This is a genomic window from Novosphingobium sp. (genome assembly GCF_031424035.1).
GTDB lineage: Bacteria > Pseudomonadota > Alphaproteobacteria > Sphingomonadales > Sphingomonadaceae > Novosphingobium.
Genome location: NZ_JANPGP010000056.1, coordinates 1 through 52,856 on the forward strand (window position 1 = coordinate 1; position 52,856 = coordinate 52,856).

A 52,856-nucleotide genomic window follows, 5' to 3' on the forward strand; every position below is an offset into this window, starting at 1 on the left:
GCCCCACAGCGCCAGCAGCTTGCCGATCCGGTACCGGGTCGACCAGTCAAGGTCTTCGATCCCCATGCCATCGGCAGCTTGACTGATCGTGGTTTCCTGCTTGTCCACCAGATAGGCTTTGAGCGGCAGCGCCAGCGGATCACCATCGAACACGGCATCGCTGTCCGCCACGACAGGCGGCAGGCCCACCTGCATCCACAACCGCCGTGCCGCTACCGGGCCGAACAGCCGCCGCGCCTCGCGGATAACGCTCACCCCCGCGACCAGTCGTGACGGATCGAGGTCGATTGCCTGCGGCGGCGGCGGTTCCAGCTCGTGCATCTGGTACTTGCCGGTGCGCCGCAGCTCGGGAAGCACTTCGCTGGTCACCCATTTACGGAAGCGGCGGGCTTCGGCTTTCCTCGAACGGAAGATCAGGCTGTACATGCCGCTCTCCGAAACGACATTCATCTCCTGCATGCCGCCAAGGGTGTCACTAATAGTTACACCCCTCTCGTCTTCGTCGAGGTCTCCGACCGCCTTTCTTGAATTGGACAGTGCCAGCACGCGGCAAATGTCATTGGCGACGAACCATGGATCGCCCGCGATCATCACGATGCGAACGGGATCTTCGTCAAACTGGTAGGACAGCAATGCACTCATGGTCGATCTCCAACAGATCGCCCGGCCACCGGGAGGCTATTCCCTTGGTGGCCGGACGTGCCACGATTAGCCTTACCGTCTGTTGGAACGGCGCACCCGAAGGTGCTCGCAACACGCCCGACCATAAAAAACCGCGCCCACACTGGGCGTGTGGCGCGGGCTGCGCCAACAGATACAGGGAGGCTAATCCCTTGAGCGGGACATACCGCTCGACGCGCGCTATACATCGCCGCGACTCGACCGGCAAGGGGGCTTTGATGCAACGTACCACTACAGTTATTCTGCTCGCGCTCGCGATTACCGGCTGCGCCACAAAGCAGTACGGGCGCCTTGCCCCGCTCTCCTCGCTTGAAATGGGCGCTTATAATTGTCGCGACATCGCCATTGAGATTTCCAAGATTGATGCTTTCGACCAGCAGATCCGCGAACAAGCCGGTTTTGACGGTCGCTCTGCGCTCGGAGTACTCGGTGACTTCGGTATCGGGAATTCCATGGCCAAGGGCGGAGCCGAGAAAAGCTCGATCGAACGCCGCCGCCAACTTGAAGCCCTCTCTTCGCAACGCGGATGCACCAAGGTGCCGCTCGCCGACCCGGCGACCACTGCCACCACTGCACCCGCGACCTGACATCACAGGCACCCCCGCAACGCCTTGAGCGCGGCATCGTCTGCGTCCAGCTTGGCCAGCACTTCTGCCGCGACCGTCGCTTCGCGGCCTTCGATCGCGGCAAAGGCCAGTCCGTCCAGATCGCCGGCCTCGATCGCCGCGCGCACGTCATGCGCCAGCCCTTCCACCTGCGCGGTCACCGCCGCACCGGCGGGATCATCGAACGCCGCAAGCTGGCTGTCGCCCATGCGCGGATCGGCCACGTCCTGCCGGGGTCGCCCCAGCCATTCGCGCACGTCATCGGCGCTCACCCCGGTACGCTTCGGCGCGGCACCATTGGCCACGCCGTCGCCCGGATGCCATGAAATCGTCCGGCCCTGACCATCCTGAAACGTATAGAACCCGCTCTCGCCGCGCCCCATGCTCGGCGGCGGATAGGGCGTCAGTGCGGCTCGCAGGTCATCGGGCACCTTGGCAATGCTGCCCGATGCGCCTATATCGCCCACAGTCCCGGCGCTGGGGGAGCGGTCCCGCGCACCACTGGCAGCACCTCCGTCCTCCGCTGCCGGCGGGACTTTCCCCTTCTTCACCTCGAACGCGGTCAGCAGCCATTGCTGCGCCTCGCCGTCATAGTCGAGCCGCACCACCGCCTGGTGATCGGGGCTTTCCATGCGAATGCGGTTCTTGCTCCGGCTGGTGACTTCCATCGCATCGATGATCGCCGGCAGGTCATCCATCACTTCGGGATGCTTGGCCGCAATATGCGCCAGCCCGCCCTTGGCATCGCCCCACTTCACATCGATCGCGCCGATCTCCGGATGCGACAGTGCACCGCGAACCTCGCCGGCCTTGGCGGCCATCAGCGTGTCGCGCGCTTCCGCCCATGCCTCGCGCTTGCCGAACAGTGGCGCGGTCAGGCCCAGTTCGTCGGCCTCGGCCCGGCTCTGCGCGATCCGCCATTCGATATCGCTGCCGAACAGGTCACGGCGCAATTGCGGTGCCGGCTCGAAATCCATATCCGGCCCATCGCCCGCACGGCCTTCCTCGGCTGCCAGCATCGCGCGCTTCTCGGCCAGCAGCGCCCGCTCTTCGGCCAGCGAAGCCAGTTCGGCATCGATAGCGTCGTCGCCCCCGGCACCGGCCCGGGCAGGCACAGAGCCCCCGCCGTCCTGCTGCATCTTGCCGCGCGCCCAGCTTACCAGCTCGCTCGCCGATCCGGCCCGGGCAAACACCGTGCGATTGGCGCGGATGCTCGCCGCCGATACCAGCTCGTGCACCGGCGTATCGCCCGCCGCCCTCAGCACCCGCACCGCATCGCGCGACCCAAGGAAGTGGGCAAGGTACACCGTGCCATCATCGACCGGCACCTGCGCAGCGCGCAGCGCGCGCACGTTGCCGGCGGTGAACGTCTGCATGACCTTGTCCTGCACCGCGCCATCGGCCCGCTTGGCAAGGATCGCCGCATCGCTTTCTCCGGTCGAACCGAACGTCTGCTTGTAGCTGCCCAGCCATGTCGATTTCAGGAACTGGTAGCGGCCATAGGCGCTCGACGTGGTCGCCGCGGCTACGTCATTGCCACCGCTTTCCGCCGCCCGGTTGCGACCCATGAACCGGCCCATGTCGAACGTGCCGGTCGCTTTTGCCGCAGCAGGCACACCCCGCAGGCGACTGTTGATCTGCCAACCATGCTCACGCTGCCCGGCTCCATTGGCTTCATATGGATTGCTGGCCGCCACATCGGCCTCGCGCCGCAGCACAGTCAGCGCCGCCGCTTCGGTTTCGCTGATATGCTGCTTGCCGATTACCTCTTGGGCAATGTCCGCCAGCAGCCTTTCCTGCCCGCCCGGCTCGACCAGCGTTGCCCGCGCTGCCCACCGGGTGCGCAGGCCTTCCGGCAGGCGATCCCAGTTCGCCGTGACGACACGCTCAAATCCGGACCGCGAGAGATCGAGCGCCTTGCCGGCACCTTTACCCACATAGGGCAGGCTTTCGAAACCACCGCGCAGCACTGCCCCGCCAGCGAATGCATATCCTGCGTTGCGCGCCTTGTCGCCGAATGTCCGGGTCTCCCCCAGCTTACCAAGGTATTCATCGACTTTCGGACTATGGATCAGCTCCGGTGCCATATTGGCGAGACCTTCGGTCAGCACCCGCTTGGCGACGGTTTTCCCCCATCCGCCGACCAGCAGCCACGGGACATTGTCCATATCGTTCAGCGACTGGACCGTACCCCCGGCAAAGCCTGCCACGCCTGCCTTGAAACCGCCGGGCGATCTTGCCAGCACTTCAGATGCTTCGGCGCGCTTGACCTTGTCCCGCTCATAGCGGGGAGCCATGAAGGCATCGAGATTTGTCGCGATCCCCTTCAGGGCGCGCGGATCCCGCGCCTGCTCCCGCGCAACCTCTGCAAGGATCTGGCGCGCCACATCGTCGCGGCCAATGGCGCGACGGCTCGCGAAGCCATAACCGGAACCGCCGCCGGTCCGGCGGATATCTTCGATGGTCAGGGTGTTCTCTACCGGCACCCCCGACGATGGCTGCACGATCCCGATCTGGCCGCGCTGATGCCGGATTTCATTGAGCGCGCGGATGACCGGCGCGAATTCCTCGTCATAGGCGCGGTCAAGCCCATCCGAATTTTCCGCCTCCTGCATCGCCGAGGCGGCATCATAGACCTCGCCCGGTCTGGCCGGCGGCCCCATCGATGGCCGGGGCCGGACGGGAGACCGGCTCTGCGGCAGGATTGGCGCTGTCATCGCCCGGCACCCGGCGCACGATCAACCGGCATCGTGAATACCTTGCCATCCTTGCGGATCAGCGGTGCGCCGTCGGTTCCTTCAAACCGGTACCAGAGGTTCCCGGCATCATCTTCATGCTCGACCACGGGCCGATAGTGCAGGCGCACATCGGCGCTCTGCGCAGGTTTCCCGCTGCCATAGAATGCCCCGGCCTTGGTAAAATCATAGCGCGCATACCGCGTCTCGAATTCCTCGCGGCTCCACCCGGCGGGCAGCTCGATCACATGCCCGGCGATCTTGCGCAGTCCGCCCTGCTCCGTTCCATCCGGTCGCTTGGTGCCGCCGAACACCGTGCGCACTGCACTGGTGAACAGCCCCGAGTTCCAGCCTTGCGTGACCCCGCGCCGCTCCTGCCACGCCGCATGCAGGTCAAGCGCGGCATCGAGCATTTCGTCATAGGCCCCGCCCAGCTCGCTGACCATTGGCCCGAGCTGCGCATCGAATGCCGCGCGCGCCGCCGCTTCGCTTGGCTGCGCCTCACCCGGAGGCACGGGCAGATAGTCCTTGCCGCGCGCCTTTCGCACTTCGTTCCCATGCAGGATTGCGGCGCTGGCATCGGGCGGGAGGCTCCCGAGGATGGCCGCCCTATCGCCCAGCTTCGCCGCCGAGACCATCCGTTCGGATCGCGGCATATTGTGCAGCTGCGCTATGACCTGCCGCTGGCTGTCGCCGCCTGCTTTCCATAGGGCGCCCAATTCCTCACCCGCCGTTTCCGACCGTGCTTTCAGGGTACGCTGGATATGATCCAGTTCACGTTCCCCGGCTCCCCCAAGCTGGCCTTCTGCTTGCAATTGACGAAGCGGCGCGGCGCGCGCCTGCAGATCGCCGGTCGCCATGCGCGCAAACACACGCGCCCGCCCGGCATCTTCGGCAAGGTAGGCATATTTGACAGCAACCGCCGGATCGCCGCCCTTGCTCCTGAATTCATCGATAGCTGCGGCAATGTCCGAAGGTGCCGGCGGATCACCCTTGTCGATCATCACGCCCATGACTTCGAGCCGCTGGGCTACACCCTTCAGTTCGTCCCGCTTCTGCCGGTCGATTTCCAGCGCGGCTTCCTTGACCTTGAACGCCTCGGTGCGCAGGGCCATGTCCGTGCTGCCGCGCAATCTTTCCAGCGTTGCCGGCGGCAGGAAATCGAACTTCCCACTGTCAAGAATGGCCCGCGCCATCGTCGGGTTCGTGTCCTGCAGATGCTGGATATAGGCAGTGTTGATGCCTTCATCGGCATGGTCGCGCAGCTTCTTGCGGCCTTCCGGATCGACGTTCTGCAGGCCGTCTGTCAGCTCATAGCTGGCCTTCAGCGCCTCTGCCGGCGTCATCGCCCCCCGGCGCACTTCGTTCCGGTAAATATCGAGCGTTTCAACCGTATTGCCGAACTGTCGCGCCGTCGCCTTGCCCTGCGCGAAGATCTCTTCACGCGATCCCAGCTCGGCCGCATATTCGTTGATCTGCACTTCCGCCCGGTTTCGGACCTCTCGCGACGTGATGCCGTCGAGCAGCCCTTCACGCGCAGCTTCGAGCGTCTCGACAACTTGCTTAGAATGGGTCGAATAGTTTAGATCGGAGGGATTGGTGCGCAGATGCTGCACGACACCAACCATGTTCTGCCGCTGCAGTGCCAACCTCTTGGCGACCTCGGCCGCCTGCCGATCGGCCTCAATCTTGAGCTCGATTTCGCGCGCCTGTATTTTCCCGCGATGGGCGACTTCACCCAGCTGCCCGACCGCGCGACCGACCTGTGCGCCAAAGGCATCGGGCGATGCCATCGGCATCGGCGCGCCTGCCTGAGGCATGATCCGGCTCTGATATCCGCTTTCGTCGGCCATTATCCGGGCATCCTCGGTGCGGCCCAGTTGCTTTCGACCCGCTGCTTATCGATCTGCTGCTGATGCGCGGTTGCCCCCGCACCGACCAGTCCGCCGACCAGATCGAACCAGCCTTGCGTGCGCGCCTGGCTGGCCTGCGATTTCAGGCTGCGCGCTTTCGATCCGGCCTGACGGCGCAGCTCGAGCATGTCGAGCGTTGCCTGCACCTGGCTTTCGGCCAGCCAGTCGAGCGCCGATCCGGTGCCGCCTTCGAAGCCGTTGGAGAACTGCGCGGCAATCTGGCCGCCGATGGCATGGCGCGCCTGCGCCCGCACGCGCATCGCCTGGTTCTCGCCGGCGTTGACTTCCTCGGTCGCCTGCGCCTCTAGGTTAGCCGCGTTTTTCCGGTTGGCGACGAAGCCGCCGACGCCCTGGACTATCGGCCCAACAATCGCGAGCGCTTCCATCAGGCAAACCTCTCATAAAGCATGACCGTCTCGCCGCTCGGCCCAAAGCGGCGCAGCAGGTGCGCCGGGGTCAGGCCGACCGTTTCGGCCCAGCGCATTTCCGGGGTCGGCGTCGCCAGTGCCAGCGACACCCGCTGGCCGGCATCGAGCCAGGGCCGATCCGCGAGCAGGGCCTCGATATCGGGCGCGCGCACCAGGGCTTCGACGCGCGGCAAGCCGCTGTCCGCCACCGCCGCGCGCGCCCGGCGGGTCAGCGCCACGTGCGCATGGCCAAGCCCCTTTGCCAGCAGCGCCCAGGCCACCCCTTGCCGGCCCGCGATCTGTTCCACCACGCCGAAACAGGCGATCAGCCGCGCCCCCCCGTCTCTGGTGGCTACCCGGCAGGCCCACGCCTGCGGTGCGGCGAGGTAATGCGGCAAGGCTTCGTCGCTCACCCCGCCCGGCATGCCGAGCACGGTTTTCTGGCTTTCCTGCAGCTCGATCGAGCGCAGATCCTTTTCGGTAAGGCGCGTGAACTCGGTCATGCGTCCCCCGTATCAAGCTCGAGCGTCATCACCGTCGAGGTCACCAGCGCCGGCAGCGGATCTTCACTGATCCAGCTCACGCGGCCGTCCTTGTCGAACGCGGTGTCGACCAGGCCATTGGTCGCCCCGGTAAACAGCGGGATCGGCGCGTCCATCAGGTCATCGCCCTTGCGGTCGATCACTTCCTCGAATGGTCCGTCGCCGCCTTCGATCGTATGGCCGGCAACCTTGATCCCCAGCGTTTCGAGCAGGCGCAGGACCACCTTGCGCGCCCGCTTGAGCATGCCGACCACCGAGCCGGAGCGCACCTTGACCTCGGGCGGCAGGGTCCGCGCATAGGCGCGGTAGGCCAGCCCGACGATCAGCGTATAGGACGTGGCCGGGACTTGCCCTGCCGGCAGCGTCAGGCTGCCATCCAGCGCCACCGAGCGCCCCGGGATCACCGCGCCGCCGGCGAGCACCGCCACGGCCTGCCCGGCAAGATGATCGAGCCCGGTGAACACCGTCTGCCCGGCCGTCGCCGCGATCCGCACGCCGCCGTCGACATAGAACGATTGATCCTGCGCCTCGCCCAGCTCGCGCCAATAGGCCTGCTTCCATATCTCGCGCACGGTATCGCCCACGCCGTTCACCCGCTCGACCAGCAGCCACAGCGCATCGCGCTTGCCATCGGGTCCGATGATCGCCTCGCCCCACAGCGCCCGCGCGCCGCCGCCCAGCACCTGCCGCGACCAGCCCTTGATATCGGAACGGCTGTCAGCATGGCTGGCCACCTGCCCATCGCCGCGCACCGCATGGATCAGCGGCTGCGGATTGCGCTGCACACAGAGCGTCACAATGCCGCTGGCGGTGATATGCCGCGCCGCCGCCGTCAGGTCCGCCGCGACATAGCGATCGCTGCCGAAATCGTAATTGGCCGATCGTGCGCGCCGCCCGCCACGCTCGACGAACACTGTCTGCACCCCCAGCTGCACCGGCGCGATCGCCTCGCTGCCATAGAAGCTTTGCGGGTCCGCCGTGATGTTATCGCCAGAGATCGCCGCCGCCGAATTGGTCGGGCCGACAGCCAGCTCGCGCGATGCCGTGCCCAGCAGCAGCTTGCGGTCGCCCGCGATCCATACCGGCGGATCCATGGTCGCCAGCCTGCGCCGAAAGGCAAGGTCGGGTTCCGGCGCGCCGCTGTCGCTGAACGCGGCATAATTTGCCCGGCCGCCGCCAAAGTCGCCAACCACCGATGCGATCAGGTCGAAATCCTTGATATGGATCATCCGGCCGAAGGCCAGCGAGACAAGGCCCGGCCAGCCCTCGGCCGCCGAAAAGCAGCCCAGCGCCCAGCGGTGCGTTGCGACGCTGGTGCAGCTGTCCGGAAGCCGGCGCTTGACCGTCGCGCTGACCTGCGTTGCGCTGGTAAAGCCGGTGATTTCCACGATGCCGAAGCGATCGTGCACATATTCCCATTTGACCCCGTAATGGCCCTTGGCGTTCAGTTCGTCCTGCTTGCCCTGCCCATCCCACTCCGCGCCCTCGGTATGGATCGGCGTCGAGGATCCGGTCACCCCGGTCGGGCTGACCTTGACCATGTCGACGGCCTTGTACACCTTGCCGTCGCTGCGCACCTTGTCGTTGGTGGCAACGCCTTTCATGCCGGCTTCCCAAGCCTTGATATCGGAGAAGTCCTTCGCCTGGATACGCATCAGGCCGCCGACGTGACCGGCCGCGAATATGGCGGCAGTGCACGTCACGTTGATCGCGCCAGTCGTGCCGCTTACTGTCACGGTCACCGTTTCATCGGTATTGTCATCCTTGAACGGCCCGTTGAGGAAAATCAGGTCGGCATGGGTAAAGCTCGCCGCGCCGGTGCGCAGCAGGCTCGCCGGCGGATAGCTGGCATGATCGATGTAGAGCCGGTCATAATTCTGCTGGAATGACAGCGCCGGCGCATCGGCCGGGGCATAGGGCACCGTCACTTCGACCGGTGTGCCCGGCGGGCTTTCGATCCGCAGGTCATTGGTGAACAGGCGCAGATTGGTGCCCCATTCCAGCAGGTATTCCTGAGTGACGGAAAAGCGGAAGGCCGAGATCCGGCTTGCATCGTCCTGCGCCGCGCTGATGAATTCGAAACCGCCGCGCTTGACCAGCGGGCCTTCAGCGGTCGCGATCCAGTTTTCGCAGGCTTCAAGGCCATAGGCGTACTGGTCGGTATCGACCCGGCCTGACAGCATCGGATCGATCTCACCGGCAAGGAAGCCCGCCAGCAGGTGACGATAGGAGGCCATTCAGGTGAACCTCGCCGTGATCCAGTCGCTTTCTTCCTGCTCGATCGGCGGCTCCTGCTGTGCATCGATTTTCTTCGCGGTCGAGATCAGCGACCGGTACAGCGCCTCGCCGGCCTGCTCGCTATAGGCGCTGCCGGCGATGCGCTTGCCGATGCGCCATGCGATCCGCGCGGCAAAGGCCTCGGCAAAACTTTCATCCCACAGCGCCGGTTCGGTCACGTCGACCACGACGCGCACCGAAAGCGGCCCGGCGACATTGCACAGGATCACGCGGCCTTCGTGCCGGTACGTGTCGCGCGCGCCCTCGGTCAGGACTTCGACCAGGCGCAGGCTTTCCGCCGGCTCCTGGAACATGCTTTGCCAGTCGCCCGGCACCGTACCCGCCAGCGCGGCCAGGTCGACCGTACGCATGGCGAAATCGAACTTGCCATCGCGCAGCGCGGCCCGGCGGTTGAGATCCCAGACCTCGCGCACCGTCCGCGCCAGGGTACGGTTGTCCCCCGGATCGGTGATGCGCGCTTCGGTGCCCACGTGCACCGCGACCGCATTGGCGATCTGGACGAAGCTCGACATGGCAGCCTAGAGCGGCGGCCAGGGCGCGTTGAAGATCTTCTGCTTGATCTCGTCGACCAGCACCAGCGCCTCGCCCTTGGTCAGGTTGGTGAAGTCGATGTTGAGCGACATGGTGTCGCTCTGCGCTTCCGCCGCACCGGCCGCGACAACCACGTCCTTGAGATCGACTTGACCGCGCTTGATCGTGAATTTGCAGGTCGCCATTCAGGCCTCCATGTGGTTGGGGGGAAAGGCGCGGATTGCCTCGACGCAGCCCCTGCCTTTCCCCCATCACCGGGCCATGCTTGCGCCGGGCCCGGTGAATTCCTTAATCCGATCAGCGCCCGATCAGCGATTGCCGAGCGTCCACAGCTTCCAGTGGGCGATCGTCGCCGCCGCCACCGCACCGTTCGCCGTGAGGTAGATATCCTCATCGGCAGCCAGCGGCCCGGCGGTGAAGTTGGCCGCCGCCATGGCAAGCCCGGTCCAGGTGTTGATCGCCGTCATCGTCTGTGCGTTGACGTATTTGGTTGGAGCCGCCAGCGTGCCGATCGACACCGTCACCGCGCCAAGCGTGGTATCGGTCAGGTACTCGACCGCATCGAGCAGCTCACCCGCGCGCACGCGGCCAAGATAGACCTTGTCGGTATTGGCCAGCGCCGGCGCGGCGGCATTGTTCGCGGTATAGTCCTTGGTCGCGATCGTACCGGCGGACTTGGCACCGACAATGCGGCCATCGGCCTTGTTGGGCGGGATAACCGAAGTGTCGGGCGAAACCCCTGCCTGCTGCAGGGCGTAGTAGGTAGCCATGAACTTGCTTCCTTCTCTCTGCCTCGGGCCGGACTTCCTCGCCGGCTGTCATTGGCGAATGGTTAGGGTTGAACCGCCCCGCCGAAGCGGAGCGGTTCATTGCGACCCGAAGGGTTAGCCCTTCTGGTTGAGGATGATGCCCGACATGCCCGGCTGAGTGCGGGTTGCGGCGAGCGTCGTGCCGGCGAAGTACTGGACCGAGCCGAGCTTGCCCGGCAGGCGGTCGAGCATGGTCCGCAGGTTCTGCCAGTAGTTGGCAACCAGCCCGCCTTCGACCCAGAACGGGGTCTTGCGATAGCTAGACGCATCGGTGGCCAGCGCCGGGATCGTGCCGAGCAGCGGGTTGTCGAGCTCGAGGTAGATGAATTCCCACCCCAGCAGGCCCACCACGCGGCCGCGATCGTCGACCTTGCCCTTGTAGCTTTCCTTGAAGTCCGAGCTTGACACCGGGATTTCGGTCAGCAGCGCATCGTTGTCGTCGGCGGTCAGCACCATGAAGCGGCGCGCGTCGAGATCGGCATAGCCCTGAGCGAGCAGCTTGGTGGCTGCACGGATCTTGGCCGTGTTGATCTTCTGCGCGCCGGCTGCACCGCCGACCGTGACCGCGATGGTCTGGCCGCCGGGGAATGCCGTCGTGGTGGTGCCGGTCTTGCCCGAAATGATCGAGCCGTAGAAGCCTTCCAGCACGCGCTGATCCTTGACGCGGTTCACCGTGGCGGTGATCGACATCATCGTGGCGCTGCCAAGGTTGAGCGACGTGCCGAGGTTATCGGCATTGTCGACCAGGTCGGCGTCGTAGCCTTCATCGGGCTTGGGGATCCAGATGCCGTCGAAGCTGCGGTTGCCGTACTTGGTATCACCGTGGCGCTCGGTCGCGAACTGCGGCGCGACGTTGCCGATGATATCCTTGACCTTGATCTTTTCGGCACCGGTTTCGCTGCCGAAAATCACTGCACCGGCGACGCTCTCGAGCTTCGACTTGGTCTGCTGCAGCTGCATTTCGAGATTGTTCTGAAACTTGACCTGCATTGCAGGTGTAATCGCGATGGACATGGCCCTTGCCTTCCAAACAACAGGTTGAACTGGTTGCTCGAAGGGCTTGCCGGCGACTGCCGGGCCTCTCTATCGTTTTACGCCCGCGATCGGCGGCTGCTTCCCAGCTGGGCTCCGGGCCGTTCGTCTGTGCGACGTGATCGGCTTGCCAGAGACTTGCCTACTACCCGGGAGTGATACCTTGCGGCTCTGCTCCCGGGGTTCGGAAGGCCTGAAAATGATTGACGCGGGACTCGCTGTCAATCCCCCTACTGCGCTGCTGCAAATTTCCGGTTGGCAGCTTCGCCCAGGATATCGTTCAGCCGCTCATATTCGGCGCGTTCCGGCGATCCCGGCACCATGATCTTGGCGCTCATCACCGGGTCCGCCTTGATCTGGTCATACCGCGCCTTTGCCTGCGCCTCGGTCATGCCGAACCGGCGCGCGCCGCCGTCGCCGTTGGTCATCACATCTTCGGACAGGCCGTTGCCCAGCTTGGCGAGCATGTCCATGGCCGGGCCGGCACCCCACGCCTGGCGCAGCGACAGCACCTGCTCGCGCGACATGCCGAGCGCCTCGATCGCGCGCGTCACCGCCGCCTGGTTGGCCGGGGCCTTGTCGCCCCATTCCTTGACCTTGCCGGCCGCTTCCTCGTTGAGCCGGGCATCGAGCGTGCCGAGCTCCTCGAGCTGCGACTGCACGAACTCGTTGACGATCGCCTTGTAGCCTTCGGCCGGCACCCCGGCTTCGAGCGCCTTGGCGGCAAGGCGCTCGAGCACCGGCGACAGCTTCACCGGTTCACCGTCGACGCCCTTGAGCACCTCGCCGTCCGCGCCCTTGGGCGGTTCGATCGTGTAACCGGCAACGTCATCGGGCACGCCGATCGCCGTGCGGAAGGCCTTGACCTCGGCCTCGCTGGCCCCCTCGCCGGGAACCTTGACCCGGCCGGTATCATGCAGCGCCTTTTCCGCGCCGCGATACGAATTGACCAGCCCATCGATATCCTTGAAGCCCTTGGCCTTCACGTAATCGCGGTTGCTCGGCACGTCGCCCTCGGCATTCGCCGAGAGGTTGCCGAACCAGTCCGGATCGACCGCGCCGCCTGCACCGGCATCGCCGCCGGCGTCACCGCCCGCACCGGCACCGCCATCCCCGCCCGCGCCAGTATCGCCGCCAGCGCCCGCGCCGAGAAAGTCATTCACATTTGCGCCGCCAGCAGCACCGTCATTCCCCAAGGCCATGATCTAACTCCATCAGTTTTTGGACTGCATTTTCGTCCAGGTTGAGCATATTGGCGATCCGCACGAACACTTCGCGCCGGCCTTCCCGGCGTGCCATGATCAGCGGATCGGTATCGAAAATCGTTGGTCGCGACGCGCCGCAGAAGTCGCGCAGGTCGGCAAGCACGTGCTCGCCGACCGTGTGCATCCCGCCGTTGTCCCCGCGAAACAGGCTCCGGTAGAGCCGCCGCGCGGGGACCAGCGACAGGAACAGATCCTTGTACGATCGCGACAGCAGCATCGCCTTGAACCGCTGCCGGTTGACCTCGAGAATGGCCATGCCTTACGCCGCCTCGCTCAGCTGGTTGCCCTTGGCGAAGCTCTGATAGGCATCGGCCACCTGCTGGATCTGCTGGCCCTGCAGCTCGGCCTGCTTTTCCTGCTGCCGCCCCTCGCGGATCGCGGCGACGGTCTTGGGATCGCGGACATAGCTCGCCTTGACCCCGATCTCGGCCGCCATGCCCGGGATCGCCACGTCGTCATCGATCCAGTCATAGGCATCGGTCTTGCCGCCGGTCGCCATGGCCGTGAGCGTCTCGATCCAGCGCAGGGTCTTGCCGGTGCTTTCCGCCCGCGCCATCGCCGCCAGCATGTTGTCGTATTCCATCAGCGGCCAGGCACCGACTTCCTTCACCACATCGGGCAGTTCCGGCATCAGGTGATCTTCGCGCAGCGCGAGATCGAGCTCGCGGTTCGACAGCGGCTGCTGCTTCTCGGTTTCGTACCGGCTGGCAAAGGGCCGAACCAGCACGCCCTGCTTGGCCATGACCTCGAGCACTTCGACCGTCGTCATCCGCGAATTCGGATCGGTCAGGATCTTGTAGAACTCCTCGAGGAAGGCGGTCTTGATCTCCTGCTGCTCGGCCGCGATCATTTCGAGCGCGAAGGGGATCCCGTTCTCGCCGCCCGGCATGCGCGCCACCATCGCCCGGCCCATGTCGTCGACGAAGCCCGGGTTCATCCCGCCCGGCTTGCTCGCCAGCTTCGATACGTTGTCCTCGTTGTTGAACAGCAGCGCCGGATCCACGGCCTTGTGGGCAGCGCGCAGCGTCGTGTGCTTCATCGCGTTCGCGCCGCCGATCGTCGGCAGCATCTTGATCCCCGGCGAGCGGCCGTACTTTTCGCGCGGGCTTGTCGTGTGCCGGCTCACGCTGATCGGCATCGAGTAATAGCCCTTGCGGCGCAGGTAGATCTTCTCATCGATGGCCAGCACGCGCGAGGCGATCGGGAACCGGCGATGATCGAAGGTATCGCGGTCCCACGTGGTATTCGGTGCGACCACGAAGAGCAGCTCGAAGGGCGTGATCTCGCCGCCGTCCTTGGCCAGCGCGTCGCGCATCTTGGGCGTCAGCGCCTCTTCGCCGAATTCCTGTTCGATCTCGCGCACCGGCTTGCAGACCTGCCGGTGCACCGTGTCGACCATGCCGTTGAAGTCGGTATCGATCCAGATTTCCGACAGGTGGAACGTGCGGTAGTACAGCCCGCGCCGATCGGGGCGCACATCGGTCAGCACCGCGCTGGTGCCATAGCGGCCCAGCTGGTCCCAGTCCTCGTTGACCGAGATCCCGAAGCCGGTGTGCCAGGCATGCCGCACCGCGTACTGGCGCTGCCCGGCCTTCTCGCACCACAGCAGCACGTCGCGATCCTTCATCAGCTCGGCATCGGCGAACCGCGGCTTGATGTAATCCCTCTCCTGCGGCGTCGTGATCGCCACGCCGGCCGCCGCAAACCGTTCGTTCGCGGTGATATGCGTCGTGTCGAAATTCTTCGCGCCGCGCACCCCGCCCGGGCTCATGCGGTCGAAACCGCCAGCGCCATCGGGAAAGCGTTCATCGATCTGGCGCCAGATATCTTCATAGGGCGCGCGTTCTGCCTTGAGCCGATCGTGCCGGCGCAGGTCCGCCTTGGCGAGATCATCATCCTGGATAGCTGCGATCATCTTTGTCACTCCGTTGATCTTCAAGCGTCGAGGGGCTCGGGAAAGGTGCCCGGACCGGCCGTTCGGGAGAGGAGGCGACCGGCCCGGGCTTTGCGGCTACGTGGTGCGTCCGCTCAGAACACCACGTCGCCGGCAAGTCTCATCGTGTGGCCGCTGGTGATCTCGAGCACGTCGGAACGCGCGCGATAGGCCGCCAGCTTGCCGTCGAGAAACAGGCCATAGCCGGCCAGGCTGGCAGGGCCGCTGGCCGACAGCGTCACACCTTCGAGCCGCAGCCCGTTGACGCCGACCCGCCAGGCATCGCCCTCGATCACCTGTGCCGGCAGGTGCGCGATCTCGGTCTTGCCGTTGGAAAACGCGACCTCGACCCGCTTCGCACCCTTGACCAGCTCAAGCAGGTCATCGGTCGAAAACGCATCCTTGAGCGGCGCGATCTCGCGCGGCTTGGGGGCCTTCACCGCCTTGGCTTTCGGCGCGTTCTCGATTTCCTTGAACTTGGCGACCAGCGCATCGCGCTCTTCGCTCACCGTGGCCAGCTCGGCCGTGAGCCGCTCGGTATTGTCGGCAGCGGCATTCAATCCGTCGATAAGCACCTCCGGACGGGACCCATTTTCTGCATCCAGTTCGATGCCGATACGGGCAAACGCCGCCTTGGCCGCAAGGTCCATTTCCGACGGCTCTTTCGGGGTTTCGAGCTCTGCGCCGATCACGTCCGCCGGCGCATGCTCCTTCACATCTTCCAGCTTTTCACCGGTCTGATCCTTGGTTTCGGTATCACTCATCGTCATTTCCTTCCGTCGTTGAAAGTCAGTTGCCCACGACCAGGCGGCCGGTCGAGCCAGCGCCCAGCTCATAGCCGGTGGATCCGTTGGTCATGTCGGCCAGTGCGCCCTTGCGGCGCAGCAGGGCGTTATCCCGCATCGCCATCGCCTCAGCATCGTCGCGCGTCGCCTGGGGCAGCGGTTGCGCTCCCTTGCCGCCGCCGGCGATGGCCTTAGCCGCCAGCGACCCTGCCAGGCCAATACCGAGCAGCTTTGCACCGCCCCCGAAAATTGCACCCAATAGTTGCATCGTTCATACTCCTGCAAAAACATCGAAATCACTGTCGTTCACGACAGGCTGGCCGCTATTGTGGCCGATCAGGCTGGTCGCTGAACTGTGGAGATCGAGCCCCTTGTCGAGCTCGAAGCAGCCGTACTGCAGGGCATCCATCAGATCGGAGTAGCCCTGCACCTTCTTGGGCACGTCGGAGTAATACCCGTCGCCCGCGCCCTTCCCGATCCGCTGGTAATAATACTTCGTCCGGAACGCCCGGCGGGTCATCTTGCAGCGCCGATGGACCAGCAGCGCGCGATCGGCACCGATCACCCGGTTGAGCCGCTCGCGTACCGCCTTGAGGCGCGGCGCGATGGCATTCTTGGGCACGCGCGCCTTGCGGACCTTGAAGCCCAGCCCCTTCTGGAAGTCCTGCCGCCACGACCGGAAGTTGATCGCGTCCTCGCCGGCCGCGCCGGCGGGATCGCACACCGCGTCGCCGATCTCGAAACCGGGATATTTCTGCATCAGCACGTCATGCGTCATCTTGCCGAGCGCCTCGCCGCCCATCTGCACGACTTCGATCTGGTCATCTTCGGTTTCGAATACCGCCGAGAGCTCTTCGAGGATCCGCAGCTGGCCCTTGACGTACTGGCCGACCAGCACCGCGCCGATCAGGCCCTGGTCCGCCATGATGAACAGCGGAATGCCGGGGATTGCCTCGAAATCGGCGCTGTGGATCGTGTCGAGATATTCCGGAAAGACGGAACGACCGGACTGTTGCGGCGTGAACTTCGACCGCAGCATGCGCGCGATGTAATCGAGGTTGCCGCGCGACTTCGCGAAGGCATATTGCCGCTGATAGTACCCTTGCGGCAGGTTCTCGACGTTCTCGGCGCGCGGATTGGGGTTGCCGTATTCGTCGACCGCTTCGGGCTGTTCGAAATACTCGACCAGCGGCCGCCCGCCCGATACTGCCATCAGCGCATCGGACACCGAATTGTCGAGCTTTTCCTCGACCAGCACCTTGTAGGTCCAGTTTTCGTCGTCGTTGCCGTTGAGATCGAGCATGATCTGCGGATCGACCGCTTCGGGATAGTCCAGATCACCGAAACGCCCGACGCGGCCGGCAAGGAAGGTCAGGATATCGGGATGGGTCCGGTCGGCCTCGTTGACCAGCGCGGCCGTGACCTCGAGCCCGCGCAGCGCATCCTCGACCGTCTGGTCGCCGATCGCCCGGAACTCCATTTCGACCTGGCAGACCTCGAGCACCGGGGCCTGCGGATCCGCGATATGGCCGTCGCGCTGCAGCACGAAGGCGAAACGGTGCAGGCGCGGGCTCGCGTTGATGAAATGGCCCACGTGCTTCGGGATGATCTTCCACCAGCTGGGGATCGTGTTGCGATCGAGGTTCGGATAGGTGTCACGGATGATCGCGAAGCGCGACTTGCGCACGATCACGCCGTCCCGGCCCTTCACGCCCGGCTGTTTTTTCGCCAGCTGCAGCATGGCCTGGCCGCTGGCGATCGTCTTTCCGCTGCCGACCGGGCCCATGATCCCCTTGATGAACGCCCGGCTCGCCACATAGGCATCGGCAATCGGCCCGATCCGCTTGAGCTCACGCGGTTTCGCGAGATACTGGCTCATACGGCACCGCCTTCGACGTCGTCGAAATCGCCGTAGGGGATGAAATCGCCGGTCATCGCTTCCTTGGCCTCGGCCTCGGTAATGTTGATCCCGGGGATCAGCAGCGTGAAGTCGCCGCGCGTCGTCAGGTCGACGGTCACCGGCATCTTGCCCTCGACAAACGGCGCGACTTCGGACGCGGCGCGGACCTGCAGGAAGGCCGCCTCTTTCTTCGAACAGCCGAGCTCGGCCGCCAGCGCATCGGTTGGCCGGCTGTACACCTGGCTGAGGAATTCGAGCGGGTGAACATACCGCGACAGCAGGTAGGATCGGACCTCCTGCGTTTGCCGGTTGCGCGCGCCGACCGGCCGCCCACGCCCGCGCGGTGCCAGCGCCACGTGGCTGCTCGAGGTTGATGACGCGCCGCTCTCTTCGCGCAGCAGCTCGAGCTGCTCGGCATCGCGCAGCGGCAGCAGCGGCCCGGCATCGGCGATCGCCGAACGGATCCCCGTCGCCGTGCCGAGGCCGCCGTCGCCGTGCTCGCCGTTATCCACAAGGGGGTTACGCTCGGTTGACATGGGCATCCCCTCGCCTAACGTGACCGGCCTCGACGCAGCCCGCCCAGCCCATCGCACAGGCCCGGCCGCGTCTCTCCCCGACCCCATTGTGACCAAATAGGTTCGCGGCTTTCCACCCCGACCCGGTGTTGCCGGTCGAGATTTTGCGATCCTCGCCCGGGCAGTGCCGATCCCCTGCATGCAGCAGACCGGTCGAAATTCCGGATCCCTCGCGGGCGATCATGCTAGAGGCGCGCGAGGCCAGCGATGGGGGACATGGGGGGGCCTCGGCCGGCACCCGGCGCGCGCCCTGGTCGAGGCCGTCGCCTTGCCCTGGTCGACCAGCTGCACCGCGCACAGGCCTGCTAGGCAGGGGCCGAGCGCCAGAAACCAACGCAAAACCGAGCCTCTCCGGCCACCCTTCCAACAACACCCTTCCAACACGCCCCGACGCGCGCACCAAAAACGGCAGAAATCCGCCATTCCGACCAGCAGCGCCGTCGACCAGGCCGAGGCCGAGCTCGAGGCCCGCGCCGACCCGCCCAGCACGGCCGAGCCCGAAAGTTTGCGCCACCCTCCCCCGCGCGACGGTGCTCCGCAGCCGATCGGCGGCATCGATCGACGCCGGAGCCGGATATCCGACCCCTATTTTAATCGGAAACCGCAGAACTCCGCCAGTTCCGAGGCCGAGGCGCAGACTGGTTACAAGCTGTAACCGCTTTGCAACCAGCTTGTAACCAGTAAACCTATGAATATGCTCATAAATCCAGAGTGGTTTCAAAGTTACAAGCTTTTCCCCTCGCGCATATACGCGCAGGTGCTCGCACACGCCCCCACGCGCATGACGCGAGGCTAGATCACGTAACCGCTGTAACCGCACAAAAAGCGCAGCAATATCAAAGCTTTGAGAGTTACAAGCAGGTTTCGCCGTGGTTACGTCTGTAACCGCTACCCCTGACCCGAAGGGAGCCGAAAACTGGCTGCGCCACCTCTTGGCATCCCAACGGGCCGGGGTCAACGGTGACAAAGAGAGAGGCGCGAGATCGACGCGCACCAGGTCAATCGAACCATCGGGCCCGGGCGCGCGGGAAGCATGGAAAGTGCGATCGCGCACCGCGTCCGCTTTGCGGCCGCTGCGATCGCGTGCGGCGCTTGCCGCAGTCTGTGGATAGCTATCTTGACTTGGCAGGTTTCCGCCATGCTGCGCAGTGGAGTTTGACACGGCGATCGCGGCGCTTGACACGCCTAGCCGTTCCGGTTTATCGGAACAACCAGTCACCCAGGCAAAGGCCGGGTTGACGGTCAAAGGAAGGACCGAACCATGCTCGATTTCTGCATCTGCGAAGAGTGCCGCCGAGGCGACGCCCTTCCCCTCCGTCGCCAGGGCATTCCCGGCGCTCGCCAGCTCGCCCTGGTCGATGCTGCGCCGGCCGGCACGGACAACCGGCAGCCGCGCGGCCCGCAACGCGGCCTCGAAGGCCTCGGTCTGTTCGACCAGACATTTGCCGGTGCCAACCAGCCCAGCTTGTTCTAGGAGGAAGGTCCCATGGCCATGACATTCATCGAAACCGAACTTCACACCATCAAATGCGCGCTCGAGGCCGCTGCCGAGATCTACGAGAAGCATGCCGCCACGGCCGAGAACAACAGCCTCAACAACCTCGCGCGGCAGTTTGACCGGCAGACGCGGGATTGTCGCAAGCTGATCGCCGATATCGAGGCGCACGAGCCAGCCTGACACCACCAATCCAAGCTCACCAAGGGGCCGGGGCATCACGCTCCGGCCCCTTTCTCTTGCCCGTCGCGCCAGTCCTTAACCGCGCCCGGCTGGCTCGCCGCCGGCAGCTCGGTTTCATCGAGCACCAGGTGCAGCGGGATCAGCACCGCGCGCACCGAAATGCGCCCGAACTTGATCGGCTGCGCATCGATCGAACCGTCGCACCGGGCGAGCGACTGGCGCCAGACGCCGCCCTGCCACTTGGTCCCGCCGAACAGGTCCGACAGCGCCTGATGATTGTTGGCCACGCCAAGGAACGCCGGCAGCGCATGGTCCTCATACATCACCGCGCCCCATGCGCCGCTGTCCTTGCGGGTCGGGGTAACGATACTGAGGCCGAGGGCGCGCAGCCGCTTGCTCGCCTTGTCGCCCAGGGCGTCATTGTTCTCAAGCAGCGGGTGTGTGATGCCGGCAACCACCTGCCCGATCCACTGGCCCAGCGGCTCGCGCTCATCACCGCCGCGCGCCTGCACCAGCGTCGTTTTCATGTGGTTGAGGCAGGCCTCCTCATCGGCGACCGCTTCGCTGATCTCGGCCATGCGATCCGGCCGGCAATGGCCAGCCCACAGCGCAACCTCTTCGTCGTCGGGCAGGCCGTCGACAGTGTCCCAGTCATTGAGCGCGAGGTCAGCCGCGGCTAACAGGATCCCGAACTGGTCGCAGGCGCGGGCATCGTGGCCGGCCAGCTGCAGCGCATCGTGAAACTTGGCCTTGGTTGCCGCCAGCCGGTGCCACTGGTCGATCATGCGGCGCGACAGTTGCCGGCCCAGCTTGGGCAGGTGCCACTTGTCGAGGTCGAGCTTGTCGCCGTCCTTGGCCAGCTTGCCGAGCTCGAGGATGGCGAGGCGGCTGCGATCCTGCGGCTGCAATGGCGGGATCGATATGCTCGAGAACATGAAGGCGCTGCGCAGCGTGAATTCGTGCGCGGTATGGTCCTGCCCGCCCCGGTGCACCGCGTCGCCGCTGCTGCTGACGCGCGCCAGCTCGATCACGGCATTGACCTGCCGGTTATCCTCGCCCGCCTCGATCTCGTCAAAGATCACCGGCACCGTCGAATTCTTCAGGCTCTGGCGGATCGCCGCCGCGCTGGCATTGCCGGTGCGGAACAGGCCTTCGCCGTAAAGCCGGTGATAGACCCCGTCGAGCCCGTTAAGCGTTGACTTGCCGGTGCCCTTGCCGCCGGTAATCCACAGGTTGGGCCGCCATGCCAGCGCCCCGCCGAGCGGCGCGATCGCGGCAAAGGCGAGGGCAAACCGCGCATCGAGCAGCGGCCGCTTCCATTGCCAGCTGCGCAGCAGCCGCAGCAATGTCTCGGCCGGCTTGGTGTCGACCGCTTCCAGATGCGGGCGCGGGATCCCCGCCGCCGCCGGATAGACCATGCCGGCATGCAGCCCGGTATCGACCCAGTTCCACCCCTTGATCGAATTGTCGGCGCGGTGAACGCTCACCAGCACCGCGTCGCCGCAATGCAGCGCCAGCCCGCCATCGTTCAGCCGGTGCGCCCCGCGTCCACGCATGCGGCCCGCCGGGTCAAAGATCCCGCGCCGCGTGCCTTCCACGACCAGCGCCTCGGCCGCCTTCGCCTGGTCAAACCCGATGATCCGCGCCGGCGCGATCTCGACGTATTTCTTGGCCTGCGGATCGTACTGCTTTTTCGGCTCGCTCCACTTGGGATAGTTCGCCTCGATCCAGCCGATCGAAGGGCCGAACAGCGCGGCAAGGCCCAGCTTGCCGTGCCGGTTGCCGGCCTCGAGGCCGACCAGCTGGCCGTTGTAGTTGAGATAGAAGATCGTCTGCTTGCCGGTGATATCCTGCGCATTGCCCAGCACCTTGATCGGGCAGGCCGGCGGAAACTCCGGGTATTCGTCCATCCGGTCGAGCTCGGGCGCACGATCGCCGGCGATCGCCAGCTCCGGCGCGGGCCGGGGATCCGCCAGGGCATCGGCGATGGGATTGGACGGATCGTTCATATGCGCACCGACTGGATCCCGCCGGTGCGACGGTGCTTCTGTTCGCGATGGCCGGCATACTTGTCGGGATCCGCGCGCTGATCGGCCGGCGTCCATGCTTCATAGGGCAATTGATGATCGCAGCCCTTCCATCCGGGAATGCCGCACCGCTTGCACTCTTCCGGGCTCAAGGCGACCTGCGTCGGCCGCACTGGCGCGACCGGTGCCGGGAGAGGCTTGGCCTTCGCCGCCTCGACGAAGCGGGAATAGTCCGGTTTGGGCGATGCCTTGACCAAGCCGAACTCGCGCGCCAGGCGAACCGGTGCCGTCTCTCCGGCTGTCACGTCCATAGGCTCAGACGTTGCAGCTGCAGACCGGCCTGCAGCGGCCCTACTAACGGGCTCCACGATGGCTTCGGCAATTGCAACCACCATCGCTTCATCGCCCGCGTTCGCTTGGATTTCTTCGAGGGTGACAGAACCTGTCACCCCCTGCGCAGCACCAAGCCATGCCGGCGGCATGCCCAGCTCACGGCGCACCGAGGCGCGAAAGAAAGCCCCCGCGCTGCTCACGTGCCCGGCACCATGACCGGCCTGCATTGCGCCGAGCTGCCCAGCAGCGCCGAGCGCAGCGACAGGAACGCCGGCGGATTGGCAACACTCGCCATCAGCGCGGCAAGCCGCTCGGCCTTGGCTTCGCAGTCCGGGCAATGCACCGAACCATCCGGCCCGCGCCACGCCTGCCCCCGGCACGTCATGCAGCTGTCAACGGTCCAGCCAGAATGCCCCTTCATGCGCTTTTCCTCTGTGCGGCAAGCCAGCTTTTCAGCCAGTCGTTCATGTCCTTGACCCCTTCGGGCGGCATGACGGTCGAAACGTGGATCCCGCGCGCCTGCTGCTTGGCGATCGTCGCCTCGAGCTGGTCCTGCGCGGTCAGGTTCTGATCGCGGTCGCAGACCACAACCAGGTCGCGCGCCGCTTCGGGCAGCACCATCATTCCCATGTTGGTCACCGAATAGGCCGCAAGGATCCAGTCGTTCGGCCGCATCATGCGCACCACGATCGCATCCTCGATCCCCTCGGTGACATAGACCGGCGCGCCCTCGGCCATGGCCCGCAGGCTCTGGCCCGCCGCGCCCTTGGCCAGCAATCCGCGATTGATCGGCACAAAGGCCCCGCGCGATGGGCCGAGCACCTTCTTGGCATCATTGCCCGGCAGCTTGCCCCAACGCCCGCCCACCTGCGCCAGATAGGTCCGGTGCGTCGCCATGTGGCGCAGCTTGCCACCCACCAGCGCGAACATCGGCGCCAGCATCGCCGGCAGCTTGCAGCGTTCCTGCCGGTGCCAGACTTCGGGATGGAACCGCAGCGCGTTCGGCCAGGCACTACCCGGCAACAGATCCCGCCCGCGCAGGTATGCCTCGACCGGCGTGCCGGCGATCGGCTGCGCCAGCTGGTGCAGGTACAGCGCCCGCGCCCCGCGCGCCCGCCGCTCGCGGTCCTCGCTGTCGCGCAGCTGCTGCGCTTCATGCCGCGCCCGCGCATCGGCCGCCGCCTGCGCCAGCTCTTCCGGGCTCGGCTTGCGGCGCGGCCCGGGCACGAAGGTGTCATGAATGCCAAGGATCGCCTTGGCTTCGGAGATCGCCTGCTGCTGGTCACCGTGGCACATCTTGATCCGCACCAGGTCGAGCATGTCGCCCTTCTTCTCGCTGGCATGGCAATTGCCGAAATCGTACCAGTGCCCCTGCCGGTCACCGATCAGGTCGACCTTGAGGCTGGCCTTGCCGTCGCCGCCGATCGGCGGATCGGGGATCCCGCGCGACCACCACGACCGGCGGCCATCTTCATAGCGGCCGTTCGGCAACAGGCGCGGCGCAAGCTCGCCCGCCCGGGCATTGAGATCCGCGCAGATCCGCTCGATCGACACCGCGCTCATTCCCACTCGCCCCCGGCGGCGATCTTCGCCGTCTCGGCAATGTCGAGCGCCAGCGCCAGCGCCCCCTCGACCGACAGCCGCGCCAGCACGACGCCGCCGGCGATCAGCTGGACATGCCAGCCGTCAATGTCATGGTTTGCCGCCACCGCGACCGGCGCACGATCAAGCCCGCGCGTCGCCTCGAGCGCGCCCGGCCGCTGATCGAACAAGGGCGGCGACCAGCGCTGCTCGAGCCGCCCGATGATCGCGGAGAAATCCCCGCGCCGCCCGAAATCCTGCCCCCCGGCCATCGTCAGGCCGCCTTTTTGATACTGGGGAAAAAATCGTCGGCGGTCACTTTGCCGCCGGTCAGATCGCGCACCTTGGGCATGAAATCGCCGCTCGGTCGGCGGCGGCCGCGCTCCCAGTCCGACCACACCTGGCGCACCGTCCCAACGCGGGACGCCGCCTGTTCCAGCGTCAGTCCCTCGGCTTTCCGCCATTTGCGCAACGGATGATCTTGGGTCGCGATATGCATGACGGCATTAGTAAGCGATACGCTAACACTTTGACAAGAGCACATTAGCGATTAGGTATCTATCCATGTCAGCGCATGTCTTACATTTTGTTGCCATGGATCAGGCACCAAACCGGATACGTGAACACCGCATGGCGGAAGGCCTGTCGCAGCAAGCGCTGGCCGATCGCATCGGCACTTCGAAAGTGACGATAAGCGATCTCGAAACCGGCAAGATGCAGTTCACCCAGGACTACATGCGCCGCATTGCCTATGCGCTCGAGATCTTGCCGGCCGATCTCCTGCCTCTGTCCGATAACCCCGGCGGCCTGACCGCGCGCGAACGTCGCCTGATCGAGCAGCTCCGCGCCGCCGCACCAGACCAGCGCGACCAGCTGCACAAGGTTGCCGACGTCATCGCCCCGTTCAAGGGCGCGGAACAACCCGAAGATCGCCTTGTGCCACGGAAGCGCGTCGCATGAAGGCAGCTAAATGGCTGTTCGCAATCGGCGGCGCGGCCACTATTGGCGCAATCTGTTGGCTTGGGTTCATGACCTACAGCCTCGATCGGCGAATTGATCGCATCGACCGCGACAGCGCACTCTATCCCCAGCCTGAAAGCAGCGACATTGCCCAGCAGGTGCAGGAGCTCGCGAGCCAGATCGAGGAAAATCGCCGCGCGGCACAGAATGCCGAGGCTATCGCGCATTCTGCGCAGGAAAAGGCCAATGCGGCTTGCAGGAATGAGCACATCTATTGCTAGGTAAGCGATACGCTGACATTTCCGCTTGACACAGTAAGCGATACGCTAACATAAGCGTCCCCGTTCACCGAACGGAGCGCGTCATGCCCTATCTTTCGCTTCACCAGCCTGATCCCGAGCCGACCTGCACCCTGCCATGGGTGCGCCTGCAGCTCGGTGCGCAGGAGCTCACCAGCGGCCGCCTTGTCCGCTATGTCGGCCTGCTGATCGCCGAACGCGGCTTTCCCCCGCCGCTCCCCAATTTCTCGCAGCGCACCGGCCTGTCCGACGAAGTCACGAAAGACAGCCGCTGGATCCGCAGCGCGGTCGAGGCATGGCTGCTCGATTTCCTGCCGCCCGCCAATGCCGGCGCGGTCGATGCCGCCGCGATGAAAGCCGCCGCCGCCGAAATGGACGCCGCTGCCGGCAACCTTCGCCTCATTCAGGGCGGCCGGCCATGATCGCCCTCGGCTGGCGCGACCTGCTCGGCTGCTTCCTGCTGCTGGCAACCTATCACCTGATCGACCGCGTGCTCTACGGCCTCGCCGTCACCCGCGCGCTCGGCGGCACCACGCTCGGAGGCTTCTGATGCCAGCGCCTTCCGACCACGACGCGCCGCAGCGCCCCGCGCCGATTGAGCCGCTGAACCGGCCCCACGATCGCCGCTTCCACTTCGAAGCCGTCACGATCGCCCTGATCCTGATCGGCACCGCGATCGGCTTCGTCGCCGGTTGGCTCGAGCTGCTCGGACGCGCGCAGCCATGACCGAACAAATCCCCCCTGCAGGCAACGGGTTTCCCTCACTTTGCCCGTCGTCTGCAGATACCGAGCCGCCAATCATGCCCCCGATGGCGGCGGGGGAAGAGGCAGGTGCGGGCAACAGCGACCCGCTGCCAGCACCTGCCTCAACCCAAAACGTGCCTGCCTCAACCTGCAAAGTGATCGGCCAGATCCTCGCCGAGCGGCATCGCCAGATCTTCCAGTTTCACCACACGGCCGAGGCCGACCGCGCCCGCAACCTCGATCACTGGGTGCGCCAGCTCGACCATGAAGGCCGCGCGATCGCCGAAGGGATCCATTGCGGCCAGGATCGCAAGATCGTCCGCCGCCGCGCGCTCAAGCTCACCGCCCAACTCGCCGCCCTGATCGAGCGCCTCGACGCCGACATTGCCGAGTGGGCCGATCATTCCAGTGAACAGGGGGAATAGAATGGACGTCGTCAATTTTACCAAGATACCCGGCTGCCTCGACGCGAAGGCCTCGCCGGAAATGTCCGACATGGCCGTGCAGCCGATGCTGGCCAACGGCACGATGTTCATTCCCGGCCGCGATCTCATGGTCGGCGTCAAGAAGCAGGAGGAAAGCGCCGCGCACGTCGCCATCATGACGCGCATCGGTGACACCGGCCTCTATCACAGCCTCACCCCTGACGGCGCGCGGCGCTTTGCCCAGGCGATCCTTGGTGCTGCCGACAGCGCCGACGCGCACCTGGCAAAGGTCACCGCCGCCAAGCTCGGCGCCACTCTCGCCAAGCGCCCCCGGCCATGATCGCCCCCCAAATGCCAGACGACGAATGCGCCAACTGGCCGCAACCGAGCCCGGCGCAATGGGCTTTGCTGGCCCTGCCGTTACTCGCCCTGCACGCCGCGATCGGCGGCATGCTGCTCGCCTCGTGGATCCTGCGCGAGCTCGCCAGCCTCTTCACCGGAAAGGATGAACATGCCTGCTGATATCGGCCACAACAGCGCCGAAGCTGACCCGCCCGTTGCCTTCCCCCCGAAGGAAGCGCGCGGCCGCAAGACCGCCGTCACCGACGATCGCCTGCGCCTGCTGATCGAGCGCGTCGAACGCCTCGAGGAAGAGAAAAAGGGCATCGCCGACGATATCCGCGACGTCTATGCCGAGCTCAAGGCCGTCGGCTACGACGCCAAGATCGCGCGCCAGATGGTCCGCCTGCGCAAGATGGACCCCGACGCCCGGCGCGAGCAGGAAATGCTGGTAGATACCTACAAAGCCGCGCTGGGGCTCGGCTGATGGGCAGCGCCATCACCCCCCGCTATCGCGGCCGCAAGATCGACCGGCCACGCGTCGAACCAAAACGCGGCGGCCCCGCAACCGCGCTCGAGAATGCCGTCATGGACCTGTGGGACGCCGGCCGCAGCAAGCAGGCCATCGCCCGCGAGCTCAAGATCACCCTCGCCACCGTCAACCGTGTGTTCGGCTACATGGCCGACAACGGCGAAAGCCGCGTCGCCCGTTCGTCGATCATCGCCGGCAGCGCCATGCTTGCCCGGGCTATCCTGCAGGCGCGCGCAGCATGAACCCCTATTTGATCCAAGGGCCAGCGCTGATCTCGTTTTCCGGCGGCCGCACTAGTGCTTTCATGCTTAAGCAGATCCTCGACGCCCATGCCGGCACGCTACCCGGCGACGTTCATGTCTGCTTTGCAAACACTGGCAAGGAGCGCGAGGAAACGCTGCGCTTTGTCCATGAATGCGCGATCCGCTGGAACGTGCATGTCCACTGGATCGAATACGCGGGCGGCCGTGAGAAGTCGCTGCAGTACGAAGAAGTTGGCTTTAATTCCGCATCGCGCGATGGTGAGCCGTTCGACCGCATCATTGCCGTCAAGGGCGGCCTTCCAAACTGGCAGGCGCGCTGGTGCACCACCTTCCTCAAGGTGCTGCCCATGCTGCAATTCATGCGCGACCAGGGCTTTACCGATCACTTGGAAATAGTTGGCCTGCGCGCCGATGAACCATGGCGCGTCGCCAAGATGCACGGCCGTAACGTTGACGATGGCAGGAGCTGCCGAGCACCGCTCGCTTCTGCCGGGATTACGCAACGCGACGTGCTCGAGTTTTGGGACGCGCAGGATTTCAACCTGGATTTGGAGCGGGGCGAAGGTAACTGCGATCTCTGCTTCATGAAGGGCGCGAAATTGCGCGCATCACTGATCCGCGCCATTCCCTCCTTGGCGCATTGGTGGGTCGCTCAAGAGCGCGATGGCAGGTTCTTCGATCGGAGAACGAAATACGCCCAGCTTGTCCGCGACGTCACCGCCTCGCCAGATCTTTTTGAAGGCGACAGCGACCCGCGCGACGAGCACGATGCCGAGTGCGGCCTTTGGTGCGCAGGGGAGGCGGCATGAACCCCATCACCCGCTACCCCGACGTCACTTGGGCCGCGATCGCCGCCGAGCTCGAGCGCGAGATCCACTTCCGCGAACGCACCTACGATCGCGAGATCACCAAGGGCCGGATGGATCCCGAGGCGGCGAAATACCAGCTGGCGATCGCCCGCGCCTGGCGCGAGGATTGCCATCGCTTCGAACAGGCCCACGCGCCGATCGCCAAGGGCCTGCCGATGCAGAACCCGCTGCAGATCCCGGCGGTGCACGGCCTCGACTGGCAGGCCCGCCGCGCCGGCGTGCAGCGCGAGCTCACTTACCGCGCCCGCCTCTATCCGGTCTGGATCGACAAGGGCAACCTCACCACGGCCGACGCCGCCCGCCGCACCCGCGCGCTCGAAGCGATGCTCGCCCTCTACGACGAAGGCCTCGACTTCCCCGGCACCGCCGAGGACTTCGCCCCCTACGTCGCCGACCAGATCCTCGCCCTGCAGGGTGACCAACAGAAGGAACTTGCGCTTTGACCTATCAGCCCGACATGATGATCTACCATGCCAATTGCGCCGACGGCTTTGGCGCCGCGTGGGCGGCTTGGTTGAAGTGGGGCGACGCGGTCGAATACGTGCCATGTTCCTATGGGCAGGAGCCGCCCGAAGTACTCGGCAAGCACGTCCTGATCGGCGATTTCAGCTTCAAGCGCGACGCGATCGAGCGCATCGCACCCGGTGCAGCAAGCATTACCATCCTCGACCATCATGAAACAGCCGAGGCAGAGCTGGCCCCATGGCGGCGCTTTGCTGAAAATCCGCACCGGTTCACCATGCCCGTGGTTACATCGATGGCCGAAGATCTTCGCCGCAACGAATATCCGGTTGTCAACGCCCTGTTTGACATGAACCGCTCCGGCGCGCGCATGGTCTGGGACTTCTGCTTTCCCGGCGAGGAAGCCCCGGCGCTGATCCAGTTCATCGAGGATCGCGATCTATGGCGCTTCACCATGCAGGCAACCAAGCCTTTCGGTGTCTGGCTGCGCTGCGAGCCTTTCGACTTCCACCGCTGGGAAGAGATCGCCCGCGATCTGGCCGACCCTGTCGCCGCGTCGCGCATCTTTTCCGAGGCCAGCGCCATGCAGCGGTTTTTCGATCAGAAGGTTGCCGAGATCGGCCGCCTTCACCGCTTGGGCGACATCGGCGGCTATTCCGTACCGATCTGCAATTGCCCGCCAATGTTCGCCAGCGAGGTCGGCCATTGGCTGCTCGACCAATACGAGAGCACGCCGTTTGTCGCCTGCTATTCGGATCAACCGCATGCACGTGGCTACTCGCTGCGATCGCGCGACGATCGCCTGTCGGTTTCGGAAATCGCCCGCAAGTTCGGCGGCGGCGGCCATCGCAACGCAGCCGGCTTCGGAGTGCCGCTGCCATGAGCAACACGATCCTCAATATCCGGTTCGGATCCCGCCACCTGCAGATCGTCCGCTTTGGCGACTGGCTCGGCGAGATCCGCATGGGCCGATCGCCGATCACCTTCCGCAGCAATCCCTACCACGATCGCGCCCGCCATGAAGTCCCCGGCTGGCGCTGGTTTGAAATCAACTGATCCGCGCCCGGCGGATCCGGGCAATCAATGAAAGGTCCATCATGGACAATACTGCCAGCGCCGGCCGCGATCTCACCTTTGGCGAGAAAGCCGTCGGCCTCACCTTCAACCCCAGCGGCGATGATGCCGTGACCAAGTGCAAGCAGACCTTCGCAGCTGCGATCGACCAGCTGCACGATCTCAAGACCAACACCGCCGATCAGGAAGTCATGCGCATGTGCTCGCTGGCGATCACCGAGGCACAGAGCGCGCAGATGTGGGCCGTCAAGGCCATCACCTGGCGCGGCTGAACTTCCCGGCCGGGGCGGCCTTGACGCCGCCCCCGCCACCCGCCTAATTCCTATCCGCCCAGGCACCGAGCCGGGCAAGCGGTCAGAAAGGACCGGATACCATGGACCTCGACACCCATCTCGATAATTTCCGCACCGCCGTCGAACTGCTCGGCGGCCAGCAGCAGGCAGCCAGGGCGTTGCAGATCTCCGATCGCTCGCTGCGCTATCTGATCTCCGGCCAGCGCCGGCTGCACGACGGCATCCTCTCGGATCTATGCAAGGCCCTGATCGACCACGCCGCCAAATGCCGCGCGCTCGAAAGCGCGCTCAACCCCGCCTTCGCCGCCAACCGCACCCCGCTGCAGGACGTGCCCCTGCATGCCGATCCCAAGCGGTGGAAGGGTGGCAACTGATGGCTGAAATGTTCGACCTGATGCGCGGCGCACTAGACAAGGCGCACCGCGACATGCGCACCCCTCGCCGTTGGGAAATCAACGAAGCTTGCGCGTGCCAATTGCTGCTCGATCAGCGGATCTACTCTATGGAAGGCCTAGACTTGGCCTCGATCTTCGAGCGGCCGCTGCTAGGCATCCCCGTCAGTCGCCTGCCGGCGAAGCCCGACTATGCCAATCCCAAGACTTGGCTCGGCAAGATCGTTATTGGCAAACCCGATTACTCGCCGGATCCGCGCTGGCAGCTCATTGTCGACGAGGTCCGCTGATGGCACAGATCCGCATCCCCTGCCTCGTGCCCAAGCACAGCAAGCACGCCGGTACCAGCTGGCACTGGCAGCCCAGCGCCACCCTGCGCAAGGCCGGATGGACGCCCAAGGCCCTCGGCAAGGATCAGGCCGCAGCGATCGCTGCCGCGCAGGTCATCAACCAGCAGGTCGAGGCATGGAAGGCCGGCGGCTCGCCCTCGCTTGACAAGCCGGTGCAGGCCCGCCGCCAGCCCGGCACCGTCGCCGCGCTGATCGCCCGCTACCGCCGCGAGCACGTCGACGGCAAGAAGCCAGACGGCCGCGAGCGCCTGCGCCCCAAGACCCGCGAGAGCTACGACATTGCCTTGCGCCGGATCGAGGAATGGGCCGGCAAGCACCCGATCAGCTATGTCACCCCGGCGCGCGTCGGCACCCTGCGCGATGCCACGGCGAAACCAATCGACCAGAACGGGCTCGGCCATGCCGCCGCGTTCAACCTGCTCAAGACCCTGCGCCAGCTCTTCGCCTTTGCCGAGAGCGTCGACATGATCCCGCGCGGGGCCAACCCGGCGACCAGCTTCAACCTGTCCCCGCCGCCGCCGCGCCGCTCGATATGGGAGCGCGACGACGATGCCGCTTTCGATGCCGCCGCCCACGCGCTCGGCATGCCCGGCATGGTGCTGGCGCGCGAGATTGCGCTCTACTCGGCCCAGCGCGAAGGCGACCTGATCGCCTTTATCGAAAACGAATTCTGCGAGATCGAGATCCGCGACCCGATCGTCCGCGCCGCCTTCCAGCCCGATGACACCCCCGATCACAGGGTCATGGGCTGGGTCATGGCGCAGACCAAGACCAGCACCGACTACCGCCGCACCGAGCTGTCGATCCCCTTCGACACCGCGCTCGCCGCCAAGGTCGACGCCGCGATCCGCACCAACCGCGCCCGCGATCGCGCCGCCACTCCGCCGCGCCTGCTGACCCACGTCCTGGTCGACGAGAGCGAAGGCGCCAACAAACACCGCGCATGGAAAAAGCGCGACTTCTGCAAGGCCTTCCGCAAGATCCTCGATCACGCCGCCAAGACGCCCGGCCGCGAGCACATGGACAAGCTCACCTGGCACGATATCAAACGCACCCGCGTCGTGCGCCTGCGCCGCAAAGGGTACGGCAAGGAAGCCATCGGCGCGATCACCGGCCTCGACCCCAAGACGATCGACGAAATGCTCAAGGTCTATGGCCCGATCGACCCGACAATCACCGCCGCCGCCCTCGCGGCCGACCTGAAATCGGAAGTAGCACAAGGCTGATCCCGCCATGATCCTCAAGTTGATCGAGAACTACTGGAAGAAGGTCGCACGCGGCGGGCCCGATGAATGCTGGCCTTGGACTGGCGCGCGCACGCTCGGCGGCTATGGTCAGATCAGCAGCGGCACACGCCATCACAACAAGATCGCGCGCGCACTGGCCACGCATATTGCCTTGGCGATCGACGGTCGATCTCGGCCGAGCGCAAGGCATGTCGCAATGCACAGTTGCGACCGCCCCGGCTGCGTCAACCCTGCGCATCTGGCTTGGGGCCTGCCGGTCGAGAACATGCGCGACATGTGGACCAAGCAACGCGCCGGGCACCAGCGCAAGGCCGCCGCCGCGATGGACAGCGCCGCCGCCGAACTCGCCGTGCGGACGGCCCGCAACCACAAATTGAGCGACGAGGACGTGCGCGAGATCCGCGCTTCGACCGAACGCACCTGCGACCTTGCCCGCCGTTTTGATGTTTCGTGGACCTTGATCGACAATGTCAGGCGGCGTAAGGCACGGGCCGAGGTTCCCGATTTTGTTGGAACATCCAACGTGGACGATATTGGAAGGGTTTCACGTGAAACCGCCTAACACGTTGATATTACTAGGTTGCCGGCTTAGCTCAGTTGGTAGAGCACCTGATTTGTAATCAGGGGGCCAGGGGTTCGAATCCTCTAGCCGGCACCATAAAAACAATAGGTTAGCTGAAACATCAGCACAGGCGCGTGCGCTAAGTAGCAGATAGGAAGCACCAACTTCCAAAAGCAAGGGTAACACGTCTAACTCGCAATAGACGTCCTGCATTTTTTAATCACCCCTCGCGAGGTCCAATGGCATTTTTCCGATTTTTGGTGACGTATCGAGCGGCTTAGGAAGCAGAATGGCAGCGGAACGGCTGCACTCAGCCTGCCGGAATCTCAACCAATAATGTCGTCATAGGCAATCACCGTGCTACCCACGGTATCAATGCTCGAATTGAGAATCGCCTTCGCCAACTGAATGCAGTCGAAGTAATTTGCCTTATGATTCGGTAGGTTCTTTCTAACGAACTCGTTCACATACGCTGCGGTCCATACGCGCCCGTCGCCAGCATATCCGCCCAGACTCGTTTGGTTCTTATCGAGGTAATCGCGGTCTCCGGCGATCCCTTCGTCAACAATCCCTCGCATGCTTGGATCAAATTGACATGAGTAACCGCCTTTGGGCTGCTCAGGGTTGTCAGAGTACCCTCTGTTAAGCTGCTTCATTTGATAGCGGTATGCTGAAAAACCGACCCCCAACTGTAAGACATAGAGGCAGTCGAATTGTCCATCTCGAAGCCAACATCGCCTTCGCGCACTGTTGATCGAATCGCTGTTATGCAGGTCGGAAGCGTAAAGGAAACTGCCATCGGGTGCCTTAACCCAAGCCCATGCCACTTCACTTGGTGGCTTGGCAGCTCCTTCATCTTGAGTTGGCGAGCAAGCGGTGACCACCCCTAGTGAGAGAACGGTGCCAGCCGCAATCACCGATAAAAAAAGTTGCCTCACAGCACCCTCGCGCAATTGGTCGAGGGTTGCTCCGGCTCTGAGCCGGGCGAGGTAATCCCTGCACGTAGCACAAGGCGCGGACGCCTTTAGACCGCAAGGGCCATTGGACATACGCGCCCGCCGCCCGGCCGCAAAACTGCAACCGGCCTACGTTCTTCGAGGATTACCAGCCCTCACGCTCAGGATTGACCGAGCGCGCCCTCTGATCGCCCATCTTGGGCGTGGGCGCAATGGCAACAGGAACCCGTCCACAGCGGTCTTTTCGCCGTCAATCTCACTTCGCGGCTTCGGCAGGGCCAAAATTACCAAGATGGACAGGTGCGAGCTGTGACGTGGAAAGCTGCCTACGACCAGAAAGAGGATGATAGGCAGTCGACCGACCGTGCAAGCAGCGATAGACTGTGCTTCGGCCAACTCCAAAAAGGGCCATTAGCTCGGCGTAAGACGCGCCTCTCTTCGCAAACTCCGAGACGGCCATGCGCGACCAATGCGGGAGATGGCCTCTCGCGGGACGCAAGCGAGCCATGTCTAGAGCCTGTTCGACAGTTAGCTTGGATAGGAACTCGAACGCCGAATTGTCTAAGTCCTGTTCCGCCGATCTGGCACGGCGGATTGTGCTCGGGCTACAGTCGTTGACATGCGCCAACCAAGCAACCGTGACTCCCGGCAAATCGAGAGGAAATGCACGAGAGGTGGTCATTCGAACTGCCGCTTTCATACTCGCTCGGCTGCCATTTGTCTTTTAAGACTCGCGGCAGCGCGCGTGCGATTTGCGTGGCAGCCCTGGCAGAGCGAGCGGACATTATCGTCTGTATCAGTACCGCCGAAAGCAAGAGGAACAATATGGTCCACTTCCTCAGCGCGACGCTTGATACCCACCTTCGCACAGTCACGGCAGTATGGTTCGGCAGCAAGCCGACGATGGCGTTGCTCGGCCCCGACGCGCCCACGTGCGCGCTTGACCTTGGTCCTCTGCGAACGATGACACTCCGCATCGCGTTTAATATGCCGGCGCGCCGCCTCACCTCCCGTTGCCCATTTTGTCAGGTCTACACGCGTATATCGCACTGAGTGACCGATCTTCATATATGCTGGCCCTTCCCCTTGAGAGCGCCAGACGGCGAGCGTTGCAGGGCTATATCGAAGAAACTCGGCAGCTTCCTTCGGTGTGAAAAACTCGCGAACTTCAGACATTTTGCGCCACCCGGTTTCGTGCGACGTACTCGTCGATGTCAGCAATCCGATAACGAATTGCACCTCCAACTTTTACGTAGGCCGGACCGCGACCCTCCCAGCGCCAGCGGCAAAGTGTCTTGGGTTGGAGACGCAAGACCTCCGCAGCGGCGACTTCATCGAGAAGAAAATTCATTTCAGGCTCCTTTGGCATTTGTCAGAGGAGCAGCAGCTAACACCGAAGGATTCGTAGGGTTATGGAAATTTCAGGACTTACTAGGTAACTCTCAAAATTTCCAAAACCCCCCTCCAACTCGATCTATTGAGTTTAATTTTTTCGATAGTTACTATGTAACTCTCCAATTTTAATTGCCTTATAGCCGAGCCGGGTCCGGGGGGGAGAGAAGCGCTAAGGTTTTTAGGCGTTCCGAGCATCGGCAGGACCGGAATTTGTCCACTGCCGGGCACTCAAGAGACGATCCGCTCCACCTCGAGCGCCCAACTACCCAAGGCATCTCGCTTTTCAGCAGCATAGTCGTGGCGCTGATACACTCCAACAATTCCACCCCGGCTGCCACTGACGTGATTGATAACGGCCTCTGTGACTTCCAACCTCACCCCGAGCCGCTGCATTCCCGTCGCAATCGTGCGCCGCAGATCGTGCCATCGCCATTCGGGCGCGGCTGGCATGGCATCCCGGATACGCTTCGCTGCCTTGCTTGTGGCGGTGATTCCCTTGAACAGCGGGCCGCTTCGTGTCGGCAATTCGTCGAGCATTTTTAAGACTGGTGGCGAAAGCGGCACGTAGTTAGCTTTCCCGTTCTTGGCGCGTGACGCTGGAACGGTCCAACTTTTATCGGGCAGATTGAATTCATCCCATCCAGCGGACAGCACTTCGTCACGCCGTTGCCCGGTGAGCAGCAGCATTCGGAGTGCGATTTTCCAATGCTGTGGCTCGTTCTCCAATGCCAGCCAGAGCAGTTTCAATTCTGCGTCGCTTAGAACCCTATCCCGCGCTTTGATCGCCGGGGGTCGGCTGGCATTGGTGACAGGATTGCTCGCACCTGCTGGCAGTCGCGGAATCGCCCATTTGTAAAAGGCTGAAAACTGACGGCGAACAGACCAAGCAACTGAGGCCGATCGAGTTTGTATGCGGTCCAACAATCTCGATACGTCCAATGAGGTAACTTCCTCTGCCCTGCGCTTGCCGAGGGTTGGCAATATGTCGTGCCGGAAGATGCGCTCTACTTCGTCAATGCTCCTTAGCCCTTCCTTGCCTTTGTGGAGCTTGTAGGATTCAAATAGCTCGGCGATGGTATCGTCCCCCTTCGCTGCCCTCCTTGCACGCCGCGCGCCGGATGGATCATTGCCCTTCCGCACGTCGGCCAGCCAATCTCGGGCGATTGTTCGAGCCTGTTCTGGCTTAAGTTCGGGGTAGTCCCCGATGCGGGGCTTGCGCTGTGTGTGGTCGATGGTGCGATAGTATAAAAAGAAGGTTCGCTTGCCTTTCGGCGTAACCTTGAGGCCAAACCCCTTAACCTCGCTATCCCATATAATGACGTCCTTCGCACCAGGCTTGGCATCTTGGACTGAGCGGACGGTAAGTTTGAACTTTTGCACGGCTAGGCTTTCCTCTAGGGAGCATCTAGGTAGCAACTAGCATCAATCTGGGTCAACCCTTAGAGCCCCAAAACAACTGCTATAGCTGGGATAACTGAGGGTTAGAGAACGACAACGCGGATTGTCCTACTAATTTGTAATCAGGGGGCCAGGGGTTCGAATCCTCTAGCCGGCACCAGATCCCCATACAGTTTTCCGCGCCTCGGTTGAGACCGACACCTTGGTCACCATCGTTTCGATCCCGGGAATTTCCAGCCGCATCACGTCACCCGCTTCTACGGGTGCAACATCCGCCGCGCCGGACAACACCAGATCTCCCGGATAAAGTGTCATCGCGCTGGAGGCGAAGGCGATCATCTGCGCCGGGCTGCCGGTAAGGTCAGCGAACGAGCGGTCCCCGCGCAGTTCGTCGTTGACCCAGAACTTGTAGCCCAGCGCGGAGGGATCGGCGATTTCATCGGCGGTCACCATGCAGGGGCCAAGCACGCCATAGGTGTCGAAGCTCTTGCAGAAGGCCCAGTCCTCACGCTCGGGCTTGAGCGTCATGTCGAGCGCACAGGCATAGCCGGCGACGTAATCGAGCGCCCCTTCGACCGAAACATTACTACACTCGCGCCCGATGATGATGGCGAGTTCGGGTTCGTGCACCGTTACGCGGTCGGGCCAGCGCAGTTCAACGCCTTCCCCCTCACCCGTCAGCGATGTCACTGCCTTGCCCATGAAACCCATCATACCGAACGGCGCGCCGTGGTGCTTCCAGTTGCCTGCGCCGCAGACGAACTTCGATGGATTCGCCACCGGCGAGAGCAGGCGCACGGATTCGCGCGGCAGAACCGGCGCATTTCCGGCGATCTGGGCGATCCGTTCGCGCACTTGCGGCAGGTTCGCGATCAGCTGGTCGCCCGGTGCCAGCGGCCAGCGGAGCGGCGGCAGCACGTCCGTCGCCTCGGTAACATCGCGCACGGCATCGCCTTCGAGCAGGCCGAGGCGCGGGTTTTCCGGGCTTTCCGGCAAGACAAAACGGCACAGGCGCATCGAACTCTCCCTTTTCCGGCATGATGGAGCCTGCCACGATCCGCGCAAGGGCCGACGGGCTTGCGGCCATGCAGGGCGGCGCGGCGAGCAGGAAAAGACGTTCGTCGAGTCCCCGCTTGCTTCATCGCAGACTTCGCTCCAGTTTCACCCGCAACCAATTCCTTCCCGGGAGAATCGCCGTGCGCCTCTATCGCCCCCTCGCCGTCCTGCTGATGAGCACCGCGCTCGCCGCCTGCATAGGCACTGCACCGCCCACGGAACCGTGGAGCAACTATACCCAGAAGACGATCGACGGCTGGCTGGCGATCGATCCGTCCTTCGCCGTCTATCAAGGCGCGCACCAGTTCGATGGCAAGCTGCCTGACTGGAGCGCCGAGGGCCTGAAAAAGCGCGGCGATTTCCTGCGCGGGGTGATCGAGGGCGCCAAGACTTACAGCAATCTCGAGGGCAAGGAGAAGTTCGAGCGCGACTACATGATCAAGGTTGCCGAAGGGCAGCTGTTCATGCTCGAGGAAGCCGACCAGCCGCACCGCAACCCGGCGTTCTACGTTGGCGGCGGGCTCGATCCCAATGTCTACATCGCCCGCGAATATGCCGACAAGCCAACCCGGCTGAAGGCGATGATCGCATTCTTTGATGGCGTGCCTGCCGCCGCCGCGAATATCCGCGCCAATCTCAAAGGCCCGCTGCCTGCCACCTATATCAAGTACGGTGTCGCCGGCTTTGGCGGCTTTGCCGATGCCTATGTCAGCGATGCCCGCGCCGCTTTTGCCGATGTGAAGGACCCGGCGCTTCAGCAGCAGCTCATCGCCAGTTCGGACAAGGCATCCAAGGCGATGGCCGACCTGCGCGACTGGCTGAAGGGGCAGGAGGCCACGGCCACGCAGGACTTTGACCTGGGGCCGGACAAGTTCGCCAAGATGGTGCTCGCCAACGAAGGTGTCGACTTGCCGCTTGACCAGCTGGAGGCGATCGGCCGCGCCGACCTCAAGCGCAATCAGAACGCGCTGAAGGCCGAATGCGCCAAGTTCGCGCCCGGCGGCACGGTGCCGGAATGCATGGCCAAGATGAATGCCAACAAGGGCGCCGGCGGCCCGGTCGCCACGGCAACGCGGCAAATCCCGACACTGACCGCCTTCGTCAAGGAGAAGGACCTCGTCACGATCCCCGGCACCGAACAGGCGCTGGTGCGTGAATCTCCGCCCTATAACCGGCAGAACAGCGCCTATATCGATCCGCCGGGACCGTTCGAAAAGGGCATCCCTTCGGTCTATTACATCTCCCCGCCGGACCCGACGTGGTCGCCAGAAAAGCAGGCCGCCTATATTCCGGGCGAGCGCGATCTGCTGTTTACTTCGGTCCATGAAGTGATGCCCGGCCACTTCCTCAACTTCCTTCACGCCAACCGCAGCCCGTCGATGTTCGGTCGGCTGTTCGTCGGCTACGCCTTCGCGGAAGGCTGGGCGCATTATACCGAGGAAATGATGTGGGAAGCGGGGCTCGGCAATGGCGATCCCGAGACGCATATCGGCCAGCTGTCCAATGCCCTGCTGCGCGACTGCCGGTTCATTTCTGCCATCGGCCTGCATGCGCGCGGCATGAGCGTCGCCGATTCCAAGAAGCTGTTCATGGAGGAATGCTTTCAGGACGAAGGCACCGCCGACCAGCAGGCAGCGCGCGGCACCTATGATCCGGCCTACCTCAACTACACAATGGGCAAGCTGATGATCCGCAAGCTGCGTGATGATTGGTCCGCCACCCGCGGCGGCCGTGCGGCATGGAAGGCGTTCCACGACGAGTTCCTGTCCTATGGCGGCCCGCCGGTGCCGCTGGTGCGGCAGGCGATGATGAAGGAGGAGACGGCGAAGGCCGTGTTCTGATGGCAAACTGCTTGCATTTGTAACCAGTTAATCGGATGGTCCGGAGCATGACGAAAGACGGACCATCCGATCCCGCACCCATGACCTACGCGCGTTATCTCGCGCTCGACACGCTGCTTGGCAGCCAGCACCCGCAGTCTGATCTCGACGACGAGATGCTGTTCATCATCATCCACCAGACCAAGGAACTGTGGCTCAAACAGATGATCCGCGAACTGCGGTTGGCGATGGAACAGGTCGCCGCCGATGCGCTGGTGCCAGCCTACAAGGCACTGGCCCGCGTCAGCCGCATACAGGCGGTGATGACGCTGAGCTGGGACGTATTGGCGACCATGACGCCGAGCGATTACACCCGCTTCCGCCATGTGCTCGGCCCCAGTTCGGGCTTCCAGTCAGACCAGTTCCGCACGGTCGAATACATGCTCGGGCTGAAGGACGGCAAGTTCCTGCGGTTTCAGAACGACCGTCCCGAAGCGCAGGCTGCAATGGAGCGCGCCCTCGCCGCGCCGGGGCTGTGGGACCTCGCCATCGCCGCTGCTGCCCGCGCGGGCCTGCCCATTCCGGACCACGTTCTGGCGCGCAATTTCTCGCAGGCTTACGTGGCCGATCCGGCGGTCGAGGCCGCATTCCTTGAGGTCTACCGCGATACGCAGCGCTACTGGGACCTCTACCAATTGGCTGAGAAACTGGTCGATCTCGACGATGCCATGGCGACATGGCGGCACAAGCACGTGCTCACGGTCGAACGGGTAATCGGTGGCAAACCCGGCACCGGCGGCACGGCGGGGGCAAGCTACCTGCACTCAACGCTCGGCAAGCGCGCCTTCCCCGAACTGTGGTCCTTGAGGACCAGCCTGTGAGCTACCAATACCTCTTCGCCCGCGCACTCGCCGCCAACCGGCAGCGGCTGCACTTTGCCGCGCACAGCCACCACTTGTGGCCCGATGCCAGCTATGACGGCCACATGGAGGCATGGGACGATGCCGCCCGGCTGGCCGACCGCAAGTGGGACAGGATCTTCAGCGAAGTGATCCCCGAGGCGCAGCGCCACATTGCCGGCGAGTTAGGCCTGCCCGACCCCGCAACCATCGCCTTTGCCCCCAATACCCACGATCTGCTGGTGCGGCTCGTCTCGGCCCTGCCGATGGCGAAGCCGCACATTCTGGCGAGCGACGGCGAATTTCATTCGTTCCGCCGCCAAGCCATGCGCTGGGCCGAGGCGGGGCGGATCACGCTGGAAACCGTGCCACTGGCCGACATAGCCGAGCGGGCATCGCGCGGCGGGTTCGACCTGCTGTTCGCCAGCCAGGTGCAATTCAATTCCGGCGCGCGGCTGGGCGATATCGACCAGTTCGCCGCCCTCGCCCGGCCCGAAGGTCCGTGGGTGGTGATCGATGGCTATCACGGCTTCATGGCCCAGCCGACGGACCTTTCCGGAGTGGCAGACCGCCTGTTCTACCTGTCCGGCGGCTACAAATACGCGATGGCCGGCGAAGGCGTGTGCTTCCTCCACGCCCCGCCGGGCTATGGTCCGCGTCCTGAAATCACCGGCTGGTTCGCGGATTTCGACAGCCTTGAAGCGCAGCAGGGCGGCGTCGGTTTTGCCCCCGATGGCCGTCGTTTCCTTGGCAGCACTTTCGATCCCGCAGGCCTTTACCGGTTCAACGCGGTGCGCCGGATGCTGGCAGCCGAATCGCTCGATACCGCGGTGATTTCCAGATATTGCGACGGGCTGATGGATGCATTCGCTGCGGCGCGCCCGCTTCCCGGCATGGAAGCCCTGCCCCGCGCACCGCGCTTCATGGCCTTTCGCGGGCCGGACGCGCAAAAATGGCAGGAACGCCTGTCAGCCAAAGGCATCGTCATCGACCGCCGCGCCGACGTGCTGCGGATCGGCTTCGGGCTCTATCAGGATTTCGAGGACGTGCAGCGGCTGGTCAAAGCCTGCCGCTAATTACCCCCGTCCGCGATAGCCCGCCACACCCTGATCGGGCACCCATAGGCCGGCGGGCGGCGCGTCGCTTTGCCAGAACACGTCGATCGGGATGCCACCGCGCGGATACCAGTAGCCGCCGATGCGCAGCCATTTCGGCTTCATCTCGTCAAACAGGCGCTGGCCGATGCCGACGGTCACGTCCTCGTGAAACCCGGCGTGATTGCGGAACGATCCGAGGAACAGCTTAAGGCTTTTCGATTCGACGATGGTCTCGCCGGGCGCATAGTCGATCACAAGATGGGCGAAATCGGGCTGGCCGGTCACCGGGCAAAGCGAGGTAAATTCCGGCGCGGCGAAGCGCACGAGATAAAGGCTGCCGGCGCGCGGGTTGGGCACATAGTCCAGCACGGCAGCTTCGGGGGATACCGGCAGCGCGCTGTTCTGGCCGAGGTGGAGCGGAGAGAGTGTGTCGTTCATGCCGCTCGCATGCCGTCATCTGTGCGATTGCACAAGTCAGCGGTTTGCCTTGCCGAATTCACCCGCTATTCAGCGCCCCCCGGCAGAAGCGGGCGCATAGGCGAAAGACGGCATGAATCTGGGTTACAAGACGATGGCAGGGATCAGGCGCGCAGGTCTTGCATGCGTACTGGCAATGCTGTGCACGCCGCTGGCACCGGTCACCGCGCAATCGGTTGGCGATTTCCGCCTGCAGCCCAAGGAAACGCCAACCACCCAGGCGCAAGGCCCGGTTGACCGCGATGCGCCGGTAGTCCGCCCTGCGACGCCAGTGCCCAGCCCAACTCCGACGCAGCCAGTTGCCACACCCAGCCCCGCCGCGACGGCCACCTCTGCCCCCGCTGCCGCCACACCTTCGCCAACGCCCTCGACGCGGCCAAGCACTGCCGCCCAGCCGCGCAGCAATGCTCCCACGCCATCGGCCACGACCGCGCCTGCGGTGGACGCACCTGCGAGCGAGGAAACTCCGACAGTCACCGCTTCAACAGGAGCGCAAGCGCCCGTCGTGGTCGCGACTTTCGAGCCTTCGCCCAGCGCGGGCAAGGTACTGCCATTCGACCTGTGGTGGCTGGCAATTCCCGCAGGACTGATCGTCCTCGCCGGCCTGTGGTTCATGCTGCGCGGCAAGCGTGGCGAGACGGCTGATGATGAAGACTATGCCGAGGCGCCAGCCGAAGCGCTGCCCGTGCTCGCGGAAACACCGCCAATTGCCAAGCGCGCACCGGCTCCCAAACCGGCTGCTCCGACTCCGGCCCCGGCCCCGATCCCTGTACCCGCCCAGTGGAGCGGCGATAAGCTGGCCATTTCGCTCGATGTCGGGCGGATGAGCGCCACGCTGGTCAATGCCTCGCTGTCATGGCGGCTGATCGTCGAGAACAGGGGCGATACGCCGCTTGGCCCGGTGATGGTGGCGGGTGACATGATCGCCGCCCACGCATCAATGCCGGTCGAACAGCAGCTTGCCACCGATGGCCAGCCGCTCGAACTGATCGACGATATTGGCGTGATCGCGCCGGGTGAACAGGCCGAACTGCGCGGCGAATTCCGTGTGCCGCTGTCATCGATAAAGCCGATTCAGGCCGGATCGGCGCTGCTCTACATCCCGCTCGCGCGTTTTCGCGTCGAGGCGGACGAGGTCACGACGCTCGCCACCTTTGCCATTGGCGAAACGCCGCCGGTCGCCAAGGCCGCGTTGCTGCCGTTCCGGCTCGATCTTGGCCCGCGCGTCTGGGCGAAGATAAGCCAGCGGCAGGTCGATCGTCAGCCGATCGCCGCCTGAACCAACAGCTACGATAGTTGCCGCAGTGCAACAAAGTTCCCGGACTGTCCATTAAGCTACTTTCTCCCCCTCGACGGCTCGCAACTGCGAGGCTAACCCTGAACTGACGCAACGCGGAGGAGGCGTGCGCCGATGGACAGTCTTGTGACGACCGAGTGGCTCGCAGCCGAAATGGGGGCGAGCGATCTCAGGATCGTCGATGCCAGTAAGCACTTGCCGGAAACCGGGCGCAATGCGCAGGCCGAATACCTCGCCGCGCACATTCCCGGCGCGGTGTTCATGGACCTTAGCGATCTGGTAGACAGCGACGCGCCGGTAGAGAACACGCTGCCCAGCGCCGCCAAGTTCGCCAGCCGCATGCAGGCGCTCGGCCTTGGCGATGGCAGCCGCATCGTGATCTATGATGACAGCGCGGTGAAAAGCTCGGCCCGCGCGTGGTTCATGCTGCGCCTGTTCGGCGCGCAGAACGTTGCCCTGCTCGATGGCGGGATTGCCAAGTGGAAGGCCGAAGACCGCCCGCTGGCATCCGGCGAGGAAAAGCAGCGCCGCCGCCACTATACGACCTGGAGCGACGAGGGCCAGCTGCGCAGCAAAGCGCAGGTCCTCGCCAATATCTCCAGCAAGGCCGAACAGGTGGTCGACGCGCGCGGCAAGCCCCGCTTCACCGGCACCGATCCCGAAGTGCGCCCCGGAATTGCCAGCGGACACATCCCCTGCTCACTGAACGTCCCTTTTGCCGCGCTGTTCAACGAAGATGGCACGTGGAAAGACGAGGCTGCGCTGACCGAGGCGTTCACTGCTGCCGGTGTGGACCTGTCGCGCCCCATCGTTACGTCATGCGGCAGCGGCGTCACGGCCTGTTGCCTCGCCTTCGCCCTGCACCTGATCGGCAAGGATGACGTTGCCCTATATGATGGATCGTGGACCGAGTGGGGCGCCGATCCCGACACCCCAAAGGAAACCGGAGAGGCAAAGCCAGTCTGACATGGCGAATGACAAGAAGCTCGGCCCGCAGACCCGGGTCACCCATGCCGGCCGCCGGGGCGAATGGACCGGCGTTGAAGGCCACCCCTCGGCGGTGGTCAACCCGCCGATCTGGCGCGCCTCGACTCACCTTTACCCCAACACCAAGGCGCTGAAGGAAGGCCCGAAGAGCAATTGCGACGGGCGCTTTTTCTATGGACGCCGCGGTTCGCCGACCCAGTGGGCGCTGTGTGATGCGCTGACCGGCCTTGAACCCGGCGCGGCTGGCACCATGCTCTATCCCTCGGGTGTGGCTGCGCTGACCGGCGCGTTTCTGACCGTATTGCGCCCCGGCGACGTCCTGCTGATGAGCGACCACGCCTATGAGCCGACCCGGGCGCTTGGCATGACCCTGTTCAAGGATTTCGGCGTAGAAACCCGATTTTTCGATCCGCTCGATCCCGCCGCGCTCGAAGCCGCGTTCTGTGATCGCACCCGCGCCGTCCTGCTCGAATCGCCGGGCAGTCTGACGATGGAAATGCAGGACATTCCCGCCGCCTGCGCGCTGGCCAAAGCGCGCGGTGTGGTGACGATCATGGACAATACCTGGGCCGGGTCGCTCGGCTTCACCGCGCACGATCATGGCATAGACATTTCGGTGATGAGCCTGACCAAGCACGTTGGCGGCCATTCCGACCTGATGATGGGCAGCGTCAGCGCAACAGAGCAATGGTACCCCCAGCTCCGGCGCATGGCACAGCTGACCGGGCAAGTCGTCTCGCCCGACGATGCCAGCCTCGCCCTGCGCGGGCTGCGTACCATGGCTATGCGGCTGGAGCGGTCCGCCGCCACTGGCCTTGCGATTGCCGAGTGGCTCGAAGCGCAGCCCGAAGTCGCACGCGTGTTCTGTCCAATGCTGCCCGGCAGCCCCGGCCACGACATCTGGAAGCGCGATTTCACCGGCGGCTGCGGCCTGATGGGCTTCGCCTTCCGCGGCGGCAACGCAGAGGCGCGCAATGCCTTCATCGACTCGCTGACCCTGTTCGGCATCGGCTATTCGTGGGGCGGCTTTGAAAGCCTCGTCACCCCCGCCGATCCCGGCGCGATCCGCACAGCCAGCGCGTGGCCGCCCAAGGGCATGGCGGAAACCGACCGGCTTGCGGTGCGTCTGGCCGTGGGTCTGGAAGACGCGGCGGACCTGATCGCCGACCTTGATCAGGCCATGGCCGCCTGGCGCGGCGCGGCGGAGTAGGCGATGAATATTCGCGCAGACCTGCGAGAAATTGCCCGGCAGCTTGATCTGATCGGCTTCGATGTCGGCGATTACCGCGTCTCGGTCTATCGTGCGCTGATCATGCTGGCGGTCGGCATTGTGGTGGTCATCGCCGGGCGTGTCATGACAGCGCTGGTGCGGCGTTCGTTCCGCCGGATTTCCCGACTCGATGCCACGCAGCAACTGCTGGGCGAAAAGCTGGTGAGCATCGCGGTCTGGGTCGGGCTGGTCCTGGCCGGCGTCGATTTCCTCGGCATCAGCCTGACCGCGCTGACCGTGTTTTCCGGCGCCTTCGGCCTTGCCGTCGGTTTCGGCCTGCAGAAGACCTTCGGCAACCTGATCTCGGGCATCATCCTGCTGATGGACCGCTCGATCAAGCCGGGCGATGTCATCGCGGTCGGCTCCGGGTCGGACAAGACCGTCGGCCAGGTCAACAAGATCGGCATCCGCGCGGTATCCGTCACCACGCGCGACAGGATCGAATTCCTCATTCCGAACGAATTGCTGATGACCAGTCAGGTTGAAAACTGGTCGTTTTCCTCACGCGATGTGCGGGTCAAAGTGCCGGTCGGCGTCGCTTATGGCAGCGATATCGAGAAGGTGGAAAAGGTCCTGCTGGAGGCGGCGCTTTCGCTGAAACGCGTGCTCAACCGCAATCCGCCGCAGGTCTGGCTGCACGGTTTCGGGTCAAACGCGATCGAGTTCGAAGTGCAGATGTGGATCGACGACCCCGAAGAGGGACTGGGCAACCTGCGTTCCGACCTGCTGAAAGCCGTGTGGAAGGCCTTCGTCGCCAATGGCATCGAGGTGCCTTACGCCCAACACGACGTCCACATCCGCGAATGGCCCAAGGAACTGGCCGAAATCGCGCGCATCGCCGAAAGTCAGGCGCCCGAGGCGATCGAGAAATCAGGTGCCAACGATCTCGGGATAAAACCAAAGCCCAAAGCCAAAGCGCGCAAGGGAAAGTTGAACTAAGCCGTTTCAAAGGCTTTCTCGCTGGCAATGGCAGGCGGGCGGGACCATCTGGTCCATCATGAGCGATAGTATCCCCACCCCCGGCACGGTTTACCTCGTCGGCGCCGGCCCCGGCGATCCCGATCTGCTGACCCTGCGCGCCGCGCGGCTGGTCATGCAGGCGGGCCTGATTGTCCACGATGGACTGGTCGATCCGGCGATCCTCGCGCTCGCGCGTCCGGCCGCGCGCCTGATCTCGGTCGCCAAGAGCCGCTCGCGCCACACCATGGCGCAAGATGCGATCAACGCCCTGATGGTGCGCGAAGCCCTCGCCGGCAACGATGTCGTGCGCCTCAAGGGCGGCGATCCGTTCGTATTTGGCCGCGGTGGTGAAGAGGCAGAGGCATGCCGCGCTGCCGGCGTGGCGGTTCAGGTCGTCCCGGGCATCAGCGCCGCGATGGGCGCAGCAGCCGCAGCCCAGATCCCGCTGACTCACCGCGACAGCGCCTCGATCGTCAGCTTCGTCGCCGGCCAGTGCAAGGGCCTGACCGAGCAGGACTGGTCCGGCCTTGCCGGCAAGGGACGCACGCTGGTGATCTACATGGGTGTCGCCACTAGCGAGGCGATTTCCGAAAAGCTGATGGCCGATGGCCTCGCCCCCGAAACCCCGCTGGCGGTGATCGAAAACGCCAGCCGCCCGAACATGCGCGTGCTTCGTGGTCCGGTTGCCGGCCTCGCGGACCTCGTCGCGCGCGAAAAGATCAAGAGCCCAGCGCTGATCGTGATCGGCCATGTCACGGCCCAGCCGGAAAACGAATTGCGCGCCTTTGCGCTGGAGATTGCCCAATGAAGATCCTGACCGGCAATGACCTGAATAGCGGTGCCGTCACCTGGTGGGACGGCAGCGGCTGGTCGCTGCACGTTGCCGATGCCGCCGATGTCGGTGAGCATGGCGAGGAAATCGCCGCGCGTGAAAACGCCGCGCGCCGCGTCGTCGCCCCTTATGTGATCGACGGCGAGCACGGGCCTGACGGCATTCGCCCCGGCCACATCAAGGAACGCATTCGCGCGCTCGGCCCGACCGTCCGCCTCGACCTTTCCCTCAAGCCTGCCGACCCTGCCGCCGGCAACTGGGTGATCTGATGTACCAGTATGACAAATACGACCAGGCCCTGGTCGATGCCCGCGTTGCCGATTTCCGTGACCAGGTCCGCCGCCGCCTTGATGGCTCGATGACCGAGGAACAGTTCCGCCCGCTCCGCCTGATGAACGGCCTGTACCTCCAGCTGCACGCTTACATGCTGCGGGTCGCCGTGCCCTATGGTACGCTGAGCAGCGCGCAGATGCGGATGCTGGGTGATATCGCCGACAAGTATGATCGCGGTTACGGCCACTTCACCACGCGCCAGAACATCCAGTACAACTGGATCAAGCTGGACGATGCGCCCGACATTCTGGCCGATCTCGCCAAGGTCGAGATGCACGCCATCCAGACCAGCGGCAACTGCATCCGCAACACCACGTCCGACCAGTACGCCGGCGCCGCCGCCGACGAGATCGTCGATCCGCGTCCCTATGCCGAACTGATCCGCCAGTGGTCCACGTTCCACCCGGAATTCAGCTACCTGCCGCGCAAGTTCAAGATGGCGGTGATCGCCAGCAACACCGACCGCGCGGCCATGCGTCTGCACGACATCGGCATCCAGATCGTGCGTAATGATGCCGGCGAACTGGGCTGCGCCTTCTACGTTGGCGGCGGCATGGGCCGCACCCCGATGATCGCGCCGCTGGTCCGCGAATACGTGCCGCTCGATCAGATGATTACCTATTCCGAGGCCTGCCTGCGCGTCTACAACCGCCACGGCCGCCGCGACAACAAGTACAAGGCGCGTATCAAGATCCTCGTCCATGAGCTTGGAAAGGATGAATATACTGCCCAAGTCGAGGAAGAGTTCGCGCACCTGCTGACCCAGAATATCGAGCCGCCGCTGGCCGAACTGGAACGCATCAAGGCGCAGTTCACCGATCCGGCTTTCGACCTGTCGGCGAGCGACGAGCTTGACCGCAGCGACCCGGATTTCGCGCTGTGGGTGGACAACAACTGCCTGGCTCACAAGCAGCCGGGCTACCTTTCGGCGACGATCAGCCTGAAGCCGGTTGGCGGCATTCCGGGCGATGCGACCAGCGACCAGATCCGCCTGATGGCTGATCTGGCGAAGGAATATTCGTTCGACGAACTGCGCGTTACCCACGCCCAGAACATCGTCCTGCCGCATGTCCGCAAGGCCGATCTCTACACGCTGTGGCAGAAGCTCGACGCGGCTGGTCTCGGCACGGCGAACCTCGATCTGGTGGGCGACATCATCGCTTGCCCGGGGCTCGACTATTGCAGCCTCGCCAATGCCCGCTCGATCCCGGTGGCGCAGAAGATTTCGGAGCGTTTCGCCGGCAAGCAGCAGGAAATCGGTGAGCTGAAGCTGAAGATTTCGGGCTGCATCAATGCTTGCGGCCACCATCACGCCGGCCACATCGGCATCCTCGGCGTCGACCGCAAGGGCGTGGAGAATTACCAGCTCCTGCTCGGCGGCTGCGAAGGTGCGGACACCTCGCTCGGCCAGATTACCGGCCCCGGCTTTGACGAGGACGGCATTGTCGATGCCGTTGAAAAGGCGACCAATCTCTACCTCGCCAACAAGCAGGGCGACGAGCGCTTCCTCGATACCTACCGCCGCCTCGGCATGGCGCCGTTCAAGGAAGCCATTTACTCCAAGGAGCCGGCCAATGGTTGAGACCCAGTTCCGCTACCGCGCTGACGAGCCCGCCGGCGACCCGGCCGTGACCGTCGATTCGTTCGGCGACCAGACCAACGCCGCCGCCGTCCGCATCGAGCCGGGTGACGATGCGCGCGTCCTGCTGCCCTATCTCGACCGGCTGAAGCTCGTCGAGGTCAACTTCCCCGCCTATACCGACGGACGCGGTTATTCAGCGGCACGTATCCTGCGCGAGGCGGGCTATGTCGGCGAACTGCGCGCCGTGGGCGATGTTCTGGTCGACCAGCTCGCCTATATGCGCCGCTGCGGGTTTGACAGCTTCGCCCCTGAACATCCGCTCAACACGGCCGATGCCGAAGCCGCCATGGCGCGCTATGCCGACGTCTACCAGCCAACGGTCGACGGCCGCGCGCCCGTCTGGGCCAAGAGGCATGGCTGACACCGTGACCATGCCAAAGCGCCAGATCGACCGGATCGACACTGGTCCGCGGTTCACCGAATCCGAAGCAGTGCAGCTCAACCGGCTGTTTCGCGGCACGGACACTGCCGAAATGCTCGGCACGGTGCTGCGCGAACGCATGGCCGGTGATATTGCCGTGGTTTCAAGCTTTGGCGCGGAAAGCGCTGTTCTCCTTCATCTTGTCGCCAGCATCGATCCGTCGACCCCGGTGCTGTTCCTCGACACCGGCAAGCATTTCCCCGAGACGCTGGCCTACCGCGATACTCTGGTGGCGCAGCTTGGCCTGACCGGGCTTGAAGTTCTGACGCCCGATGCGGAGAAGCTGAAGGCCCGGGACGAAAGCGGGCTGCGCTGGTCCTATGACCCCGATGGCTGCTGCGAAATCCGCAAGGTCGAACCGCTGGCGCGCGCTATCGAGCGCTTCGATGCCTCGATCACTGGCCGCAAGGGCTTCCAGTCCGCCACCCGCGCCGGGCTGCCGCGCTTCGAGATCGACACGTCCGACGCGTATGGCCGGCTGAAGATCAACCCGCTGGCCGACTGGTCATCCGACGATCTCGCCGCCTATTTCGTCCGCCACGACCTGCCCGCGCACCCCTTGGTGGCCGAGGGTTACCCCTCGATCGGCTGCTCGCCATGCACGCACAAGGTTGCCGCCGGCGAAGACCCACGCTCGGGCCGCTGGAAGGGCTGGGACAAGACCGAATGCGGCATCCACGTGCCGGGCGAACCCAGCACCGACGAGGGCGACCTGCCTCCCGGTTACGATCCGGTCTTCTGACAAGAGCTGCGAGCCTCCGCGACGGCGGGGGCCTCAGGCCATGAAACGCCTCGCCTGCCGGGGTCCCCGCCTGCGCGGGGACTCAGATTGGCAGGTTATAGAGCTTCTTCGCGTTGTCCTGCAGTATCAGCTTCCGCGTCTCGTAAGGCTGGTGGCCCAGCACTGAAACCAGCTTGTCCTGCACGCCGGGATAGAGCGAAGTCGGGTGCGGATAGTCGGTTTCAAACAGGATGCGGTCCGCGCCGATTTCATCGAGCAGCTTGGTCGGCGCGACAGTTTCGAACCAGAAGCTGACCCAGAAATTCCGCCGGAAATACTCGGTCGGGCTCAGTTCCAGCCCGCGGTTGATTGTCGTGCGGAATTCGCTGAGCTGGTGCTCCATGCCTTCCAGCCAGAACGGCACCCAGCCCGCGCCGCTTTCGATCAGGCCGATCTTGAGGTTCGGATACTTGTCGAGCAGGCCCGAAACCATGAAGTTCGACATCGTCGCCGCGCAGCCAATGTGGTGGATCAGCGCGGAAATCGGCAGGCGTTGGTCAAAGCCCAAGTTGTTCCACATCGCGCTTTCGGCATCGAGCGAGGAGTTGAGGTGGTAATTGATCGGGATGCCCTGCGAATGGCAGATCTCGAACACTTCCTCCCAGAAAGGTGAAATACCGCCTCCTTCTGCCAGATAGCCTTCGGACAGGCGCTCGGGCCGGTCGGGCAGGACCACGCCCTTGATACCGAGGTCCGCGACGCGGCGCATCTCGGCGTTCATCAGTTTCTTGTCCCAATAGGGCAGTGTCGCCATGCAGTTCACGCGGCCGCCTGATGCGTCCATGCGGTCCTTGCAGGCATCGTTGTAGATTTCGATGATCGCCATCGCCAAGGCATCATCTTCCAGCGCGACGAGCGATCCGGCTTGGGTCACCCCGCCGTTCTGGAAGCAGATGTGCCCCCAGATGCCCATGTCATCCATGTCCTTGAGCCGTTCCTTGAGGTCATAGGAACCCGGCGCGATCTGTTCGTACCGCTGGAAAGCCAGCTTGCCGAGCAGCTTGTTCTTGTCCTTGGCAATGACATTGCCGCCGAGGCTGCCGAAGTCGCGGCCATTGCAGACCCACTTGTCCGCCTCGCCGATGCGCTCCACATGCGGCATCTTGGCCTTCATGCCGGCAGGTGCATTATCGACCCACAAGTCCGCCGGTTCGGTGAAATGCGTGTCGCAATCGACGATCTTGATGCCTTCGAACAGCGGATCAAGCCCGCGCGCGTTAGCGGCATAATCGACCTCGCGAATGAAACCGCCCTTGTCGCCGCGGCCTTCGTCGAGCCAGTAGCGCTTGGCGTCATCAGCGCCAGCCTTGATCAAAGTGGACATCGTTCGGACTCCTCAACCCATGTGTGAGGGTCCTTGTGCGCCTTCCTGTGCAGGCGCGCCAAGGCGAAACGGACCGGCTGGACGACAGGCAAGCCTATCGGCCTATCGGCAAACGATCACAGCCAGCCTTGCTCGCGGTACCATTTCGCCGTAGCCTTCAGCCCTTCGCGGGTTGGCACAATGGGTTTCCATAGTGATTCCGGAACCTTGGCTTCCATACTTGCCACCCAGTCGGGGTGCGCCATGTAGCCGGCGCGGTCGGGGGTCAGCTTGAAACGCCCACGCGTAAGCTTGCCGCCCCAGCGCGCCGCGCGGTGCAGCCAGCCGGATGAGAGATGAACGATCACCGGCCGCTTGCCCACGGCCCAGCCGATGGCGCGCGCGATTTCGCGGTGGCTCCAGCCCTGCTCGCGGCCATCATCTGGTTCGAAAGTCTTGCCAGTCACCGTCTCGCCGCCGGGAATGAGCTTCATTAGCAGCCGCACCAGATCTTCGACATGGATATAGCTCGCGCGGCCCTCGCGGCCCGGCATTGGCATCACGCCCCACTTCGCCGCCTTGAACAGGTCGAGCATTTCCTTGTCGCGGAAGCCGTAGATCGCCGGCGGGCGGACGATCGTCCAATCGAGCCCGCTGGCCATGACCAGCTTCTCCGCGCGCGCCTTCGACGCACCATAGAGCGACAAATGCGGCTCGCGCGCCGACAGCGATGATACGAAGATCAGGCGCTGCACACCGGCGCGCTTGGCGGCCTCGATCACGTTCAGCGTGCCGCCCACATTGGCCGCGTCGAACCCGGCAACATCGGGGGCACTCACCAATCCGGCAATGTGGAGCACCGCCTCTGCCCCCTGCATCAGGCGTTCCAGTGCGGCAACGTCATCAAGATCGCCCGCGATCCACTCCACCTCTTGCCGGTCTGACTGGTTGCGGCGAGCGAGCGCGCGGACCGGTTGCTGCAACTGCTCAGCACGGTCAAGCAGCGCCTGGCCGACAAAGCCGGTGGCGCCGGTAACCGCCAAAGTCATAGCAGGACCAGGGTCACAGCAGGACCATCTGGTCGCGGTGGACGATGGCCGAGCGCGGCGCATAGCCGAGCAGCGCTTCATGTTCGCGACTGTGATGGCCGACCAGCTTGGCACATTCCTCGGCGTCATATTCGGCAAGGCCATGCGCCAGCGGATGGCCCTCGCCATCTCGTATCGCCACAGCATCGCCGCGCTGGAACGTGCCTTCGACGTCGGTGATCCCGGCAGCCAGCAGGCTCGATCCCTTGGCGAGGGCCTTTGCCGCCCCGGCATCGACGACCAGCGTGCCTTTCAGCCGCAGCCGCCCGCCCAGCCACGCCTTGCGAGCGCCAGCTTTGGCTTTCGGGAGAAACAGCGTGCCAATTCCCAGTTCGATCACCCGCGCCATCGGGGCATCGTGGGTGCCGTTGCCGATGACGAGCGCGATGCCAGCGCGCTCGGC

General features: G+C 64.3%; 66 protein-coding genes and 1 tRNA gene (1 of these 67 running past the window's edge). 34 read left to right on the forward strand and 33 right to left on the reverse strand.

Going from position 1 to position 52,856, the window contains the following annotated elements; translation table 11 throughout:
- Positions 1–642: Bro-N domain-containing protein (locus tag RMO89_RS08550; protein WP_310532506.1), on the reverse strand; the 642-nt coding region annotated here is incomplete at its 3' end.
- Between the two features lie 191 nt (positions 643–833).
- On the opposite strand from RMO89_RS08550, the gene RMO89_RS08555 reads away from it, so the two are divergent.
- Positions 834–1,268, forward strand: coding sequence for a hypothetical protein (locus RMO89_RS08555; protein ID WP_310532507.1), 435 nt, complete (start codon positions 834–836; stop codon positions 1,266–1,268).
- Positions 1,269–1,270: 2 nt separating this feature from the next.
- Here the strand turns inward: RMO89_RS08555 and RMO89_RS08560 are convergent, their stop codons facing one another.
- The 16 genes from RMO89_RS08560 to RMO89_RS08635 form a co-directional block, all read right to left on the reverse strand.
- Complete coding sequence (locus RMO89_RS08560; protein ID WP_310532508.1) at positions 1,271–4,003, reverse strand: hypothetical protein; 2,733 nt, start codon at positions 4,001–4,003, stop codon at positions 1,271–1,273.
- Positions 4,000–5,874 (reverse strand): hypothetical protein, encoded by a 1,875-nt coding sequence (locus RMO89_RS08565; protein WP_310532509.1) that lies wholly within the window; start codon positions 5,872–5,874, stop codon positions 4,000–4,002. Before RMO89_RS08565 ends, RMO89_RS08560 begins: the two co-directional genes overlap by 4 nt.
- Positions 5,874–6,320 (reverse strand): hypothetical protein, encoded by a 447-nt coding sequence (locus RMO89_RS08570; RefSeq protein ID WP_310532510.1) that lies wholly within the window; start codon positions 6,318–6,320, stop codon positions 5,874–5,876. The genes RMO89_RS08565 and RMO89_RS08570 overlap by 1 nt, the downstream gene beginning before the upstream one ends.
- Entirely contained in the window at positions 6,320–6,844 is a 525-nt protein-coding gene (locus RMO89_RS08575) for a hypothetical protein (protein WP_310532511.1), read from the reverse strand. Before RMO89_RS08575 ends, RMO89_RS08570 begins: the two co-directional genes overlap by 1 nt.
- Positions 6,841–9,120 carry a hypothetical protein gene (locus tag RMO89_RS08580; protein WP_310532512.1) on the reverse strand — a complete coding sequence of 760 codons (2,280 nt, stop codon included), beginning with the start codon at positions 9,118–9,120 and terminating at the stop codon, positions 6,841–6,843. The genes RMO89_RS08575 and RMO89_RS08580 overlap by 4 nt, the downstream gene beginning before the upstream one ends.
- A complete protein-coding gene (locus RMO89_RS08585) occupies positions 9,121–9,693 on the reverse strand; it encodes a hypothetical protein (RefSeq protein ID WP_310532513.1) in 573 nt (190 codons plus the stop codon).
- 6 nt (positions 9,694–9,699) lie between these two features.
- Complete coding sequence (locus RMO89_RS08590; protein ID WP_310532514.1) at positions 9,700–9,897, reverse strand: hypothetical protein; 198 nt, start codon at positions 9,895–9,897, stop codon at positions 9,700–9,702.
- Positions 9,898–10,020: 123 nt separating this feature from the next.
- Positions 10,021–10,482 carry a hypothetical protein gene (locus RMO89_RS08595; RefSeq protein WP_310532515.1) on the reverse strand — a complete coding sequence of 154 codons (462 nt, stop codon included), beginning with the start codon at positions 10,480–10,482 and terminating at the stop codon, positions 10,021–10,023.
- A 114-nt stretch (positions 10,483–10,596) separates the two neighbouring features.
- The gene (locus tag RMO89_RS08600; protein WP_310532517.1) at positions 10,597–11,535 is read right to left on the reverse strand and encodes a phage capsid protein; all 939 of its coding nucleotides are present in this window, start codon (positions 11,533–11,535) and stop codon (positions 10,597–10,599) included.
- A gap of 248 nt (positions 11,536–11,783) precedes the next feature.
- The gene (locus tag RMO89_RS08605; protein ID WP_310532518.1) at positions 11,784–12,755 is read right to left on the reverse strand and encodes a hypothetical protein; all 972 of its coding nucleotides are present in this window, start codon (positions 12,753–12,755) and stop codon (positions 11,784–11,786) included.
- Positions 12,739–13,074, reverse strand: coding sequence for a hypothetical protein (locus tag RMO89_RS08610; protein ID WP_310532519.1), 336 nt, complete (start codon positions 13,072–13,074; stop codon positions 12,739–12,741). Before RMO89_RS08610 ends, RMO89_RS08605 begins: the two co-directional genes overlap by 17 nt.
- 3 nt (positions 13,075–13,077) lie before the next feature.
- Entirely contained in the window at positions 13,078–14,733 is a 1,656-nt protein-coding gene (locus RMO89_RS08615) for a portal protein (RefSeq protein ID WP_310532520.1), read from the reverse strand.
- Between the two features lie 113 nt (positions 14,734–14,846).
- Positions 14,847–15,515 (reverse strand): hypothetical protein, encoded by a 669-nt coding sequence (locus tag RMO89_RS08620; protein ID WP_310532521.1) that lies wholly within the window; start codon positions 15,513–15,515, stop codon positions 14,847–14,849.
- Between the two features lie 25 nt (positions 15,516–15,540).
- Positions 15,541–15,804, reverse strand: a complete 264-nt coding sequence (locus tag RMO89_RS08625; protein ID WP_310532522.1) for a hypothetical protein — start codon at positions 15,802–15,804, stop codon at positions 15,541–15,543.
- A gap of 3 nt (positions 15,805–15,807) precedes the next feature.
- The gene (locus RMO89_RS08630; RefSeq protein WP_310532523.1) at positions 15,808–17,415 is read right to left on the reverse strand and encodes a hypothetical protein; all 1,608 of its coding nucleotides are present in this window, start codon (positions 17,413–17,415) and stop codon (positions 15,808–15,810) included.
- Positions 17,412–17,972, reverse strand: coding sequence for a hypothetical protein (locus tag RMO89_RS08635; protein WP_310532525.1), 561 nt, complete (start codon positions 17,970–17,972; stop codon positions 17,412–17,414). The genes RMO89_RS08630 and RMO89_RS08635 overlap by 4 nt, the downstream gene beginning before the upstream one ends.
- Before the next feature lie 1,300 nt (positions 17,973–19,272).
- On the opposite strand from RMO89_RS08635, the gene RMO89_RS08640 reads away from it, so the two are divergent.
- Both RMO89_RS08640 and RMO89_RS08645 read left to right on the forward strand, forming a co-directional pair.
- A complete protein-coding gene (locus tag RMO89_RS08640) occupies positions 19,273–19,485 on the forward strand; it encodes a hypothetical protein (RefSeq protein WP_310532526.1) in 213 nt (70 codons plus the stop codon).
- 12 nt (positions 19,486–19,497) lie between these two features.
- Positions 19,498–19,689 carry a hypothetical protein gene (locus RMO89_RS08645; protein ID WP_310532527.1) on the forward strand — a complete coding sequence of 64 codons (192 nt, stop codon included), beginning with the start codon at positions 19,498–19,500 and terminating at the stop codon, positions 19,687–19,689.
- Positions 19,690–19,724: 35 nt separating this feature from the next.
- Here the strand turns inward: RMO89_RS08645 and RMO89_RS08650 are convergent, their stop codons facing one another.
- Genes RMO89_RS08650 through RMO89_RS08675 form a run of 6 tightly spaced genes read right to left on the reverse strand, consistent with a single transcriptional unit; the run spans position 19,725 to position 24,129 of the window.
- Positions 19,725–21,698: a hypothetical protein gene (locus tag RMO89_RS08650; RefSeq protein ID WP_310532528.1), complete on the reverse strand. Its 1,974-nt coding sequence runs from the start codon at positions 21,696–21,698 to the stop codon at positions 19,725–19,727.
- Positions 21,695–22,249 carry a hypothetical protein gene (locus tag RMO89_RS08655; protein WP_310532529.1) on the reverse strand — a complete coding sequence of 185 codons (555 nt, stop codon included), beginning with the start codon at positions 22,247–22,249 and terminating at the stop codon, positions 21,695–21,697. The genes RMO89_RS08650 and RMO89_RS08655 overlap by 4 nt, the downstream gene beginning before the upstream one ends.
- Complete coding sequence (locus RMO89_RS08660) at positions 22,246–22,470, reverse strand: hypothetical protein (RefSeq protein ID WP_310532530.1); 225 nt, start codon at positions 22,468–22,470, stop codon at positions 22,246–22,248. Before RMO89_RS08660 ends, RMO89_RS08655 begins: the two co-directional genes overlap by 4 nt.
- Complete coding sequence (locus RMO89_RS08665; protein WP_310532531.1) at positions 22,467–23,612, reverse strand: toprim domain-containing protein; 1,146 nt, start codon at positions 23,610–23,612, stop codon at positions 22,467–22,469. The genes RMO89_RS08660 and RMO89_RS08665 overlap by 4 nt, the downstream gene beginning before the upstream one ends.
- On the reverse strand, positions 23,609–23,902 hold the full coding sequence (locus tag RMO89_RS08670; RefSeq protein ID WP_310532532.1) for a hypothetical protein: 294 nt from the start codon (positions 23,900–23,902) through the stop codon (positions 23,609–23,611). Before RMO89_RS08670 ends, RMO89_RS08665 begins: the two co-directional genes overlap by 4 nt.
- Before the next feature lie 2 nt (positions 23,903–23,904).
- Entirely contained in the window at positions 23,905–24,129 is a 225-nt protein-coding gene (locus tag RMO89_RS08675) for a helix-turn-helix transcriptional regulator (RefSeq protein WP_310532533.1), read from the reverse strand.
- Between the two features lie 95 nt (positions 24,130–24,224).
- Between RMO89_RS08675 and RMO89_RS08680 the strand changes: the two genes are divergently transcribed.
- The 5 genes from RMO89_RS08680 to RMO89_RS08700 all read left to right on the forward strand — a co-directional run bounded on the left by RMO89_RS08680 (position 24,225) and on the right by RMO89_RS08700 (position 25,615).
- Positions 24,225–24,590 carry a helix-turn-helix domain-containing protein gene (locus RMO89_RS08680; protein ID WP_310532534.1) on the forward strand — a complete coding sequence of 122 codons (366 nt, stop codon included), beginning with the start codon at positions 24,225–24,227 and terminating at the stop codon, positions 24,588–24,590.
- Between the two features lie 68 nt (positions 24,591–24,658).
- Complete coding sequence (locus RMO89_RS08685) at positions 24,659–24,871, forward strand: hypothetical protein (RefSeq protein WP_310532535.1); 213 nt, start codon at positions 24,659–24,661, stop codon at positions 24,869–24,871.
- 83 nt (positions 24,872–24,954) lie between these two features.
- On the forward strand, positions 24,955–25,311 hold the full coding sequence (locus RMO89_RS08690; protein WP_310532536.1) for a hypothetical protein: 357 nt from the start codon (positions 24,955–24,957) through the stop codon (positions 25,309–25,311).
- The gene (locus RMO89_RS08695; RefSeq protein ID WP_310532537.1) at positions 25,308–25,439 is read left to right on the forward strand and encodes a hypothetical protein; all 132 of its coding nucleotides are present in this window, start codon (positions 25,308–25,310) and stop codon (positions 25,437–25,439) included. Before RMO89_RS08690 ends, RMO89_RS08695 begins: the two co-directional genes overlap by 4 nt.
- Entirely contained in the window at positions 25,439–25,615 is a 177-nt protein-coding gene (locus RMO89_RS08700; protein WP_310532538.1) for a hypothetical protein, read from the forward strand. The genes RMO89_RS08695 and RMO89_RS08700 overlap by 1 nt, the downstream gene beginning before the upstream one ends.
- Positions 25,616–25,776: 161 nt before the next feature.
- Here the strand turns inward: RMO89_RS08700 and RMO89_RS08705 are convergent, their stop codons facing one another.
- Entirely contained in the window at positions 25,777–26,037 is a 261-nt protein-coding gene (locus tag RMO89_RS08705; protein WP_310532539.1) for a hypothetical protein, read from the reverse strand.
- A gap of 22 nt (positions 26,038–26,059) precedes the next feature.
- On the opposite strand from RMO89_RS08705, the gene RMO89_RS08710 reads away from it, so the two are divergent.
- The 14 genes from RMO89_RS08710 to RMO89_RS08775 all read left to right on the forward strand — a co-directional run bounded on the left by RMO89_RS08710 (position 26,060) and on the right by RMO89_RS08775 (position 32,537).
- Positions 26,060–26,398, forward strand: a complete 339-nt coding sequence (locus RMO89_RS08710; protein ID WP_310532540.1) for a hypothetical protein — start codon at positions 26,060–26,062, stop codon at positions 26,396–26,398.
- Between the two features lie 11 nt (positions 26,399–26,409).
- The gene (locus RMO89_RS08715) at positions 26,410–26,580 is read left to right on the forward strand and encodes a hypothetical protein (protein WP_310532541.1); all 171 of its coding nucleotides are present in this window, start codon (positions 26,410–26,412) and stop codon (positions 26,578–26,580) included.
- Position 26,581: 1 nt separating this feature from the next.
- A complete protein-coding gene (locus RMO89_RS08720) occupies positions 26,582–26,884 on the forward strand; it encodes a DUF2312 domain-containing protein (RefSeq protein WP_409035530.1) in 303 nt (100 codons plus the stop codon).
- Positions 26,884–27,171, forward strand: a complete 288-nt coding sequence (locus tag RMO89_RS08725) for a hypothetical protein (RefSeq protein WP_310532543.1) — start codon at positions 26,884–26,886, stop codon at positions 27,169–27,171. Before RMO89_RS08720 ends, RMO89_RS08725 begins: the two co-directional genes overlap by 1 nt.
- Positions 27,168–28,001, forward strand: a complete 834-nt coding sequence (locus tag RMO89_RS08730) for a phosphoadenosine phosphosulfate reductase family protein (RefSeq protein ID WP_310532544.1) — start codon at positions 27,168–27,170, stop codon at positions 27,999–28,001. The genes RMO89_RS08725 and RMO89_RS08730 overlap by 4 nt, the downstream gene beginning before the upstream one ends.
- On the forward strand, positions 27,998–28,504 hold the full coding sequence (locus RMO89_RS08735) for a hypothetical protein (protein ID WP_310532545.1): 507 nt from the start codon (positions 27,998–28,000) through the stop codon (positions 28,502–28,504). The genes RMO89_RS08730 and RMO89_RS08735 overlap by 4 nt, the downstream gene beginning before the upstream one ends.
- Entirely contained in the window at positions 28,501–29,406 is a 906-nt protein-coding gene (locus RMO89_RS08740; RefSeq protein WP_310532548.1) for a DHHA1 domain-containing protein, read from the forward strand. The genes RMO89_RS08735 and RMO89_RS08740 overlap by 4 nt, the downstream gene beginning before the upstream one ends.
- The gene (locus RMO89_RS08745) at positions 29,403–29,579 is read left to right on the forward strand and encodes a hypothetical protein (protein ID WP_310532549.1); all 177 of its coding nucleotides are present in this window, start codon (positions 29,403–29,405) and stop codon (positions 29,577–29,579) included. The genes RMO89_RS08740 and RMO89_RS08745 overlap by 4 nt, the downstream gene beginning before the upstream one ends.
- A gap of 41 nt (positions 29,580–29,620) precedes the next feature.
- A complete protein-coding gene (locus RMO89_RS08750) occupies positions 29,621–29,869 on the forward strand; it encodes a hypothetical protein (RefSeq protein WP_310532550.1) in 249 nt (82 codons plus the stop codon).
- A gap of 101 nt (positions 29,870–29,970) precedes the next feature.
- Complete coding sequence (locus RMO89_RS08755) at positions 29,971–30,264, forward strand: hypothetical protein (RefSeq protein ID WP_310532551.1); 294 nt, start codon at positions 29,971–29,973, stop codon at positions 30,262–30,264.
- Positions 30,264–30,572, forward strand: a complete 309-nt coding sequence (locus RMO89_RS08760) for a hypothetical protein (protein WP_310532552.1) — start codon at positions 30,264–30,266, stop codon at positions 30,570–30,572. The genes RMO89_RS08755 and RMO89_RS08760 overlap by 1 nt, the downstream gene beginning before the upstream one ends.
- Positions 30,572–31,858: a hypothetical protein gene (locus RMO89_RS08765; RefSeq protein WP_310532553.1), complete on the forward strand. Its 1,287-nt coding sequence runs from the start codon at positions 30,572–30,574 to the stop codon at positions 31,856–31,858. Before RMO89_RS08760 ends, RMO89_RS08765 begins: the two co-directional genes overlap by 1 nt.
- Before the next feature lie 7 nt (positions 31,859–31,865).
- Positions 31,866–32,441 (forward strand): hypothetical protein, encoded by a 576-nt coding sequence (locus RMO89_RS08770; protein ID WP_310532554.1) that lies wholly within the window; start codon positions 31,866–31,868, stop codon positions 32,439–32,441.
- Positions 32,442–32,461: 20 nt separating this feature from the next.
- Positions 32,462–32,537 (forward strand) — tRNA-Thr (locus RMO89_RS08775).
- A 230-nt stretch (positions 32,538–32,767) separates the two neighbouring features.
- On the opposite strand, the gene RMO89_RS08780 is transcribed toward RMO89_RS08775, so the two are convergent.
- From RMO89_RS08780 to RMO89_RS08795, 5 genes are all read right to left on the reverse strand, one after another.
- Positions 32,768–33,394 (reverse strand): hypothetical protein, encoded by a 627-nt coding sequence (locus RMO89_RS08780; protein WP_310532556.1) that lies wholly within the window; start codon positions 33,392–33,394, stop codon positions 32,768–32,770.
- Positions 33,395–34,093: 699 nt separating this feature from the next.
- On the reverse strand, positions 34,094–34,573 hold the full coding sequence (locus RMO89_RS20475; protein ID WP_409035529.1) for a helix-turn-helix domain-containing protein: 480 nt from the start codon (positions 34,571–34,573) through the stop codon (positions 34,094–34,096).
- Positions 34,566–34,748, reverse strand: a complete 183-nt coding sequence (locus RMO89_RS08785) for a helix-turn-helix domain-containing protein (RefSeq protein WP_310532557.1) — start codon at positions 34,746–34,748, stop codon at positions 34,566–34,568. The genes RMO89_RS20475 and RMO89_RS08785 overlap by 8 nt, the downstream gene beginning before the upstream one ends.
- Before the next feature lie 272 nt (positions 34,749–35,020).
- Positions 35,021–36,172 carry an integrase arm-type DNA-binding domain-containing protein gene (locus RMO89_RS08790; protein ID WP_310532559.1) on the reverse strand — a complete coding sequence of 384 codons (1,152 nt, stop codon included), beginning with the start codon at positions 36,170–36,172 and terminating at the stop codon, positions 35,021–35,023.
- Between the two features lie 165 nt (positions 36,173–36,337).
- Positions 36,338–37,207 carry a fumarylacetoacetate hydrolase family protein gene (locus RMO89_RS08795; RefSeq protein ID WP_310532560.1) on the reverse strand — a complete coding sequence of 290 codons (870 nt, stop codon included), beginning with the start codon at positions 37,205–37,207 and terminating at the stop codon, positions 36,338–36,340.
- Between the two features lie 212 nt (positions 37,208–37,419).
- Between RMO89_RS08795 and RMO89_RS08800 the strand changes: the two genes are divergently transcribed.
- The 3 genes from RMO89_RS08800 to RMO89_RS08810 are packed head-to-tail and all read left to right on the forward strand — an operon-like array spanning position 37,420 to position 41,041.
- Positions 37,420–39,087, forward strand: coding sequence for a DUF885 domain-containing protein (locus RMO89_RS08800; protein ID WP_310532605.1), 1,668 nt, complete (start codon positions 37,420–37,422; stop codon positions 39,085–39,087).
- A gap of 47 nt (positions 39,088–39,134) precedes the next feature.
- On the forward strand, positions 39,135–39,947 hold the full coding sequence (locus tag RMO89_RS08805) for a tryptophan 2,3-dioxygenase (protein ID WP_310532561.1): 813 nt from the start codon (positions 39,135–39,137) through the stop codon (positions 39,945–39,947).
- The gene (locus tag RMO89_RS08810; RefSeq protein WP_310532562.1) at positions 39,944–41,041 is read left to right on the forward strand and encodes a class V aminotransferase; all 1,098 of its coding nucleotides are present in this window, start codon (positions 39,944–39,946) and stop codon (positions 41,039–41,041) included. Before RMO89_RS08805 ends, RMO89_RS08810 begins: the two co-directional genes overlap by 4 nt.
- Here RMO89_RS08810 and queF read toward each other — a convergent pair whose 3' ends face one another.
- Entirely contained in the window at positions 41,042–41,500 is a 459-nt protein-coding gene (gene queF / locus RMO89_RS08815; protein WP_310532564.1) for a preQ(1) synthase, read from the reverse strand.
- Positions 41,501–41,612: 112 nt separating this feature from the next.
- Here queF and RMO89_RS08820 point away from each other — a divergent pair, with 112 nt between their 5' ends.
- The 9 genes from RMO89_RS08820 to RMO89_RS08860 all read left to right on the forward strand — a co-directional run bounded on the left by RMO89_RS08820 (position 41,613) and on the right by RMO89_RS08860 (position 50,023).
- On the forward strand, positions 41,613–42,818 hold the full coding sequence (locus RMO89_RS08820; RefSeq protein WP_310532565.1) for a hypothetical protein: 1,206 nt from the start codon (positions 41,613–41,615) through the stop codon (positions 42,816–42,818).
- 132 nt (positions 42,819–42,950) lie between these two features.
- On the forward strand, positions 42,951–43,802 hold the full coding sequence (gene sseA, locus RMO89_RS08825) for a 3-mercaptopyruvate sulfurtransferase (RefSeq protein WP_310532566.1): 852 nt from the start codon (positions 42,951–42,953) through the stop codon (positions 43,800–43,802).
- A gap of 1 nt (position 43,803) precedes the next feature.
- The gene (metC, locus tag RMO89_RS08830; RefSeq protein WP_310532567.1) at positions 43,804–45,033 is read left to right on the forward strand and encodes a cystathionine beta-lyase; all 1,230 of its coding nucleotides are present in this window, start codon (positions 43,804–43,806) and stop codon (positions 45,031–45,033) included.
- A gap of 3 nt (positions 45,034–45,036) precedes the next feature.
- Positions 45,037–46,032 (forward strand): mechanosensitive ion channel domain-containing protein, encoded by a 996-nt coding sequence (locus tag RMO89_RS08835; RefSeq protein ID WP_310532568.1) that lies wholly within the window; start codon positions 45,037–45,039, stop codon positions 46,030–46,032.
- 58 nt (positions 46,033–46,090) lie between these two features.
- A complete protein-coding gene (gene cobA / locus RMO89_RS08840; protein WP_310532570.1) occupies positions 46,091–46,861 on the forward strand; it encodes a uroporphyrinogen-III C-methyltransferase in 771 nt (256 codons plus the stop codon).
- Entirely contained in the window at positions 46,858–47,154 is a 297-nt protein-coding gene (locus RMO89_RS08845) for a DUF2849 domain-containing protein (RefSeq protein WP_310532571.1), read from the forward strand. Before cobA ends, RMO89_RS08845 begins: the two co-directional genes overlap by 4 nt.
- Positions 47,154–48,800 (forward strand): nitrite/sulfite reductase, encoded by a 1,647-nt coding sequence (locus tag RMO89_RS08850; protein ID WP_310532572.1) that lies wholly within the window; start codon positions 47,154–47,156, stop codon positions 48,798–48,800. Before RMO89_RS08845 ends, RMO89_RS08850 begins: the two co-directional genes overlap by 1 nt.
- Positions 48,793–49,221 carry a DUF934 domain-containing protein gene (locus RMO89_RS08855; RefSeq protein ID WP_310532573.1) on the forward strand — a complete coding sequence of 143 codons (429 nt, stop codon included), beginning with the start codon at positions 48,793–48,795 and terminating at the stop codon, positions 49,219–49,221. Before RMO89_RS08850 ends, RMO89_RS08855 begins: the two co-directional genes overlap by 8 nt.
- Entirely contained in the window at positions 49,214–50,023 is an 810-nt protein-coding gene (locus tag RMO89_RS08860; RefSeq protein ID WP_310532574.1) for a phosphoadenylyl-sulfate reductase, read from the forward strand. Before RMO89_RS08855 ends, RMO89_RS08860 begins: the two co-directional genes overlap by 8 nt.
- Positions 50,024–50,105: 82 nt before the next feature.
- On the opposite strand, the gene RMO89_RS08865 is transcribed toward RMO89_RS08860, so the two are convergent.
- The 3 genes from RMO89_RS08865 to proB form a co-directional block, all read right to left on the reverse strand.
- The gene (locus tag RMO89_RS08865; protein WP_310532575.1) at positions 50,106–51,386 is read right to left on the reverse strand and encodes an amidohydrolase family protein; all 1,281 of its coding nucleotides are present in this window, start codon (positions 51,384–51,386) and stop codon (positions 50,106–50,108) included.
- Between the two features lie 116 nt (positions 51,387–51,502).
- Positions 51,503–52,414: an NAD(P)-dependent oxidoreductase gene (locus tag RMO89_RS08870; protein ID WP_310532576.1), complete on the reverse strand. Its 912-nt coding sequence runs from the start codon at positions 52,412–52,414 to the stop codon at positions 51,503–51,505.
- Positions 52,415–52,427: 13 nt separating this feature from the next.
- Positions 52,428–52,856 carry the 3' end of a glutamate 5-kinase gene (proB, locus tag RMO89_RS08875; protein ID WP_310532577.1) on the reverse strand. Its footprint extends 702 nt past the window's final position, so the window shows 429 of its 1,131 coding nt (coding positions 703–1,131); its start codon lies off the right edge, out of view; its stop codon occupies positions 52,428–52,430.

What these genes read in the sequence shown, in the direction of transcription:
- RMO89_RS08660 (WP_310532530.1), bottom strand. Translation starts at nt 22,470, where the DNA reads ATGAAGGGGCATTCTGGCTGGACCGTTGACAGCTGCATGACGTGCCGG.
- RMO89_RS08625 (WP_310532522.1), bottom strand. Translation starts at nt 15,804, where the DNA reads ATGCAACTATTGGGTGCAATTTTCGGGGGCGGTGCAAAGCTGCTCGGT.
- RMO89_RS08650 (WP_310532528.1), bottom strand. Translation starts at nt 21,698, where the DNA reads ATGAACGATCCGTCCAATCCCATCGCCGATGCCCTGGCGGATCCCCGG.
- RMO89_RS08710 (WP_310532540.1), top strand. Translation starts at nt 26,060, where the DNA reads ATGGACGTCGTCAATTTTACCAAGATACCCGGCTGCCTCGACGCGAAG.
- RMO89_RS08765 (WP_310532553.1), top strand. Translation starts at nt 30,572, where the DNA reads ATGGCACAGATCCGCATCCCCTGCCTCGTGCCCAAGCACAGCAAGCAC.
- RMO89_RS08755 (WP_310532551.1), top strand. Translation starts at nt 29,971, where the DNA reads ATGGACCTCGACACCCATCTCGATAATTTCCGCACCGCCGTCGAACTG.
- RMO89_RS08675 (WP_310532533.1), bottom strand. Translation starts at nt 24,129, where the DNA reads ATGCATATCGCGACCCAAGATCATCCGTTGCGCAAATGGCGGAAAGCC.
- RMO89_RS08725 (WP_310532543.1), top strand. Translation starts at nt 26,884, where the DNA reads ATGGGCAGCGCCATCACCCCCCGCTATCGCGGCCGCAAGATCGACCGG.
- RMO89_RS08745 (WP_310532549.1), top strand. Translation starts at nt 29,403, where the DNA reads ATGAGCAACACGATCCTCAATATCCGGTTCGGATCCCGCCACCTGCAG.
- RMO89_RS08785 (WP_310532557.1), bottom strand. Translation starts at nt 34,748, where the DNA reads ATGAATTTTCTTCTCGATGAAGTCGCCGCTGCGGAGGTCTTGCGTCTC.
- RMO89_RS08565 (WP_310532509.1), bottom strand. Translation starts at nt 5,874, where the DNA reads ATGGCCGACGAAAGCGGATATCAGAGCCGGATCATGCCTCAGGCAGGC.
- RMO89_RS08580 (WP_310532512.1), bottom strand. Translation starts at nt 9,120, where the DNA reads ATGGCCTCCTATCGTCACCTGCTGGCGGGCTTCCTTGCCGGTGAGATC.
- RMO89_RS08695 (WP_310532537.1), top strand. Translation starts at nt 25,308, where the DNA reads ATGATCGCCCTCGGCTGGCGCGACCTGCTCGGCTGCTTCCTGCTGCTG.
- RMO89_RS08795 (WP_310532560.1), bottom strand. Translation starts at nt 37,207, where the DNA reads ATGCGCCTGTGCCGTTTTGTCTTGCCGGAAAGCCCGGAAAACCCGCGC.
- RMO89_RS08735 (WP_310532545.1), top strand. Translation starts at nt 27,998, where the DNA reads ATGAACCCCATCACCCGCTACCCCGACGTCACTTGGGCCGCGATCGCC.
- RMO89_RS08670 (WP_310532532.1), bottom strand. Translation starts at nt 23,902, where the DNA reads ATGGCCGGGGGGCAGGATTTCGGGCGGCGCGGGGATTTCTCCGCGATC.
- RMO89_RS08645 (WP_310532527.1), top strand. Translation starts at nt 19,498, where the DNA reads ATGGCCATGACATTCATCGAAACCGAACTTCACACCATCAAATGCGCG.
- RMO89_RS08685 (WP_310532535.1), top strand. Translation starts at nt 24,659, where the DNA reads ATGACCTACAGCCTCGATCGGCGAATTGATCGCATCGACCGCGACAGC.
- RMO89_RS08705 (WP_310532539.1), bottom strand. Translation starts at nt 26,037, where the DNA reads ATGATCGGCCCACTCGGCAATGTCGGCGTCGAGGCGCTCGATCAGGGC.
- RMO89_RS20475 (WP_409035529.1), bottom strand. Translation starts at nt 34,573, where the DNA reads ATGTCTGAAGTTCGCGAGTTTTTCACACCGAAGGAAGCTGCCGAGTTT.
- RMO89_RS08570 (WP_310532510.1), bottom strand. Translation starts at nt 6,320, where the DNA reads ATGGAAGCGCTCGCGATTGTTGGGCCGATAGTCCAGGGCGTCGGCGGC.
- RMO89_RS08870 (WP_310532576.1), bottom strand. Translation starts at nt 52,414, where the DNA reads ATGACTTTGGCGGTTACCGGCGCCACCGGCTTTGTCGGCCAGGCGCTG.
- RMO89_RS08595 (WP_310532515.1), bottom strand. Translation starts at nt 10,482, where the DNA reads ATGGCTACCTACTACGCCCTGCAGCAGGCAGGGGTTTCGCCCGACACT.
- RMO89_RS08690 (WP_310532536.1), top strand. Translation starts at nt 24,955, where the DNA reads ATGCCCTATCTTTCGCTTCACCAGCCTGATCCCGAGCCGACCTGCACC.
- RMO89_RS08800 (WP_310532605.1), top strand. Translation starts at nt 37,420, where the DNA reads ATGAGCACCGCGCTCGCCGCCTGCATAGGCACTGCACCGCCCACGGAA.
- RMO89_RS08730 (WP_310532544.1), top strand. Translation starts at nt 27,168, where the DNA reads ATGAACCCCTATTTGATCCAAGGGCCAGCGCTGATCTCGTTTTCCGGC.
- RMO89_RS08630 (WP_310532523.1), bottom strand. Translation starts at nt 17,415, where the DNA reads ATGAGCCAGTATCTCGCGAAACCGCGTGAGCTCAAGCGGATCGGGCCG.
- RMO89_RS08620 (WP_310532521.1), bottom strand. Translation starts at nt 15,515, where the DNA reads ATGAGTGATACCGAAACCAAGGATCAGACCGGTGAAAAGCTGGAAGAT.
- RMO89_RS08715 (WP_310532541.1), top strand. Translation starts at nt 26,410, where the DNA reads ATGCCAGACGACGAATGCGCCAACTGGCCGCAACCGAGCCCGGCGCAA.
- RMO89_RS08575 (WP_310532511.1), bottom strand. Translation starts at nt 6,844, where the DNA reads ATGACCGAGTTCACGCGCCTTACCGAAAAGGATCTGCGCTCGATCGAG.
- RMO89_RS08585 (WP_310532513.1), bottom strand. Translation starts at nt 9,693, where the DNA reads ATGTCGAGCTTCGTCCAGATCGCCAATGCGGTCGCGGTGCACGTGGGC.
- queF (WP_310532564.1), bottom strand. Translation starts at nt 41,500, where the DNA reads ATGAACGACACACTCTCTCCGCTCCACCTCGGCCAGAACAGCGCGCTG.
- RMO89_RS08855 (WP_310532573.1), top strand. Translation starts at nt 48,793, where the DNA reads ATGGTTGAGACCCAGTTCCGCTACCGCGCTGACGAGCCCGCCGGCGAC.
- RMO89_RS08615 (WP_310532520.1), bottom strand. Translation starts at nt 14,733, where the DNA reads ATGATCGCAGCTATCCAGGATGATGATCTCGCCAAGGCGGACCTGCGC.
- RMO89_RS08635 (WP_310532525.1), bottom strand. Translation starts at nt 17,972, where the DNA reads ATGTCAACCGAGCGTAACCCCCTTGTGGATAACGGCGAGCACGGCGAC.
- RMO89_RS08590 (WP_310532514.1), bottom strand. Translation starts at nt 9,897, where the DNA reads ATGGCGACCTGCAAATTCACGATCAAGCGCGGTCAAGTCGATCTCAAG.
- RMO89_RS08750 (WP_310532550.1), top strand. Translation starts at nt 29,621, where the DNA reads ATGGACAATACTGCCAGCGCCGGCCGCGATCTCACCTTTGGCGAGAAA.
- RMO89_RS08610 (WP_310532519.1), bottom strand. Translation starts at nt 13,074, where the DNA reads ATGGCCATTCTCGAGGTCAACCGGCAGCGGTTCAAGGCGATGCTGCTG.
- RMO89_RS08640 (WP_310532526.1), top strand. Translation starts at nt 19,273, where the DNA reads ATGCTCGATTTCTGCATCTGCGAAGAGTGCCGCCGAGGCGACGCCCTT.
- RMO89_RS08770 (WP_310532554.1), top strand. Translation starts at nt 31,866, where the DNA reads ATGATCCTCAAGTTGATCGAGAACTACTGGAAGAAGGTCGCACGCGGC.
- RMO89_RS08805 (WP_310532561.1), top strand. Translation starts at nt 39,135, where the DNA reads ATGACGAAAGACGGACCATCCGATCCCGCACCCATGACCTACGCGCGT.
- RMO89_RS08850 (WP_310532572.1), top strand. Translation starts at nt 47,154, where the DNA reads ATGTACCAGTATGACAAATACGACCAGGCCCTGGTCGATGCCCGCGTT.
- RMO89_RS08820 (WP_310532565.1), top strand. Translation starts at nt 41,613, where the DNA reads ATGAATCTGGGTTACAAGACGATGGCAGGGATCAGGCGCGCAGGTCTT.
- RMO89_RS08835 (WP_310532568.1), top strand. Translation starts at nt 45,037, where the DNA reads ATGAATATTCGCGCAGACCTGCGAGAAATTGCCCGGCAGCTTGATCTG.
- sseA (WP_310532566.1), top strand. Translation starts at nt 42,951, where the DNA reads ATGGACAGTCTTGTGACGACCGAGTGGCTCGCAGCCGAAATGGGGGCG.
- RMO89_RS08665 (WP_310532531.1), bottom strand. Translation starts at nt 23,612, where the DNA reads ATGAGCGCGGTGTCGATCGAGCGGATCTGCGCGGATCTCAATGCCCGG.
- RMO89_RS08560 (WP_310532508.1), bottom strand. Translation starts at nt 4,003, where the DNA reads ATGACAGCGCCAATCCTGCCGCAGAGCCGGTCTCCCGTCCGGCCCCGG.
- metC (WP_310532567.1), top strand. Translation starts at nt 43,804, where the DNA reads ATGGCGAATGACAAGAAGCTCGGCCCGCAGACCCGGGTCACCCATGCC.
- RMO89_RS08680 (WP_310532534.1), top strand. Translation starts at nt 24,225, where the DNA reads ATGGATCAGGCACCAAACCGGATACGTGAACACCGCATGGCGGAAGGC.
- RMO89_RS08600 (WP_310532517.1), bottom strand. Translation starts at nt 11,535, where the DNA reads ATGTCCATCGCGATTACACCTGCAATGCAGGTCAAGTTTCAGAACAAT.
- RMO89_RS08760 (WP_310532552.1), top strand. Translation starts at nt 30,264, where the DNA reads ATGGCTGAAATGTTCGACCTGATGCGCGGCGCACTAGACAAGGCGCAC.
- RMO89_RS08860 (WP_310532574.1), top strand. Translation starts at nt 49,214, where the DNA reads ATGGCTGACACCGTGACCATGCCAAAGCGCCAGATCGACCGGATCGAC.
- RMO89_RS08865 (WP_310532575.1), bottom strand. Translation starts at nt 51,386, where the DNA reads ATGTCCACTTTGATCAAGGCTGGCGCTGATGACGCCAAGCGCTACTGG.
- cobA (WP_310532570.1), top strand. Translation starts at nt 46,091, where the DNA reads ATGAGCGATAGTATCCCCACCCCCGGCACGGTTTACCTCGTCGGCGCC.
- RMO89_RS08845 (WP_310532571.1), top strand. Translation starts at nt 46,858, where the DNA reads ATGAAGATCCTGACCGGCAATGACCTGAATAGCGGTGCCGTCACCTGG.
- RMO89_RS08605 (WP_310532518.1), bottom strand. Translation starts at nt 12,755, where the DNA reads ATGGCCTTGGGGAATGACGGTGCTGCTGGCGGCGCAAATGTGAATGAC.
- RMO89_RS08700 (WP_310532538.1), top strand. Translation starts at nt 25,439, where the DNA reads ATGCCAGCGCCTTCCGACCACGACGCGCCGCAGCGCCCCGCGCCGATT.